The following is a 57671-nucleotide window of genomic DNA, read 5'->3' as shown; positions in this document are numbered from 1 at the left end:
ATCTGACTTTATGCTCAGCATGACCGGATTCGGCAAAGGCTCGGCGGTGTTCGACGGGCGGCAGCGTTTCATTGTGGAGGTCAGCTCCGTGAACCGTAAGCAGTTGGAGGCGCGGATTTCGCTGCCTTCGGAGTTCTCCGGTTTTGAGGTGAATGCCCGGAAGCTGATCGGCGAATATGTCAGCCGGGGTTCCGTGCAGCTGCGCGTGAGCTTTGACGGCGGCGGCGCGGCGGAGGAGGTGACGATCGACCGGGGATTGCTTGCCTCGCTGGTGAAGGTCTGTCTCGAAGTGCGGCATGATATCGGCCTTGACGGCAATGTGGCGGTTGAGGAGTTGATGCGCGTGCCAGGCGTGGTGGGCGGTTCGACGCCGGATATGGATCGGCCCGGGCTGGCGGCCGCATTCGAACAGGCGGTCCGGGAGGCATTGACGCACCATCGTGAAATGCGCGAACGTGAAGGCGAGGCGCTGAAGAAGGATTTTCAGGAACGGCTTGCGACACTGGAAGGGCTGCTGAAAAAGATTGAACCCCTGGTGGGCAATATTGCCGACTCGATCAAACAGCGGCTGATGGAGAAGCTGGCGGCGGAGAATATTCCGGTCGGCGCGGATGACGACCGGCTGTTGAAAGAGGTGCTGTTCTACGCGGATAAATCGGATGTGACCGAGGAGATCACCCGGCTGCACAGCCATTTTGCGCAGTTCCGGCGTTTTCTGGAGGAGACGCAGCCGGTGGGACGCAATATGGATTTCCTGATGCAGGAGTTTTTCCGGGAGATCACCACATTGGGAAACAAGGCCGGGGCTCCGGCTGTATCTCCGTTGGTGGTGGCGTTCAAGAGCGAGCTGGAGAAGCTGCGCGAACAAATTCAGAATGTGGAGTAGCATCAGGCTATGGATGATTTCAAACACGATTTCAGCGATGAAGAAGCGGCAAGTTCGGTGCGGCTGGCCGAACTCGCCGGCCGGATCGGGGAAACCTATTCGGACGGTTTCGGGGTGAATCACCTCGACGGCGACAACCTGCCGCGCCGCAGTGAGGTGATCGCGATCACCGAAAAGCTGCTGGAGGTGATTTTCCCCGGCTTCGACGGGCGCAAGCAATATCGGAAGGATGCCGTCGCGCAGGATGTGGCGGGATTGCTCAAGGAGATTTATTCGGACCTGTTCGACCAGATCTGCCGGGCGATCCGTTACAGCTGCAAGAATGAGGTCTGCCGGGGATGCGGCGGCCAGAAGCGGACCAACCGGGCCGTGTTCAGCCTGATCGCCAAGCTGCCGGAAATCCGGGAGGTGATGAAGGAGGACGTGAAGGCCGCCTACGCGGGCGATCCCGCGGCGACCTCCTATGACGAAATCATCCTGAGCTATCCCGGCATCAAGGCGATCATGATCCAGCGTCTTGCTCATGTGCTTTATCATGAACGGATTCCGTTGATACCGCGCATGATGACCGAATATGCCCACAGCCAGACCGGCATCGACATCCACCCCGGCGCCCACCTCGGGCGGGGCGTGTTCATCGATCACGGCACCGGCGTGGTGGTCGGGGAGACCGCGGTGATCGGCGACAACGTCCGCATCTACCAGGGGGTCACCCTCGGCGCGGGCAATTTCCCGAAGGACGCCTGCGGAATGCTGATCAAGGGAAACAAGCGGCATCCGACGATCGGGAGCAACGTGACGATTTATTCGGGTGCTTCGGTGCTCGGCGACATCACCATCGGCGACAATTCGGTGATCGGCGGCAACGTGTGGCTGACTGAAAGCCTGCCTGCCGGAACCAAGATCACCGCCCGGCCGCCGGAACACAATATGAAATTCGCAAACGAACGACGCAAATGAGTGAGCTGACGCATCATTACGACGAGGTTGCCGCCCGGCTGGCCCGCGCGGCTGCGGAGGACGGGCGTTCCGCCGACGAGGTACGGCTGCTGGCGGTCAGCAAAACGTTCCCGGCGGAGATGATCCGGGAGCTGTATGAACATGGCGTGCGCCTGTTCGGCGAGAGCCGCGCGCCGGAACTGGCGGAGAAGGCCGCCGCGCTGCCGGCGGATATCGAATGGCACTTCATCGGGCGGCTGCAGGCGAACAAGGTGCGCAAGGTCGTGCAGCTCGCCGGGGTGATTCATTCCGTGGATACGCCGGAGCTGCTGACGCGGATCGACCGGATCGCGGGCGAGGAGGGCAGACGTCCGGTTGTGCTGCTTGAAGCGAATGTTTCGGGGGAGGAGAGCAAGGCCGGCGTGCCGGTCGGGGAACTGGAGGCGTTCGCCCGTCAGGCGGCGTCATTGCCGAATGTCGATTTTCAGGGATTCATGACGATGGCTCCCTTTGATGCGGAACCGTTCAGGATCGCGGCGATTTTCGAGCTGCTGAAATTGACGCGGGACGAATTGGAGGGCAAGCTGAACCGTCAGCTTCCGATCCTGTCGATGGGGATGAGCGGGGATTTCGAAATTGCGGCGCGGCACGGTTCCACATTGGTGCGCGTCGGCAGCCTGATTTTCGGCGCGCGGTAAGATGACGGTTTTGAATGTCGGGAATGGAGGAGAGGTGATGATGAATGTTCTTTTGATCGGTGCCGGTGCAGTCGGCACTTACTTCTGCGGCCGGCTCGCACAGGGCGGCGCGAAGGTGGCGGTGGTGGCGCGCGGCGATTATGAAGTCGTGAAGGAGCGCGGTTACCATATCCGGAGTGTCGCCGGGGATTTCGACTTTCATCCGGCCGCCGTGCTGAAGGACAGTGCGGATTATCAGGAGACGCCTGATTACGTGATCGCGGCGACCAAGGTGCTGCCGGAACTGGATCTGGTCGGTATGCTCCGGCCGGTGATCCGCTCTCCGAAAACGGTGATCGTATTGATCCAGAACGGGATCGATATCGAGAAAACGGTGCGGGCGGCGTTCCCGGACAACGAACTTTTGAGCACGATCGCCTATATCGGCGTATCGCGCCCCGCGCGCGGCGAAGTGCTGCATCAGGGCAGCGGCAACCTGAAGACAGGCGTTTATCCTTCCGGGATTTCGGAGAGCGCGAAGCGGCTGGCCGCCGCATTCGGAGCAGGGGGCGTGAAGTGCGAACTATGCGAAGACATCCGGTTCGTGCGGTGGTACAAGTTGTTGTGGAATCTGCCGTTCAATCCGGTGTCGGTGCTGGCGGGGCGGGTGGACACGCGCACGATGACCGACCGCGCCGAACTGGAGAAACTCTGCTGGTCGCTGATGCTCGAAACGATTGCGGTGGCGAACGCCTGCGGAGTGGCGCTGTCGGAAAAGGATGCGCGCAGCCAGATGGAATACACCCGCGAATTTCCGGCCTACAAAACCAGCATGCTGCAGGATTTCGAAGCGGGCCGGGAACTGGAAGTCGAGGCGATCCTCGGCAACGCCGTCCGTCTGGCGCATCAAAACAACGTGCCCGTGCCGAAGATGGAGGCCTGTTACGCACTGCTGAAGTCAGTCAATCTCCACCGGTCCTGAGAAAAATGATTGATTTTCGGAGTTGGGGATATTGCCCCATCCTGTAATTTCATAACAGTAAGGAGTGAATGATGAAATTATTCTCGGTAATGGCGGCGGCGGTTTTCGCCTGCTCCATGCTGGCGGCTTCGGAGCTGCTGGTGAAAGACGGCGACAAAATCGCGTTTCTCGGCGATTCGATCACGGCGCAGGGCAACGGCAATAAGACGAGCGGTTACGTCCATCTGGTGATGGAAGGGCTCAAGGCGCAGGGACTGAAGGATATCAGCGCGGTTCCGGCCGGCGTCAGCGGCCACAAGTCGACGCAGATGCTCGCCCGGCTGGAAAAGGACGTGATCGCCAAAAAGCCGCAATGGATGCTTTTGAGCTGCGGCGTCAACGACGTCTGGCACCAGTTCTATAAAAAGCCGAACGGCGTCAGCCTTGAAGATTATAAAAAGAACATCACCGAAATCGTGGACAAGGCGCAGGCCGCCGGTATCAAGGTGATGCTGCTGACCTCCACCATGATCACTGAAAACTCCCGCGACAAAAAGAACGTGGCGCTCAAGCCGTACAACGACTTCCTGCTGGAGCTGGCGAAGGAACGCAATCTGCCGGTTGCCGATCTGAATGCGCGGATGCTCCGGGAACTGCGCGCGATGGGGCCGCTGCCGGGCAACCGGCTCACCGGCGACGGCGTGCATATGAATGCGATGGGCAACGTGATGATGGCGTCGGGCATTCTCGAAGCGTTCGGCGTGTCGCCGGAAGCGGTGGCCAAACTGCGTGACGAGTGGTTCGCACGTCCCCGCATGATGCCGATCGGCAGCACGCAGGTCAGGGTTTCGGTCAATGAATATATGAAATTGCGCCGCAAGGCCGCGAAGGACAAGCAGCGGCTCGATGATATTGTGACCAAGGTGGTTCGCGATTATATCGGTACGATCGACGCGAATTGACCGCTTTTCCGAAGAGGCGGCGGGACCCCGTAGCGGGAACCGCCGCTTTTTTCATTTGCTTTGAGGGGGGATCATTTGTTTTTTCGGGTGTTGAGGTATATATTACTCGAAATCCGAATATAGGCAGGCAATTTTTTAAGGTTTTTTCAACTCATGGCTGATTCTGTTTCTTCCGTGGAGGGCGGCGAATGCAATCTGGCCGGATATCTGACCGGCGACCGTGCCCTCCTGCTCGATGTACACAGTAAACACGAAGTGCTGGACCGTCTGATCGACTGTCTGGCCGGTTCGCCGGAGGTCGCTTCCCGGGAGGAACTGGCGGCCGGAGTCTATGAACGTGAAAAACTTATGAGCACCGGAATCGGGCTGGGAATTGCGATTCCCCATGTCCGGCTCGCGTCGGTCTCCGATCTGGCGGTCGCCGCCGCGCTGGTTCCGCGGGGGATCGACGATTATGAGAGCCTCGACTCCATGCCGGTCCGGCTGGTGCTGCTGATTGCGGCGCGGAGCGACCAGCATGCCGAATATCTGCGGCTGCTTTCCAGGCTCAGTTCGAAACTGAAGGACGACTGTTTCCGGGAGCGCTTGTTCGCGTGCAGCAGTTCCGCCGAATTTTATGCTCAGCTGATTGAAAAATAATGACAGGGAGACGAATCGTATGAACAGTTCCGCTTATCCGCCGATCGACTGGGCGCGGGTCGACCTTCTGATCGATCTGGCGCTGCAGGAAGACCTCGACACCACCGGCGATGTGACCACCAATTCCGTGGTGCCGGAGGAGGCCGTCGCCCGCGCCGTCTTGCTTTGCAAGGAGCCGGACATGGTGATCGCCGGGCTCGGCGTGGCCGAACGGGTGTTCAAAAAGGTGGAACCGAGGCTGGAATTCACCGCTTTGAAACATGACGGCGACAGTTGCGGGGTCGGAGAGGTTTTCGCGGAGATCAAAGGCCCCGCCCGCGGCATCCTGATCGCGGAGCGGACGGCGTTGAATTTTCTGCAGCGGCTCTGCGGCGTGGCGACCACTTCCGCGAAGTACGCGAAGGCGCTGGCCGGCTTCAAAACCGTGGTGCTCGACACGCGCAAGACCACTCCCGGCTACCGGAATCTGGAGAAATACGCGGTTGCGGTCGGCGGCGCCACCAACCACCGCGTCGGACTGTTCGACCGGGTGATGATCAAGGACAATCACCGCGAAATGGCCGCGATGGAAGGCCCCGGCGGCATCGCCCGCTCGGTCGAACGCGCCCGGAAGATGTATCCGGGGCTGGAGATTGAAGTGGAGGCCGATTCGCTTGAGGAAGTGAAAGAGGCCGCCGGAACCGGCGCCGAATACATCATGCTTGACAATATGTCCGACGAGATGATGGCTGAGGCGGTGAAGCTGGTCGCCGGGCGCGCGAAGCTGGAGGCCTCCGGCGGCATCACGCTGGAACGACTGCCGCGCATCGGAAAGATCGGCGTGGATTTCGTCTCCTCCGGCGCATTGACCCATTCGGTGAAGTCGGCGGATATTTCACTGGACATCCGGGTGGAAAAATGATCGCCCGGCTGACCGGCATCCTGGCCGAGAGCAGTTTCTCCGGCTGCATCATCGACGTGGGCGGAGTCGGATATGAAGCATTGATCCCGCTGTCGACGTTCGACAAGCTGCCGCAGCCCGGCAACAAGGTCGAGCTGCACATCTTCACGCAGGTGCGCGAGGACGCGATCACGCTCTTCGGCTTTGCGACGCCGGAGGAGAAAAAGCTCTTCCAGCAGTTGATCAACGTCAGCGGGATCGGCGGAAAGATCGCGTTGAGCGTACTGAGTTCGATGCCGGTCTCCGGCTTCTGCTCGGCGATCGCCTCCGGGGACATCAAGTCGCTGTCGCGGATCAGCGGTGTCGGCAAGCGGACCGCCGAACGGATGGTGGTCGAACTGCGTGACAAACTCGGTTCGGTGGCCGGCGGCAGCGTTTTTGTACCGGATGCGGAGCAGGGCGGCGAACTGACGGCTGCGGCGGAAGCGGCGCTGGCGCTGGAGCAGCTCGGCTTCAAGCGCGATGCGATCGACAAGGTGCTGAAAACTTTGCTGGCCGAGCTGCCGAAGTCGGAACACACCACCGACAAGCTGCTGCGGCAGGGGATCATCAAACTGAATTTCGGATGAAAAAGCTGCGCAAAAAGCTGATGTGGGCAGGGATCGCCATTCTGGCGGTCTTTGCCCTTGTTTATTCCAAAGCCGATGTGACGCTGATCGGTCTGGAAGCCGCCCGTTTTTCCGTGGTGCAGGCGGTGGGGGAGCAGAATGTGTTTCACATCGAGAACACCGTGTTCAAATCGGTGGACCGGATTGTACGGGACGGCCATGTTTACTCTGACAAGCCCCTGCCGCTCGGCTGGACGCTGGGAATGTTTTATAAAATTCCGCACCGGCTGTTCGGATTGAATTTCACCGATCATTATTACCTCTCCGTCTATCTGGTGAACCTGCTGTTTTCTGGGACGGTCAACATCCTGATTTTCGTGTGGATGTTTCGGATGTTCTGCCGGGTGCGCCGGGGAAGTCCGTATCTGAAGTTTTTTCTGGCGCTGGGCGTTTCGCTCGGAACCTGGCTGCTGAGCTATTCGGTTACCCTGAACAACCACACGCCTGCCGCGCTGGGTGTGCTCGGACTGTATATCGTGCTGGAGAAATTCCGGCGCGTCCCCTCCCGTGTACCGGCCGTCATGGCCGGATTGGCGGCCGGAGGAGTCGCCGCCTGCGACCTGCCGGCCGGTGCGGTGTTTGCAGTCGCCGCCGTCGCCGGGGTTTTCCTGACTGCCCCGGCGGAAACGCGGTGGAAACTGACCGGCTGCTGCGTGGCGGCCGGAATGGCGGTCGAGGCCGGATTGCTGCTGCTGAATTTCATTGCCTACGGCACGGTGGTGCCGCTTTATGTGGCCGGAACTGCCGGCACCTACAGTTTGGCCGCCCATGAAAATCTCGGCAGATATCTGGCGGACTGTTTGATCGGCCCCCGGGGGCTTTTCAGTTATCAGCCGTTCCTGCTGCTGGTTTTTCCCGCCGTGTTCACCTTGTGGAAGAAGAGCCGGATTGCGGATCGGGTGATGCTGGGCGCTTCGGCAGTGCTGATGTTGCTTTATTTGCTGATTACCGTGGAATACGGCGGCGGCGCATACGGTTTCCGTTATCTGATCCCGGTGATCCCGGTGCTGTGGTACTGGGCCGGGCGCTGGGTGTTGGCCGCGCCGCAAAACGGAGGGCGGCTTACGCTGGCCGGGATATTGGCAGCAGTCGGAGTAGTGACGGCGGTGGTTGGAAGCTATGTGCCGTTCTGCGTGGCGTATGAAGGCCCCCGGTCGCCCCGGGGACACTTCACGTGCCGGATTCAAAGCACTTTCTGGGGAAATCTATTCAATTGGAGCTTTGAGAACAACCCGGATTCGGCGTTGACCCGGGCTTTGTTCAACTATTACGGAGCGGAAGACAGCTGGCGTTTTCTGTACCACTCCGCCTTCAACCGGAAGCGTCCCGATCTGATTCGGCAGGTGCTGGAACGGATGCCGCGGAACGGTCAGTAGAACGGCACGTTTTCGAGCTTGAATCCGGCCCGCTCCTCCGGCGTGTAGAACACCTTCATCAGGAAAAGCCCGTTGGGAGGCGCGGTTTCGGGCGCTACGGTGCGGTCGCACGCTTCGAGAATCCGCCTGACCGCCTCCGGTGAAAGTTTGCCCGCCCCGGCGGCCTCAAGCGTCCCCATCAGGCAGCGGATCATCTTGTACAGGAAACCGTTGCCGACGAAAGTCACGCAGCAGAACTGGCCGAACTCCTGCACGTCGATCCGGTAGATGGTGCGGACGGCTTCGTCGATCAGGCTGCGCTCCACCACGAAGCTCGAATAGTCGTGCGTGCCGGTCAGCACCTGCGAGGCGGCGCGGATTTTCTCCACATCCATGCGGTGGATCGGCCGCCAGGTGTAGCGGTCGGTGAAAGGCGAGGGATCGCCGAGGTTCAGCACATAGGTGTAGGCCTTGCCGAGCGCGTCGTAGCGGGCGTGGAACTCCAGCGGAACCTCCCGGACGGTACGCAGTTTGATGTCGCCCGGCAACTGGCGGTTCACCGCGCGCAGGATTTTATCCGTCGGAATATCCGGCCTCACCGGCGTCAGGTAGCTGGCCGCGAACCGCTGGGCGTGGACTCCCGCGTCGGTGCGGCTGCTGCCGATCAGGTGGATCGGCTGGCCGTTGTACATTTTGGTCAGGATCTCCTGCACGCGCTGCTGCACGGCGACGCGGTGGGGCTGGATCTGCCAGCCGCTGTAATTGGTGCCGTCGTAGGCGATTTCCAGCAGATAACGTTTATACGGTTCGTAAGGGGTCTCTTCGATGCTCATAGTAAAACTTCCGCAATGGTGTTCCAGAATAACAGGCCCGAGCTGCTTAATGTAATGCGTCCGGGCGAAATGTCAAAGAATTCCGGCGAAGTTTCTTTCGCCGCGCTGCGGGCAAGCCGCAACCGCGCCTCCCAGCCGTCTGCGCCGGGAACGCGGCTCCAAAGGTGCGGCGTCCAGCCGGAGGCGGTGCGCAGATTGACCGCGAAGATTTCATTGAGCCGGGCCGCGCCGGGAATTTCGTCAAGCTCCGGCGGCGCTCCGGCGAGCCATTCCGTCAGCGATGCGGCCTGCGCGTACCGGAGCGCGCCGTCGAAGGAGGCCGCCGCCGGGCCGAAACCGCGCAGCAACCCGCCGCGCCAGACGTTCACATTGTGGCGGCATTCGTGGCCGGGGAGGGCGTAGTTGCTGATCTCGTAACGGCGGAACTCCCACGGGGCGAGCTGTTGCGGAATTTCTTCCCAGAGGGCGGCAGCCTCGTCGTCGTCGGGCTGAAGCCGGTCGCAGAGCCGCGCCCCTTCCTCCGGGGTCAGGCTGTAACAGGAGATGTGGGGAGCGCCTGCGCGCGCGGCGGTGGCGAGGTCGTTGAAGAAGTCCCGGCGCGTTGCTCCGGGAATCGCGTAGATCAGGTCGATGTTCCACTGCGGGAACTCCGCGTCGCGGATCAGGTCGATCGCGTGATGGAGCGCCTGCTGCGTGCAGTCGCGTCCGAGCGTGCGGCGGTGTTCGGCGGAAAACGACTGCACGCCGAGGCTGATCCGGTTCGCGAAGCTGCGGATCAGCCGGATTTTTTCGCGGTCGACGGTTTCCGGGTTGGCTTCGATGGAAATTTCGGTTCCGGCTTCCGGGGCCAGTTTCTGCCGGATCAGGCAAAAGAGCCGTTCCAGCCGGGCCGGATCGAAAAGGGTCGGGGTGCCGCCGCCGAGATAGACAGTGTCGGGCGGGGGGAGGGGGGCGGCATCCAGTTCCCGTTCGAGTTTATCCAGATAGGCGTCGAACATGCCGGGGTCCGGCGACGGCTCCGAATAGAACGCGCAGTAACCGCATTTGCTGCGGCAGAACGGAATGTGAAAATAGTAGTTCATCAAAAGCATCCGGTATCTTGGAAAATGACGGCTCGCGGCTAATATAGCATCTCCTTCGGCGCTTTTACAGGAAAACACATCCGATTTCGGCATTTATCGGTGGAAAAAATAAAATTTCTAAACAGTTTAACTAAACTAAGCTAAACTTGATTGCTAAAATAATTTAAAAATATTCATAAACACTATTGACATTCGAATGATTCTGTTTCATAATTATAGGCAGAAAGAAAATATACGGACAACCACAGGGGGATTTATGATCAAGAGCCGGATTACCATCATGGATGTGGCGCAGCAGGCTGGGGTTTCCAAGGGGGCCGTTTCCCTGGCGCTGAACAACAGCCCTGCGATTTCGCCGGAAACGACGGCCCGGATTCGGAAAATCGCCAGAGAGCTCGATTATCAGCCGGTCAGGCGGCGCGCCAGAGGGAAAAGGCTGAACTGGTGCTTCCTGCTGCCGTACACCTTCCGTTCCTATTCCTATACCGATCTGGACCTGAGCACGATCGAGGTGCTTGAACAGTATGCCCAGCAGTACAACGCTTCATTGCAGGTGTCGCGCCTGTCGGAGGACGGCGGGTTGCCGGAATCGATTTCCACGATGGATATCGATGTGTTTTTCATCAAGTCGTACTGTTCGGACCAGTTGCAGAAGTGCTCCCAGCTGCGCAACACCCGCAACATCATCCTCTACGGTTTCGAGAACAACACCGACATCGGGATTCAGGTGTTGCCGAATGCCGTGATGGGAGTGCAGCTGCTGATGGATGCGGCGCTGCGGAGCGGCTGCCGGGAACTCCTGATCCTCGATGTGGAAAAGGAGACGGTTTCTTCCTCGCTTCAGCGGGAGGAAGTCTCCTATCTGAGTTTTCTGGCGGCGTCGCGGCAGGTGCCGTGCCGGCAGCTGGCCGGTCAGCGCGAATCGATGGCGGATGAGCTGCGCGCGGAGCTGGCAAAGGGAGGCGGCAAAACCGCCGTCGTCGGCTTCCGGAAAAGCAGTTTCGAGCAGGATGTGATGAAGCGGATCCCCTGCGAAACGCTGCGGCTCGGGCGGGATTACGAGTGTTTCGTCACGGAGTACAGCCCGGCGGCGATGCAGACACCCGGATTTCACTATCTGGATATGCGCGGCCCGGAGTTGATCCGGCAGGGGATTCTGCTTTCAAGCGGGAGTATTCCGGTGGAGAATTGCCAGCTCGTGCTGCTGCCCCGGCTGTTCCGGAAATAACCGGCAAATTTGCCTTATGTCTGTTGAAATCGCAGGAATCATCATGAAGTTGCAAATGAAGTATTGGGGATTGCTGGCCGCTCTGCTGACGATGCTGCCGGTTCCGGCGGCGGAAGCCGGGCGCATGACGGTCGTCACCCACGGTACGCACCCGGTTCCGGCGGCCGGGATCGGTTCGAGTGCGGTTGCGTTCGATGGCCGGGTGATCCGGCTGGGCGGTTTTGCGGCGCAGCCGGAGGCGGGGAAGCTCGCTTCCGCTCCCGGTTCGGAAACGATCCTGGAGATTTCCCGCAACGCACAGGAGCGCCGTCCGCTGAAAAGCACAGTCCGAATCCGGCCGCTGGCGGCTTTTGCCGGGACCGGTTCCGCGATCGTGATGGCGGGCGGGCTGGAGCCGGACGGCGCGTTGAGCCGCAAAGCGCAGCTGCTTCACCCGCAGGGGGATATCCTGAAGTCGGAGCCGCTGCCGGAGCTGCCGGAGGGGATCGCGGCGGCGGGAATGGCGAAATTTGAAGGCAGATATTATCTGGCGGGCGGCGTGACTTCTCTCAAACCATTGCGGGTCAACCGGAAAATCTATGTGTACGATCCGGCCCTGCCGCAAGCGCGCTGGGAGGCGGATGAGGGAGCGCCCGAGTCCGGTCAGGGGCGCATCCTGCCTTTCCTGAGCAGCCAGAACGGGCTGCTGACCCTGTTCGGCGGCTGGACGGCCAACCCGGACGGCACTCTGACCGCTTCAAGCTCGATCTGGCGCCTGAAAACCGGCGGCTGGAAGGATGCGGGGTGGCGGGAGTGTGCGCCCGCTCCGGCGCCGCTCGGCGGTTCCTGCGGCTTCCGGCTCGGTGTGACCCACTACGGCTTTGCCGGACTGCGGAGCACGCCGTCCGCGGATTCCTTCGCCGCGCTGTTCGCTCCCGCTCCGGTGCGGGATACGATGCTGGTTTACAGCAATGTGACCGACCGCTTCTTTGAAGTGCCGCTGCCGCCGGAGGCGGCGATGGCGGAGTGCGCCGCCGAATTCGCCCGGGTGCTGACCGGGGCGGGGGGACGAAACATCAGCGAGCCGGGCGTGCTGTTTTTCGGAACGGGGCAGGCCGGGGAACCGCTGGTGCGTTTTTCCGGCTACCGGGTTGAAAAGAGCAGCCTGAACTGGGTGGATTATTCGTTGATCGGCGCTTATCTGGCGCTGCTGGTCTGGATCGGTTTGCATTTCGCCCGGAAGGGGAAGGACAGCTCCGATTACTTCGTCGGCGGCCATAAGATGCCGATGTGGGTCGCCGCGATCAGCGCGCAGGCCGCCGGAGCCAGCGGCATCACGATGATGGCGCTGCCCGCGATGGCTTACCAGAGCAATCTGCTGTACTGGGGAATGCTGTTCTGGGGAATCATCCCGGCGGTGCTCAGCGCGGTTTTCATCATTCCGCTGGTGCGCAAGCTCAATATCGTCAGCTGCTACGAATATCTCGACGCGCGGTTCGCGCGGGGCATCCGGCAGTTCGCATCGGCGCTGTTCGTGATTTCGCTGGTGTTCATCCGGCTCGGGGTGGTGACGCTGCTGCCCGCAATGGCGATCGCGGCGGTGACCGGCTTGAACGTCTACATCTGCATCATCCTGACCGGTGCGATCGCGACGCTGTACACGGTGATCGGCGGGATCAACTCGGTCGCGTGGTGCGACGTATTCCAGTTCATCATCATGACCGGCGGCGCGCTTCTGTGCATGGTGCTGATGGTCTGCGGCGCGGACGGGGGAATTTCCGGCTTCATCGACGTGGCCGCGAAGTACGACAAATGGACGATGTACGACTTCTCATGGGACTGGACGATGCCGACGGTGTGGCTCTGTCTGCTGACAACTCCCCTGACCATGTTCAACGGGATGTCCGACCAGGGCTTCATCCAGCGGGTGATGGCGGTGAAGGATGTGCGCGAGGCCAAACAGGTGACGGTCTGGAACTTCCTGCTCGCGCTGCCGGTGCAGTCGGCGATGTGGATCATCGGAGTCGGACTGTTCGTATTCTTCTACCAGAATCCCGGATTGTTCGATCCGACGCTGGCGCCGGATTCGGCGTTCCCGCAGTTCATCGTGGAGAGCCTGCCCGCCGGAATCCGCGGATTGCTGATCATCGGCATCGTCGCCGCGTCGATGTCCACGATCGACGCCGGGATGAATTCGGTCGGCGCGGTGCTGGTCACCGACTTTCTGAAGGTGTGGAAGCCGGAGTGTTCCGAAAAGGCATTGCTCTTTTTCAGCCGCTTTTTCACCTTCCTCGCCGGGGCGCTCGGCACGCTGGCGGCGGTGGTGTTCGCGACCTTCGACGCCGGTTCGCTGTGGGTTTCCTTCTCCAAGGTCACGGCGCTGCTGATCGGCGGTTTTCCGAGCATTTTCATGCTGGGGATGCTGACGAAGCGGGGGAACACCGCCGGGGTGATCGCCGGCTGGATCGTGTCGATGGCGGTGGTGTACTTCATTCAGGAATACACCGATATCTCGTTTGTGTACTATCCGGCGCTCGCATTGATCGCCGCCTTTGCGGTCGGCTATCTGGTCAGCGTACTCACCGGCGGAAGCCGCAAAGATCTTACCGGACTAACCGTTTTCACACCTACTGAACAGGGAGGAACCGAAGCATGAAGAAGCGAAGTTTTACCTTAATCGAGCTGCTGGTCGTAGTTGCCATCATCGCCATTCTGGCTGGGATGCTGCTGCCGGCTTTGAACAAGGCGCGGGAGCGGGCGCAGCTGGCCAGCTGCATCAGCAATCTGAAACAGATCGGGCTGGCGACCGTCGCCTACACCAACGACTTCGACTATCTGCCGCCGCTGTGCGCCGGATGTGCTTCATGGAATGACGGACATGATACGAATACCGCCAGAGATACCGCTCATATCACCTACGTGAGGGCATTGTACGATACCAGGCATCTGGTCAGCCCTAAAGTCTGGGCTTGTCCGGGGGACAACAACATCAAGCGGAATTACCGGAATGCGTTTGTCGCCGGGGACGGCAACAAGGTTTACGGTACGCTTTCCTACAGTCCGAATGTTCTGTACAAGGATGTGAAGGATTGGCAGGGGAAGTCCGACGCGATGCGCGACAATATGTTCGGGCTGAAGTTCGGGCAGAAGATGTCGCGCGTGGCCGGGGATACCTGGATGTACGCCGATGCGATTGTCGCGAACGTCGCCTTTCACCTTTATCCGAACCTGAGTTCGGGCGGACGCAACTACAACATCTGGCGCGACCGGGATGATGCGACCTACGGTTTCGTGATGTACACCGGCCGCCATAACGACAAAAAGCTCTGGGCGCCGCAGCCGTTCGTGATGGCGGACGGACACGTGCAGATGCTTTCCGCCGCGGAACCGGCCGACCGGCTGGCCAAACAGGATGCCAACTTCCCGCGCAACGGCGGCATCGGCCGCTGGACGGCGCGCAGCGGAGACTGATTATGAAACAGTGGATATTACCGGTGTTGTGCGCCGCTCTTTCGCTCGGCGCGATCGAAAGCTCAAAGCATGATTATCTGCCGCTTTTTGCGAAACGCGCCCGGATGACGGCGGAGACATTGTGCAAACCGCAGCCGAAACGGCCGAACCGGGCCGATCCGCGTTTCAACGCGACTTCGATGATCACGCAGGCGGAGCTTTGTTACCGTTATGGAAAAGCGGCGGCGGAGCCGGAGTTCGTGAAGCTCGGCGTGGAGATGTACGACCGGTTTCCGGCGATGAAGCCGGTCACCGGGCGCGGTTCGGATTTCCACCTGACCCGGCCGTGGGCGCTTCTGACGTGGCGGCTGGACCGGGACGGGCTGCTGACCGGCGAAAGGCGGGCGCGGACGCTGGAACTGGCCCGCGCTTATCTGAATCACTATTACGGACGCAACAAAGACGGCAGGCTCTTTGCCGAAGAACTGTGGGATCACAATATCCATCAGGCGGAGATGGTCGCCGCCGATGCGCTGGCGATCGTGTTTGCTACGGAAAAGGGATTGCCGGTCCGGGAGATCCGGGAACTGGCGAAGGAGTTTGCCGACCGCATCCTCGCCAACGGCGACCTGAATGAAAATGCGACCAACTACGCGCCTCTCGGTACCGCGTTCTTCCTTGAACTGCTGGCGCTCGAAGGCAGGACGCAGGAATTGCGGAAAAATGCCGGGTTCCGCAACCAGTTCAGCCGCTGGCGTGATTTCGCCGGCCCGGCGGTGATCTTCCCGGAGATCGGGGACAGCTATTTCAAGCACGAACTGCTGCCGCTGGATGTGGTGCTGATGATGGAGGCCGGAGCGCGGCTGTTCGACGATCCGTCGTTCGCGGCCGAGGCCCGGCGGATCATGCAGCGCGACAACGGCAAGCCGGACGACGACCTGATTTTCCGCGCGCTGCCGCTGATGGAACTCGACACGTACCATTCCGCGGCGAAGCCCGCCGCTCCGGCCCTGTCGCAGGTGCAGTACCGCGCCGGATACGGCGGGAACGGCAGGCCGACTGTGCCGGATAAGCTGATTCTGCGCACCGGTTCGCAGCCGGGCGACGCGATGATCATGCTCGACCTCTATGCGCGGGGAAGTCACGCGCATGAATTCCACCGGCCTTCGATTGCCTACTTCGAGGCGGGCGGCACGGCGCTGTTCCACAACCTCGGGCGGCGCGGCACCACCAGTGGAAACCACGCGAATGTGGTGTGGCTGGAGGAGGCGTTCGACCGTTTTCCCGGCCATCCGAAACCGGGCGTCTGGAATACGATGACCATTCCGGTCAACCGGCTGCAGCCGGCGGAAAGGGCAGGGGAGTACCGGTTGACCAACCGGCTGGATTTCCGCACCTTCCGCCAGCCGACGCTGAAAAGCATCACCTTCGACAACCTGCGGCTGGAAGGGACCGGAGGAACGCTGTTGATCGACGGCTTCGAGTCGCCCGGCCTCTGGACGCGCTACACCCGGAACCTGCCGAAAATTTCCATCGAAACCGTCGACGACCGCACCGAGGGCGTTCATGCCCAGCGGGTCGGCTGGAATATCTTCAACGGGCAGGTGGTCAACCGCGACCTGCCGCCGGAGTTCCGCAATAGGACGGTCAAGGAAAAGGAGTACGACCTTGTACGCTTCGATTACAAATACGACGGTCCGCTGCCGTACTGCAATCTGCGCGGCTGGTGCCGGCGCTGGATGGATTTCGGCAATGCGGCGCTGGAGTGCGAAGTCGACTCCGCCGAGGTAAGGCAGCTCGGCTCCGATGCGTGGGGCCGGGTGGTGTTCCGCGACTACATGGGGCCGGGCAACCGGCTGGAGCGCCGGATGCTGCTGACGGAGGAAGGGGTGCTGGCGGTGGTCGACCGTTTCACGCCCGCTCCCCGGTTCGCGGGGCGGACGGTCGGGCAGCTCTGGCAGCTCTATACGAAAGCGGAGCAGGGGGACGACTGGTTCGCGGCGGAGTCCGACGGGAGGTTCCCGCAGGTGGACGGCGTCGACCGCCCGGAGCGGCGCACGCTGGTGAAGTTTTACCGTCCCATCGGGACGGAGTGCGGCGTGGAGGAGTTCACGCCGGGTTATATGCACGCTTACAAGATCGGCGGGAAAAGGTACAACTCCTTCTTCACCGCCTATTCCAGGCGGAAAACCACTTCCGCCCCGGTCACGATGGCGCAGCTGGTTTTTCCGCTGCTGCCGGAGGACGATCCGGCGCGGACCGCCCGTGCCGCCCGGTTCGATGCGGCGGCGGACGGCACGGTCAAAGTGGAGTTTGAAACTCCCGGTTCCGGCAGGAAAGTTCAGGCAACCATCACCGGCCGCGGTGCCGAAGTAAAACGGAGGTAGAGAATGAAACTGTTCAGGATTATCGCGCCGGCGGTTCTGCTGCTGTCGCTGGCGGCGGCGGGCGGGGAGCTTTTCTGGAACGGCAGGCCGCTGCCGATTCACTATGCGGATGCGATCAATTTTCCGGTTTACCGTTGGCCGCGTACGCTGCTGTCGTATCCGGTGCGCTTCGCGCCCGGCACCGATCTTGCGAAGCTGGTGCTGAAGGACGCGGCGGGCAAACCGGTTCCGGTCCAGTGGTCGCAGGTCATGGCGGAGTCGGCGACGCTGAATTTCTTCGGCGACCTGCCTTCCGGCGCGGAACGGAACTTCACACTGGAGGCCGGGACGCCTGCATCCGCTCCGAAATTCGATGCGATTCAGTTGCGGCTGCCGGAAGCGCGCGGCTTCGCGCCGGGCGAGACCGTTCCCGGCCCCTTCGCCGGACTCCGTATCGGCGACGGCGGCTGGATCGGGGAAAGCGTGATCAAAAGTCCGAAACTCGCGGTGAAGTCGCTGAAGCGCGCGACCCTCGAAAACGGGCCGCTTTTCCGGACCGAACAGCTGAGCTATGAGTTCGCGAACGGCGGCGTCTACCGCGTCACGCTGCGGATCGTGGCCGGTTACGATTTCTTCGACTTCGACGAGGAGATGGAGAATCTGCCCGTTGACGCCGGAATCCGGATGACGGCGCGCTGGACCGGCTTCCCGGTCGAGTACCGTTTCGCGACCGAGTCGAGCTACTGGAATGAAGCCGCCGGCGCGTGGCCGAAAATCGATGAACCGATGATTTCCGCGATGATCCAGGAGGACCCGCACTGGTCCCCGACCGTGGTGGAGCAGCCGGGCGAACCGATGTATATGAAGCTCGGCCCCTACTGCGGCAACGGCGTGCGCGAAATTTTCCCGTGCGCGAGTTTCTGGTCCGAAAAAGGGAATGAACTGGGGATTTTCGTGCGTGATTACAATCGCTGGTTCGACCCGGCCTACGGTATCTGGCAGCCGACCCGGAACCTGATGGTCGGCTTCCGCTACCGTGACGGCGTGCTGGAGTGGAGCTTCCCGCTGACCACCGGCGGCCGTTCGCTGGCGGTGAACTACGCGCCCGCCGCGAAAGGCGAAAAGTTCGTCGAGGCGCTGAAGCGCGACTACTGGAAAAACGTGCCGAAACCGGCGGGCGACGTGCGCTTCAACTACAGGACCACCCGGTTCCGCTACAACCAGCTGCTCGGCCAGCTCTACGGTCCGCAGAGCCTGAACCGGGTCAAGGATTGGCAGCTCACCTATGACGGGAAGCATCCCGATCCCGGCCCGCTCGACGGGCGCAAGTACAAGGACGCTGCCGACATGGAGAAGTTCGTGCTGAATTCCAGCCTGGTCTTCTACCCGCAGGGGCTGAACACCTGGCCGGGCGTGAATTCGATCCAGCACCGCTATATGTACGGGATGTTGTCGGAGAGTTACCTGCGCTTTGCAGAGGAACTTTCGCCGGAAAGCCGCCGACGGCTCGACGCGCTGCTACTCTACGCCGGTTATCTGCTGACCGACGACGCGATGCACCCGATCCGTTCGAGCCTGGCGGGGTGCCCGAATATGGCAGCCGACGGCTGGACCATGCCGATGCACGTCGCCTATCTCTTCCCGGAGCATCCGATGGCGAAGGAGTGGCGGGACTATTTCCAGAAATACTGGCAGGTCAGCACCGTCTTCTTCACCCGTCCGGCGGTGAAGGCATACGGCAGCCGGGGCGGGCGCTGGACGGAGAGTTTCGGCGTGTACAACTGGGCGCACCTCGCGCCGACGCTGCCGGCCCAGATCGCCGGATTCCTCTCCGACGGCGTGAACCGCTGGGCGACTCCGGCGACCGCCGAACGGGGCAACTGGATGGTCGATTCGGTGACCGCTCCGGTGCTGAATCCCGATCCCTACTGGCGGCAGAATTTCCGCAGCGGCGAGGCGATCCCGCCGCCGCTGACGGAGGCGCGGGCGCGGCGGAACTATCCGGCGCAGGGCGCACACGGCTCCGGCACCACCATGCCGATCCCGCAGACGGTCCGTTATTTCGGCTGGTTTTTGCGGAATTACGCGCCGCTGACCGCCGAACATCTGCTCTGGCTCGACGCCGAGGAGTTTCAGGAGGTCGCCGGTTCGACCGACTGGGGCAAAAGCCATCTTGCACCGCGTATCGGCGGCAACCGCGGCACCCGGCCCGAACTCGCCAGCAGCAAGTACACCGGCTACGGCGTGAACCTGCGGCACGGCGTCGGCACGCCGGACGAGGTGTTCCTCTATCTGTCGCAGGTGGATGACGGCCCGAACTACCGCTGGGGCAATTCGGGGCAGGGGGCCACCGGGGCGCTCTACTACGTCGCCGGCGGGCGGCTCTGGACCGGCCATGAGCGCGAGGATGCCGGCGACCATACGGCCAACGATGTGGACGGTTATTCCGGCGCGGCGGTGATGAAGGAGCACGCTTTCCGCGCGCTCGGCCGCAATGTGCTGGAAAAGCCGCTCTTCGACCTCGGAGTGGCCCAGCTGGCGACCATCGAATCGCGTCGCGGAAAGGATGCCTATGCGTGGCCGGAGTACGAATCGCGCTCGGTGATGCTGGTCGGCGGCGACTATTTCGTGCTGCTGGACAAAGTGCGCGGCAACACCCGGTTCAGCTGGTTTATTCCGAAAGACGGGGAGTTCCCGGATTTCTGGTTCCTGAATCCGGTTTCGATCCGGCAGGATCACTGGCGCGAGGTCGAAACGCCGAGCGCGCGCGGCTTCCAGCGCGACGGCACCCCGAAAAACGGCGATCATCTGGTGCTGGTCACCCACCGCAAGGGCAAACTCAAGCTGCCGACCATGCAGAAGCGGGAGTTGCCGTTCCTGAAAAACAAGCTGTACGATTTCCGCAAGACCGGACGTTACCCGGAAGGAGTGTATCCGGTGGAGACGCCGGAGTCGAAGGACCTGTTCTTCCGCTCCACCCGCCCGCTGCACTATCAGGATAAGCAAGTTAGCTTCTCCGGTTCCGCCGGAGTGGTCCGCGACCGGCGCGATCAGTCGCTGGAACTCGCACTTTTCGGCAGCGGCGAACTGCGCAGCGGCAAGCTCGGCATCCGGATCGGCAGCGACCTCGCCGCCGCCGGGCTGACCCGGACCGCGTCGGGCGGGCTTTCCGGCGTGATCTCAGTGGCGGGAACGGCTCCGCAGGCGGTGGAATTCGACTTCGGCGGAGTTCCCGGCAGGCTCCATATCGACGGCGTCGAAGCCGACGGCAAGGCGGTTGCCCCCGGACGGCACATGTGGGAGTACACCGCCGGAACCGCAGCTCCCGCCCGTCCTGAGCTGCTGCGCACGGAGAACTTTTCCGGCGGCGCGAAGGTCTTTTTCAATCCGGCGGGCGGCGCGGACCGCTACCGGCTCGAAATCAGTTCCGACAACGGTGCGAGCTGGACGACGGCGGCGGAGGGGAGCGCCTCGCCGCTGGAAGTGAAGGATTTATCGAACGGGCGTAAGGTGCATCTGCGTCTGACCGCGCTGCGCGGCAACCGCATGTCGCCGCCGTCGCCGCTGTATCCGCTGTATGTGACGGACCGGCCGCCGGAGCACCCGGACGGGCTGCTGCTGGAGCCTGGCGACGGTCAGGTGTGCGCAACCTGGGGCGAATGCCTCGGCGTGACCGGCTACCGACTCTACCGGCGCGAACGCGGCACGGAAGTGTGGAAATTGGTCTACTCCGGGCCGGACCGGCAGTTTACCGACCGGGCTCCCGGCGTGGTTCCGCCGCGCCGTCTCCCCGGCTCCGCCGACAATCCCGCCCCCTGTCAGGGGAAGATCTGGGAGTATGCGGTCGCCGCGGTCAACGGCAACGGCGAAGGGGTGAAAAGCGAGCTGCGCGACACCGATCCGGCCTCCTGGCTGAACTGGCAGCCGCCGGTGCCGCTGAAGTTCCGCCGCCGGAGCGAATACACGAAGGAGCCTTACAATCCGGCCGGGGCGGTGCCGCCGCTGTATTATCCCGACTGATTGCCGCCGTGCGCAAGCTCCTTGTTAATTATAATTAATTTTGATAAATAATTTGAATAAGCGGACGCCGGAGTTATATTGTATGGCATCATTCAATATAAGGAGGAAGCGGGATGGAGCCCTATCGGAATAAGAGCAGTGTCGAGGAGATCCGGGAGCGGTTCGAGCACGATGTGGAGCGGTTCTCCGATCTGCACACCGGACAGGTTTCGACGGTCGACGCGCCGCTGGCGATGGAACTGATCACCCGGGCTGCTGCTGTTGCCACACATCCGGTGCGCCGGATTCTGGATATCGGCTGCGGGGCGGGTAACAATACGCTCAAGCTGTTGGAGCTGGCTCCCGGCGCGGAGTGTACGCTGGTCGATCTGGCCGGGGCGATGGTCGAGCGGGCCGTCGAACGGGTCAAACGGGCCGGAGCGGGCAAAGTGACCGGAATCCAGGGGGATTTTCGGGAGACGACGCTGCCGGAACGGGGATTCGATGTGATTCTGGCGGCGGCGGTACTGCACCACCTGCGCGGCGATGAGGACTGGGAACGGGCGTTTCAAAAACTGTATGCGCTGACGGCTCCCGGCGGAAGCGTCTGGATCACCGATCTGATCAGCCATGAAATTCCGGCGGTGGAGCGGATGATGTTCGACCGCTATTGCGGCTATCTCGAATCCGTCGGCGGCGCGGAATACCGCGGCAAGGTGGCCGCTTCGATCGCGAAGGAGGATTCGCCGCGCCCGGTCACTTACCAGTTGGAACTGCTGCGCCGCTCCGGTTTCAGCCGGGTGGAGCTGCTGCACAAGAATTCGTCATTCGCCGCATTCGGCGCGTGGAAGAGCATATAGAATTCAGACGGCGGCGGCTTCGAGCAGTTCAAGCAGCTTTCCCGGCTGCCCGGCTGTCAGCAGCCGGTTGCGGTCATCCCGGGAAATCAACCCTTCGGCGACGCCGTGAGCGATGAACCGGATCAGTCCGTTGTAATAACCGGCGATGTTCAGCAGTCCGCACGGCTTGCGGTGATAACCGAGCTTGTAGAGGCAATAGGCGTCGAACAGTTCGTCGAAGGTGCCGAAACCGCCGGGCAGCGCGATCGCCGCGTCGGCCAGTTCGAGCATTTTCGCCTTGCGTTCCGCGAGGTCTTTCACCATGATGGAACGGGTGAGGCCGGGATGGAGCAGTTCCGCGCGGAAGCCTTCCGGGAATATTCCGGTCGCATTTCCATGATTCGCCAGCACCGCTTCCGCCAGAACTTTCATGGTGCCGCAGTCGGAGCCTCCGTAGACAAGGCCGATGCCGCGTTCCGTCAACAGCTTGCCGAGCTCCGCCGCCGCATTGCAGTAGGCCGGGTTATTCCCAGGCAGCGAGGCGCAGTATACTGCGATATTCCTGATTTTTCCCATTGCTTTTCACCTTTCCGAAAACGATCAGGGAGTTGGAAATCATCGAATTACCGTTAATTTCCAGCCCCCCGAGGCCAGGCGGACTTTCGGAAGCATCCGCATTTTTAAGCCGCTGTGTTATTTGCAGTCGGAAATCACGATTGCCGCGTTGCTGCCGCCGAAGGCGAAGCTGTTCGACAGCGCGTGGCGGATCTTCGTGCCGGTACGGCATTCGCGCACGAGGTCCGCCCAGCCGAATTCCGGATCGGGATTGTCGAGGTTGATCGACGGCGAAAGGAAGTCGCGTTCGAGCATCAGCGAGGAGAAGATCACCTCCGCCGCTCCGGTGGCGCCGACCATGTGCCCGGTCTGCGATTTCGTGCTGTTGATCGCCGCGCCGGAGCCGATCACTTCACGGATGGCCGCCAGCTCCAGCGGGTCGCCGACGGGAGTGCCGGTGCCGTGGGTATTCACGTAACCGATATCGGCCGGCTTCAGGCCGGCGTCCGCGATCGCTTCGCGGATCACGGCGGCGGAGGCGGCCGCATCCGGCACGACCATGTCATGCGCGTTGCTGTTCGCCGCAATACCGGAGACCTGGCTGATCGGCCGGACGCCACGCGCTTTCAGGCTGCGTTCGGATTCGAGCAGCACGTAGGCTGCGCCGCTGGCCAGCACGAAGCCGTCGCGGTCCCGGTCAAAGGGGCGGCTTGCGAGTTCCGGCGTATCGTTGTATTTTCTCGACAGGGCGCGGCATGCGCAAAAGCCGAGCGCCTGTACCCAGTCGATCTGCTCCGCGCCGCCGGCCAGCACCATGTCGTAAATGCCGGCGCGGATCAAACGCACCGCCATCAGAATCGACAGAGCGCTGGACGCGCAGGCGGCTGAAATATCGTAGGACTCCCCGGTGATCCCGAAGATCAGCGAGAGGTTGGAGATGGCCGAGGAAGGCATTACCCGCGGCACACAATAGGGGGAAACGCGGCGCAGCCGGTAATCGCTGCGGATATAGTCGTCCACATTCTGGAACACTTCGCGGTAATTGCTGCCGGCGGTGCCGCCGATGATGGCGATTTTCCGTTCCCGCAGGGATTCCAGCGGAATTTCCGCTTCGGCGAATGCTTCCGTGGCCGCCACCACCGACATCACGGCGGTGGGCGGAGCAAAGCGCAACAGCTTGCGGTCGATCAGGGGTGTGGTGAGTCCCTCGCCGGCAACGCCGCCGACGACGCTTTCGAGCCGGTGTTCCAGGAATTCCGGCACCTGTGAAAGGCCGCTGGCCCCGGACCGCAGCGCGGCTTCGTTGACTTCAAGTGAATTTCCGAGCGGAGTGACCAGCCCCCGGCCCGTGATAAAAACTCTTTCCATGAGTCCTCGCAGAATATTCGGCCCGGCAGGCCGCGTTTACTATTATTGATATAAGCTCATGGTAATATAGACCGTTTTTCCGGGATTTTCTACTGCTTTCGGAGGAAAATATTGTGGAATATCCTTGATTTTCGTGTTATATTCCATTATGAACAGGAGAAAGTGGTTGTCATGGCGTTATTGAATGTGCAGAATCTTTCGATCCGGTTCCGCTCCGGGGGGCGCATGCTGCCGGTGGTGGACCGGATCTCCTTTGAGGTTTCCCGCGGGGAAATCCTGGCGCTGGTCGGCGAATCTGGGTGCGGCAAGAGCATCAGCTGTCTTTCGCTGACCGGGCTGCTGCCGTCGCCGCCGGCTTTCGCCTCCGCCGACTGTGTCGAATTTAAGACGGGGAAAGGGGAACGGGTCGACCTTTTCCGGCTTCCCCCGCGGCGGCTCCGGAAGATCCGCGGCGGCGGAATCGCCTATATTTTTCAGGAACCCTCGGTGTCGCTGAATCCGGTTTTCCGGGTCGGCGACCAGATCGCCGAGGTGCTGGAGCTGCACCGGCCTGAGGTTGCCGATGTGCGTTCCAAAGTGATCGAGCTGCTGAAGGACGTCGGGATTCCGGCGCCGGAGACGCGGATCGACGCCTTTCCGCATGAGATGTCCGGCGGGATGCAGCAGCGTGTGATGATCGCGATGGCGCTGGCCGGAAATCCCGACCTGCTGGTCGCCGACGAGCCGACCACCGCGCTCGACGTGACGATTCAGGCGCAGATACTGGAATTGATCGACCATATCCGGCGTGAGCGCGAAATGGCGGTGATTCTGGTCACCCACAACCTCGGCATCGTCGCGCAGCTGGCGGATCATGTCGCGGTGATGTACGCGGGCAATATCGTCGAATACGCGACGGCGCGGGAGCTGGTGGAGCAGCCGAAACACCCCTATACGCTGGCGTTGCTTCGGGCGGTGCCGCATCTCGGCGGGGAGTCCGGGCGGCTTTCAACGATCCCGGGGCATGTGCCGCCGCCGGAACACTTTCCGGCGGGCTGCCGGTTCAGCGACCGCTGCGAGCTTTGCGCGCAGCTGGACCCGGAGTCGCAGCGCCGCTGCCGGGAGGTGCCGCCGGAAAGCCGCGTGCTTTCGCCCGGCCACCGCTGCGCCTGCCACTTCGCCGGTGACGGACGGAGGCGGCCGCAGCGATGAACCGCCGTTTTCTCATTCCGGCCTTCCTGCTGGCGATGATCGTCGCGGCGACAGGCATTGTGATCTGGACTTACGACGGTCCGGCTTCCGCGCCGCAGAGTCTTTCGTCGTCCCAGGCGAAGCTGGCGTGGCAGCTGCGCAGTCAAGCGAATACGCTGATTCAGGGGCGGAAATTTCTGGAGGCGGAGCGGGTGCTGAGCCGTCTGCTGAAGCTGGAGCCGGACAACGTCAGCGCCCAGCGGCTGCTGGCCGTGTGCTGCTATGAAAACGGCCAGTATGATCGGGCCGCCGATCTGTTCCGTTTTTTTCTGATCCGCAACGGCGGGGACGCCGCCGCGCGCAACAATCTCGGGATGACACTGATCCGGATGCGCAACATCGAGGCGGGCATCACCGAGCTGCTGCGGGCATTGCGGAAGGACGGCAAGACCCCGTATTTCGAGTACAATATCAGCCGGGCTTACCGCGAACTCGGCCGTATGGATAAGGCAGAAGAATATTACCTGCGGGCTGTGGAAAACAGTAAGGGTAACTCCTCCTTGCCGCCCGACGTGATCTGTATTCCGCGAAACAATTGGGTTGCCCCAGTGCAAAGCGAGGTTACCGATGAGCAAGATTAAAGTGATGTCCGAACAGCTCAGCAACCGGATTGCCGCCGGAGAGGTGATCGAGCGTCCCGCCTCCGTAGTGAAGGAGCTCGTGGAGAACGCGATCGACGCGGGCGCCCGGCATATCCGCATTGAAATTGAAAAAGCCGGTTCCAGGCTGATTTCCGTGGAGGATGACGGCTCCGGCATGGACGGCGACGACGCGCTGCTCTGCATCGAACCGCACGGCACCAGCAAAATTTTCACCGAAGAGGATATCGACCGGATCACCACGCTGGGGTTTCGCGGGGAGGCGCTGCCGTCGATCGCGTCGATCAGCCGCTTTTCCATCCAGACCCGGACTTCCGACATGCTGGAGGGCACCCGGGTGCGGGTCGAAGGCGGCAGGCTGCTGGAAGCCGCGCCCGCCGGTTGTCCGGTCGGGACGGTGATGCAGGTGCGCGACCTCTTTTTCAACACTCCGGCGCGCCGCAAATTCCTGAAGGCCCCCGCTACCGAGGCGCACCATATTGAGGAGATGGTCCTGTCGATGGCTTTGCCGCGCCATGAGGTCGGCTTCGAGCTGCGCATGGATGGCCGGCTGGTTTTCAACTCTCCGGCCTCGTCGACCGCCGAGGCGCGGATCCGTGAGTTTTTCGGGCGGCAGTTCGCGGATGCGATGTGGCCGGTCGATCATGCCGAAAACGACATCCGTGTGACCGGATTCGTCGCTTCACCGGGCTTCACACGCAATTCGCGCAAGGAGCAGCGCACGTTCATCAACGGTCGCGCGGTCGAATCCCCGACGCTCTACCGCGGCATCCGCGAAGGATATGCGACGCTGAATGAGCCGGGCCGTTTCCCTCCGGTGATCCTGTACCTTGAAATGCCGCCGGAGGAGGTGGATGTGAACGTCCATCCGGCGAAACGGGAGGTGCGGTTCAAGCATGAATACGCGATCAGCCGGGCGGTGACCGCCGCGGTCTCCAAAGCATTGAAGCGCTCCCGCGAAGTGGATTACTTGAATGATGAGGCGGAAAATCTGCCGCTTTCCGGTCAGGTTCCCCTCCATCTGGTGCTGGACAGCGCCAAGATCTCCTATACCGTCCGGGACACTGAGCAGCAGGAGTTTGCAATACCCTCCTCCGTTGTGCCGCCGGAACCGCCGGCGGTGAAGGAGGAGTCGCCGGTTGAACCGGAACCGTCGCCGTCCCGCTCTGTTCCGGCCATTGCGTCGCCGCCGGTGCCGCGTTTTTCTCCGTCGCCGGTCCGTGAACTTGAGGAGTCGCCGGAAGCAGCGGCAACGGAATCGGCACCGGATGCGGAGCTTCCACCCGGCGCAAAGCCGTTGTTCCTGAATGATCCGCCGCCGGAGGCGCCGCAGCCGCGCGAGGTGCCGCCGGAAAAGCACATCTATCCGGACGCTCCCTTCAACGGGGATTGGCCGACCGAAATCCTGGGCGTGTTGGATGACACCTATATTCTGTGCGCCGGCCGCACCGGGTTGGTGATGATCGACCAGCACGCGGCCCATGAGCGGATCATGTTCGAACATCTGTTGAAGGCGGCCCGGACCGGAGTTCCGGCTCAGCCGCTGCTGCTGCCGCAGCTTTTGGAGCTTCCCGCGACGATGAGCTCGTTGCTGTTGCGCAACCGCAAGGTGTTCGAGGTGTTGGGCTTCGACATCGAACCGATGGGCAGCACCTCGGTCATGCTCAATGCGCTGCCGATGGAGATGCCGACGCACCGGCCGCTGAATGAACTGATTCCGGATATGCTTCAGGAGCTTCTGGACAATATGGCCAACAAGATGCCGGTGGAGCTTGAGTACGTCGCCCGCGCCGCCTGTCACGCCGCGATCAAGGCGCACGACCGGCTTTCGCCGGAGGGAGCGCGCGAGCTTCTGCGGCAGCTCGGCGAGTGCCGTCAGGGGACGCTCTGTCCCCACGGCCGCCCGACTATGGTGACCGTTACCTTCAAAGAGATCGAAAAACGGTTCGGACGCCGGTGAAAACAGTCAATTTATTTCATAAAATCATAAACAGAGAAACGCAGTATGAAAATCTCGACCAAGGGCCGTTACGGTCTGCGCATCCTGCTGGATTTGGCGCTGAACGATTCTGAGAAGCCGCGGATGATCCGTGACATCTCCGAATCCCAGCATATTTCCGAAAAGTACATCAGCCGCCTGATTATCGAATTGCGCAAGGCGGGCATGGTCAAATCGATCCGCGGCTCCAAAGGCGGCTACCGCATCTCCCGCGAACCGAAGGAGATCACGCTGCTCGATGTGGTTGAAGTGATGGAAGGACCGGTCAGCATCGTCGACTGCGTCTCCGCCCGCGATTGTTGTCCGCGTATCGCTTCGTGCGTCACCCGCGAAATCTGGACGGAACTCAACAATCAGATTCGTGAGGCATTGCAGAAAATCACCCTTCAGGAGATCATCGACCGTTACCGCGCCAAAAACGGCGACGGCGAATTCCTCGATTACTGCATCTGAGGGGGCTTGCTCCTGCGACGCAAAGCGTCTTTGGTTTATGTTCGACTTTGCATTGCCGCAATAACAGACAAGCTGCCCGGAGGGCAGGCACCGAACCTCCCTGTCCGCTCACATGTGCTTGCGGCGCAGCGACGATGAGGGGATGTTCATCCCTTCGCGGTACTTGGCGACGGTGCGCCGGGCGACCGCGAGGCCCCCGGCTTTCAGCATCTGGGCGAGCTGTTCGTCGGAGAGGGGCTTGGCCGGATTCTCCTTGTCGATCAGTTCTTTGATCTTCTCCATCACGGCCCGGTTGGAGACGGAGGTGCCGTCCTCCCCGGTGAAACCGGCGGTGAAAAAGAACTTGAATGGAAAAATCCCCTGCGGCGTCTCCACATACTTGTTGGCTACCGCCCGGCTGACGGTGGTTTCGTGCAGTTCGAGCATTTCGCCCGCCTGTTTCATGGTCAGCGGCTTCAGCGCCGCCACGCCGTTGTCGAGGAAGTCGCGCTGGGTCGCGACGATCACGCCCGCGATGCGGACGATGGTGCTCTGGCGCAGGTCGAGCGCGCGCATCAGCTCCCGGGCCTGCTGGAGCTTGTCGCGCAGATACGCCTTGTCCGCCGTCGGCAGGTCCGGGGTTTCCAGCAGCTTCAGATACCGTTCGGCCAGAAAGAGCCGCGGCATGCCGTTGCGGCGGGGCGCCACCTCGTATTCTCCGTCGGCTCCGCGCACAATCGACACCTCGGGCATTACGAAATCGGCGTGTTCCGGCGCCAGCGCCGACCCCGGATAGGGATTCAGCCGCCGCAGCCGTGCAAGGCACCGGTTCAATTCCTCCAGTGATATGCGAAGCGTCCGGGCCAGTTGCGGCAGGTGGTTGCGGGCGATCTCCTCAAGGTGATGGTCGAGAATTTCCCGGTAGAGCGGCGTCAGTTCTCCGGTGCGCTCCAGCTGCAGCTTCAGGCATTCGGCAAGGTCGCGGCAGCCGACGCCGGGCGGATCGAAACTCTGCACGAGTTTCAGTGCGGCTTCGGCGTCGGCCAGCTCGGCGTTTTCACTCATCGCCAGGTCGGCGGGAGTGCTGCGGAAATAACCGGTGTCGTCGATCGAGCCGATGATCTCCTCCGCCAGCCGCCGGACTTCGGGCGTCGCATCACAGGTCGCCAGTTCCGAAAACAGCTGTTCCTGCAGCGTCGGGGCGTCGGAGAGCGAGTTGAGCATGAAGTCGTTTTCTTCGTTGGTGAAGCCGGCTTCCCCGGTGCCGGGCGGCATCGGCAGTTCGTCGGCCCACTCCTCGTTTTCCACAGCGCGCTCGTCGAGCGTGCTTTCATCTTCCTTTTCGGGAGCTTCCGGCTGCGCGGGAAGTTCCACGGGTTCGGACTGCACTTCGGCTTCCAGCAGCGGATTGGCGGCCAGCTCCTGGGTGAGCCGTTCTTCGAGTTCGAGGGCGGGCAGATTCAGAAGCTCCAGCGACTGAAGCTGGCGGGCGGAAAGCTGCTGTTCCTGGCGAAGTGTGGTGGATAATGTTTGCTGATTTCCCGGCATGCGTGTATATTATCGAAAATAATGATTAAAAAAGCTGTATTGAACCTGATTGCGGTTTGAATTTTACCTTATTAGAATTTAAATTTCAAAACAGCTTTTTTCCAGTCGTTTCGGTTTTATTTTGCTGATTTTTTGATTCCGGACGGAAATTCGGAGTTTTCAGGAGCTTTTTAAGAAAATGGTCAGATTGAGTGCGCTGGGCAGCGGCAGCAAAGGCAATGCGCTGGTCCTCTCCTGCGGGGACGGGTCGATTATCGTGGATGTCGGTTTTTCCAGAAAGGAGACCTGTTGCCGGCTGCGGACTCTCGGTCTTAATGCCGAGGAGATCAAGGCGGCGCTGCTGACCCACGAACACGACGACCATTCCAAAGGATGCCGGGTGTTCTGCGACGAATTCGACATCCCCTTATGCACCTCCTCGCTGACCGCGAACTTCCTGCGCAAGAAAGGCAAGCTGCCGGTGCGGGTGTTGGAGTTCGAGCCGGGCGGGGAGTTCCAGATCGGGGGCTTCGGGGTGGAGCCGTTCGCGGTTCAGCACGACGCGGTCAACCCGGTCGGCTTCGTGATCCGGCGCGAAGGCCTGAAGATCGGCATCGCGACCGACCTCGGCGATATCAATATGCTGGCGATGCAGCGGCTCAGCGACTGCGACGCGCTGGTGCTGGAGAGCAATTACGATGCGCAGATGCTGCGCGATTCCGACCGGCAGCTCTATCTGAAACGGCGGATTCTGGGGCGGCACGGTCACCTCGACAACATGGCGGCCTGCGCGGCGCTGGACTATCTGCTGACTCCGCGCACGCAGTTGCTGCTGCTGGCTCACCTGAGCAGCGAGTGCAACTCAATTGAAATCGTGCGGCCGCTGTTCGAGCGCCGCCTCGCTGAGCTGGGGCGTACCGATATCGAATTCGGGATCATCGAGCAGGACCATCCGCTCGGAACCTTTGAACTGGAGCCGGAGCTGCCGGCGCTGAAGGCGGGGTGTTAGGCATGGCGCAACAGGATGCGATCAAGGTGTTCTGCCGGAACTGCCACGCGAAGCTGGACGTGACCGACCTGGAGCCGTTCAGCCATGTGGAGTGCCCGGAGTGCGGCACCGTGCTCCGGGTCCCGAAGCGGTTCGACCGCTATCTGCTGGAGAAGGTTTGCGGCATCGGCGGCATGTCCAAAGTCTACCGGGCGCTGGAGCCGGAGTTGGCGCGCCGCGTCGCGGTCAAAATCCTGAACGAGGAGAGCGAAGAAAATGACGGCGGGCGGCGGTTTCTGGAAGAAGCGAAGCTGGTCGCGAAGATCAACCACCCCGGCGTGATTCCGATCTATAACTGCGGCGTGGCCGAAGGCCGGCCGTTTCTGGTGATGCGTTATATGGAGAACGGCAGCGTCGAGGAGCTGCTCCGGCGGGACGGCCTGGCCGACGTTTCGATGACCGCCGGCTGGATGGCCAATATCGCGGAAGGGCTGGAGTTTGCGCTGCGGCAGCAGAGCGTCGTGCATCACGACATCAAGCCGGGCAATATCCTGTTGACCTCGGAATGGGAGGCGAAGCTGGGGGATTTCGACCTGGCGGACGTCCGGGAAACCGGAGATGCGTTGACGCTGTGCGACGGCTGGGCCAGCCCCGGCTATGTAAGCCCGGAGCGGCTGCTTTACGGCGGCGAGGATTACCGCGGCGATATTTTCAGCCTCGGCGTGACGATTTACGAGGCGATGACGAAGCTGGTGCCGTTCGGCGTGAAGGGAACGCCGGAGGAGTTGCTCGACCGGCGCGCGAATCCGCATTACCCGGAGCTGTGCAAGGTGAATAAGCAAGTGACGCCGGAGTTTTCGGCGCTGGTCGGCCGGATGCTCAGCTATCTGCCCGAACAGCGTCCCGAATACCGGGAGATCATCGCCGGGCTGAAACTGGCGGCGGTGCCGGAAACGGAAGGAAAAGATGAAGGCGAAGGATTGGTCCGGAAACTTTCCGGCTGGTTCAGGCGGTGAAGAATACCCTCGGGAATTGAAACCAAGGCAGGATATGAATATCAGAAAAAAAGTCATCACCTTTCTTTGTGTCGCGGGATTTTTTTCCGCGTTTGCCGTGATTCCGCTGTTTATTTTCGGCGGCAGTGAGACGGTCCGGTTCTTCGGCGGAATTTTCGGCGTTACGGAGCTGCGGTTCGGCGACGCGCTGCCGCTGGTGACCCTGATCGGCCTGCTGGGAGTGTTCGGAACCATGATGCTGGGGTGCCTGCGACTGCTGAAGAATGTGGTCGAACCGGTCCGGCGGATGGCGGAATTCACCGACCATCTCGCGGGCGGCGATATGCCCCAGCCGTTGGCGGCGATCGAGCAGGAGGCCGACGAAATCGGTTCGCTGCACGCCGCGCTGAACTTCCTGCGGGACCGGCAGCAGAATCTGCAGGGCAAGCTCAAGCTGAGCCTCGCGCGCGAAGCCGAGGTGAAGCGCGAAATCGAGCGGCACGACCTGCTGCAGCTGCGCATCCTGACCGGAATGCTGCCGGAGCTGCGGCAGCCTTTGAGCATCATCAAGGGGATGGCGCTGGTGCTGAAGCAGGGGATCGAGGAGGGGCGTACACCGGACGGCGAGGAGTTGCGCATTCTGGATGTGATCGGCAAGCGGATCGGTTCGTTGTCGCGGCGGGTGGACCGGATGGACGACATCGGTTCGCTGTCGCGCGAGCGATGGAGCGTGCTCCATCTGGAATCTTTCAATACGGCGGATTTCCTGCGGGAGCTGACGGAGCGCAGCACCCTGTCGCTTCAGGCGCGCGAAATGACGCTGGTCAACCATTTTTCCTCCAGTGCGCCGCAGGGAGTGCGGACCGACCGGGAGCTGCTGTTCCAGTTGATGAACATCCTGATCCGGGCTGTCGCCCGGGCGTCGGCTCCGGGGGAAACGGTGGTGCTCTCGTGTTATTCGGAGCGTCACCGGGTGATTTTCGAGGTTCGCGACAGCCATCACGGCGTCTGCCGCGAGGAGCTGGCCCGGATCTATCTGGAACACCGCAAAAACGCCGATCCGTCGATGCTTTACCCGACTTCGGAGAGTCTCGGCGTGCTGGGGCTCTGCTTCGTCGGCGATATCGCGACCAGAATCGGCTGCCGCCTCGAAGTCGAGAGTACTCCGGAAGCGTATTCCATCCTGCGGCTGGAACTGGATGAAAAGGACTGCACGGTCGATTCCGCTGAAAATCGGGCCGGCAACTGGCGCAGCAGCCGGTCGAGCCAGTCGGAGCCGGACGGCAGCTCTGAGGAGCCGGAGGGAAGCTGTACGCCGATGAAAATCCTGCTGGGCGACGACAATACCGACGAGGTTTTTATTTTGAAACGGATTCTCGGGGCGGAGCTGATCTCGGTGACGGCAGTGGATACAGCCGAGGCGATGCAGAAGGAGGCGGAGCAGGGGGATTACGACGGTTTCGTGCTGGTGGCTCCTTTCCGCACCTGCGATCCGGTGGAGCTGGTCGTCCAGCTGCGCCGGGCGGCCGGGCGGCGTGAGGTTCCGGCGGTGGTGGTGGTGCCGCGCCTCTCTGAAGAGCGGTTCCGGCAACTGCGTGAACTGGGGAGGGCGTGGGGGATGACCTTCCCGCTCAATTACGCGCTGCTGGCGAAATTGCTGCACCAGGCCGGCGGCCATGTTCACAGCCGGGGATATGCAAACAGACCGTGACGGAGAGTGATGGCGGCGGAGGGGGCGGACGCTGGATGCTGCCGGTTCCGCCGGTGACGGTGCGTAAAGTGACGGGAGGAGGACGATGAGCGGAGGGGATTCCTGGCGGTTTCGGGCCGTGATTTTCTTTTCGCTGCTTCTGGCGTGGGCGGCGGCGGCATTGTTACGCGCGGTCTGGCTGGCCGGCCCGCGCAGCGCGGAGTATATTGCGCAAGGGGAGAAGATGGCCCGCTTTCACGGTACGCTCCCGGCGATGCGCGGCCGGATTCTGGACCGCGCCGGGCGCACGCTGGTCTGGAGCGAGCGTTACTTCGACCTCTATCTGACGCTGCCGGAAGGCATGACGCCGGAGGATGAAACCTTTGACGCGGTCCGGAAAACCGTGAAGGATTTGAAAATTCCGGAAGCCGGAACGGGGACGCCGATGCTGCTCAAGCGCGACCTCGCTCCCGCGGAGCTGCTGGCGCTGGAGCCGGTAGTGAAGAACAACCGCGCCTTCCGCATCGAATCGCGCGTGGAGCGGATCGCGGTCAGCAACCCGGCGGCGCGGAGCCGTCTGGGCACGGTAAAAAGGGAAAACGGCGAACTGGTCGGCGCATCGGGGCTGGAAGCCGAGTTCGACGCCCGGCTGCGCGGCAGGCCCGGGCGGTTCGAGGTGATGCTGGACCGTCGCCGCAACTGGATCGCCGGCAGTTGGAAGCTGCTGGAGGAACCGGCTCCGGGCGAAGACGTCAGGCTTGACGTGACGCTGGAGACGTTGATGCGGCGTCCTGCCGGAGAGGAGGCGGAGCAATGAATCGACGGAGTCGCAAACTGCCGTTGCTCGGCCCTGAAACTCTGGCGCTGCTGATGACATTCCTGATCGGCGGCTGGGGGCTGCTGACCATCGTGAGCAGCCAGTCGCATGCTTCGGAACCGTTTCTGCTGGCAGGGAAGCAGCTGATGTTCCTGATTCTCGGGCTGGCGGTGATGTGGGGAGCTTCGAAGGTGCCGTTCCGGTTTTACTGCCGCAATGCGTGGATTCTGATGCTGGCGGCGTTCGGGCTGTTGCTGCTGCTGCCGCTTTTCGGAGTGCGGGTCAACGGGATGTGCGGCTGGTTCCGGCTCGGCGGTTTCCACTTTCAGCCGACGGAGCCGGCAAAGGGAATCTATTTGCTGACGCTGGTGATCGCGTTTTCGAAGCTGCGCTCGGACAACCTCCGCTTCTGGGGCGGGGCGCTGCTGACTCTGGTCTGGCTGCTGCCGATCCTGCTCCAGCCGGACTTCGGCACGGCGGCGATCTATCTGGCCGTTTTCGCTTCGCTGTACTTCCTGTCGGGCGGTTCGTGGCGGAATTTGCTGCTGCTGGCGGCGGGGGGCGTCGGCACGGCGGCGCTCTTCGTCTGGCGCCATCCGTATGCGTGGCGGCGGATCACCGGGCTGTTCAACCCTGACCTCGACCCGCTGGGCAGCGGCTGGCATATCCGCCAGTTCGAGCTGGCGATCGCGCGCGGCGGGTGGTTCGGGGCGAAACTGGGCGGAGCGGTCTGGAGCAACGCCTATTTGCCTTTGGCCTACAATGATTCGGCCTATGCGACGATGGCGGAGACGCTCGGATGGTGCGGCGTGCTGCCGGTCTGGATCTGTTTTACGGTCCTGATCGCGTCGCTGCTGCTGCTGGCGTTCCGCTTCGGGCTGGCGCGGGAAGCGCGTCTTTACCTGCTTGGCGCGGCGGCGCTGGTCGGCATCCAGACGCTGGTTCATATCAGTGTGAATTTATGTCTGCTGCCGACAACCGGGCTGACTTTGCCGTTGATCAGCTACGGCGGCAGTTCGCTGTTCGGCTGTTGTTTACTGCTCGGCATCGCGCTGAGTGCGGCCAATGAGACGGAATGATTCGACAAGGAATAAATTGGATATGACGGAAAAAGAGTTCGATCCGGAAAAAACGGTTCCACTGGATGATACCTCCACGATTGCGCTGGATGGAGAACGCACCATTCCGCTGGAACCGCTGTCCCGGGCCGCTTCTGCCGCGGAGAATGGCGGAAAACGGAAAAAACGGCTGTTTGGGTTCCGTATCTTCTCCTTCCGGAAACGCAGGGATGTCGGTTCCGTGATCGAATTGCTGCGCGACAAACGGCCTCCGCAGGAGGTCGCGTTTCTGGGCAACGAAGAGCGACTCGACCTGATCGAAGATAATTACGAGCTTGGCCGGGAGTTCGCCGAGGGCGGACAGGGGAAGCTCTACAGCGGCTTCGACCGCAGGCTGCGGCGGCTGGTGGCGATCAAATCCCTGCGGCGCGAGCTTTCCGGCAGGGAGCGGCAGCGCCGCCTTTTCCTGACGGAAGCGCGGGTCACCGCCCAGCTGGATCATCCGGCGATCGTGCCGATTTATGCGTTGAACTCCGACCGCGAGAATGGCCTGCATCTGGCGATGAAGCTGGTGAACGGCGAGAATTTCAAAAGCTATCTGGAGCAGGTCGTCACCCATTACCGGCTGGACGGCATCAATGCCTATGATGAGGAAAAGTCGCTGCATTTCCGGCTGGATGTGCTGCTCAAGGTCTGCGACGCGCTGGAATACGCGCACAGCCGCAACGTGATGCACGGGGACCTGAAACCGGCCAACATCATGATCGGCGAATACCATGAAACCTACATCATGGACTGGGGGATCGCCCGGCGGATCGGAGAGAAGCCCGAGGAGGCGGAGACCCCGGACGGCAAGAAGGGAATCTGCGGGACTCCCCACTACCTCGCTCCGGAAATGGTCGTCGGCGAGGTTTGCGACCAGCGGGCGGATATCTTTGCGATGGGCGTGATCCTGTTCGAAGCGGTGACGCTGAAAAGCGCGTTCACCGGTTCCTCCGTGCAGGAGTTGATGGAGAATATCCGGGATGGCCGGATGGAGCCGCTGGAGCATCGCTTCCACGTCCGGATCGACCGGGATTTGAAAGCGGTGATCCGCAAGGCGACCGCCACCAGCCGCGACGAGCGGTATCAGACCATCGGCGAACTTTCCGAGGACCTGCGGCGCTGTCTGATGGGGCTGGAGGTGCGGGCAAATCCGGACAATCCGGCGATGAAGGCGGTACGCTGGTGTTATATCCACCGCCGGATGACGCTGATCCTGATGCTGACCGCATTGCTGATCGGCGCGGGAGCGCTGGCGTTTTCGCTGTACCGGGAGTTCCGGGTATCCGAGGAGATGCGCAAAAGGGACTATGCGCTGGGAATGGCCTATTCGGTCAGCACCCATGCCGGTTACCGGCTGGATGAACAGTTCTCCAAACTTGAGCAGATGACCGATGCGCTGGCGGCGGATGTGCAGTTCCTGCTGGATTACGACGTGCACAAGGAAAGCGGGCACGGCAACAGTTCGGCAGCCTTTTATCCGGTGGCGGAAATCCGGGAGAAGGGTTGTCCCGGATTGGTCGATTCGGTATTTCATCACGGCCGGATTTCGCCGGACGCGGTTGCCTACCACACGACGCCGGATACCGATCTTGCCCGGCTCCGGGAGCGGCTTGATCCGATCTCGCGCTTTATCCCCCGGCTGCTCCAGACCATTCTGGAGAGTCCGGTGAATGCGAAGGTCACCCTCGGCAATCTGGAGCGGCTCAAACGGTCGGCCTTCCTGGACGGTACGCCGATCATCCGGGTATTGTTCGGCTTTGCGGACGGTCTGTATGTGGCCTATCCGGCCAGCGGCGCTTTCCCCGCCGGTTACGATCCGCGCCGCCGCGTCTGGTACGGATTCCCGGAAAATCCCGAGGCCGAACGCGCCGTCTGGTCGAAGCCTTACATCGACGGCATCCCGGAAATCGGGCTGGTGATTTCCTGTTCCGTGCCGCTGTATTCGGCGAAGGGGCGGGCCGACGGTGTCTGCGCTGTGGATATTTCGCTGTCGGAGCTGATCGAGGAGCTGCACTCCTCCGGCAACAGCGGGGATTATGTGCTGGAAAAAGCGATCGTGGATGATTCCGGGCAGATCATCGTCTCCACCACGCGGGATTTCGCAAACGCCAAGCTGCACAGCTACAGCTCTTCCGATGAAGAGCCGACGTTCGCGAAGCTGGATAATGAGGAATTGTGGAACGACTTGAAAGAGCGCAAGTTCGGCTTGAGAGTCACTCGCGACTCCAAAGGGGAAATGGTGGTCTACACCTTCTGCCATATCCGTTCGGTGAACTGGTTCTATCTGGAGAAACTGAGTCAGGAAGGGGTGATGAAGTTTTTTCAGGATTTCCGTTCCCTGCCGGGAGAGGCGGCGGATGATGAAAAAAGCCCGGCAAAATCCGCCGGGCGATGAGTTTCAATCCACTAACGTGGCCGTTCCCCAGTTGGAACGGTCGGCGCTGTTGTTCGCCACGCCGCTCCACATGAACTGGCGCAGCCGTTTGGGCCCGTCGTCACTGTCGTCGAGTCCGAGGTCGAACCGGAACGAGAGGCCGGTTTCCGGCTTGATCCGCAGCGCCTCCCACGGAATTGCCGCCTCCAGCGTATAGCCTCCGGCATTCGGGATCACCACGGCCTGCACTCCGGCCTGAACCGGCTGGTTCACAAACCAGCTGCCGCCTTTCGGCTGGGCGGCGGAGATCAGCAGTTGGCGGTCGGAAAAGAGCAGCGGGCCGGAACGGTCGGGAGATTCGCCGCCGGTGAAAAGCTCGATGCAGTCACTCTGCCACAGGTCGGCGCCGGTGCGGCTGTTCCGGGCGGGGGTGGAATCGACAACTTCGGCATACAAATACAGGTTCTTCTCATCCCAGCAGAGCCAGAAGTCGGCTCCGGTTCCGCCGGTTTCGGCGCCGGTGACGAGACAGGAGCCGTCGAGCCGCTCCGAGGGACGGCCCGGCCACGGGGTTTTCACGCCGTCCACTTTGTGGCCGGGCAGGGCGCGCGGAATCTGGAGGCGCTTTGGAGTGCGATTTCCGGCACTGCCGGCGGCGCGCCACACGAAAGGTTCGACGGCACCGAGTTTGAGGTCGTAGATCCGGTAATTGGTTTTCATCGCCTCATGCAGAAACTCCTTGAACGGCCGGTCGGCCACATTGACCAGACCGATATTCATGCACTCGCCGTTGTAATGCTGGAAGTACCGCCCGGTCAACGCCTGGTCGAGGTAGGAAAACCACTGGCTGCCGACGACATAGGGGAGGGCGGCCGCCTCCTCGACGTAGCTGCGGTAGGCTTGGCCGCGCTCGGTCTGACTGCGGGCGTCGATCACACCGCCCGCCAGCCCCTGCTCGGCGGTGCCGAAGCTCCATTCGGAAAGCAGCAGCGGCTTGCCGGAGAGCCGGTGAATCTTCTCCAGAAATTCCGGTTCGATGGAACGGGAATAGTAGTTGATGCTGAATACGTCACAGTATTTGCCGCACGCTTCGACCGCCGCTTCAACGCTGATGTTGGCGGGCAGGAAGCGGGCGCCCAGCAGCAGGTGGTTCGGATCGTATTTGCGGAAGGTCCGGGCGATCAGCCCGAAATAGGCGTCGAAGAAGTGCCGGCTGTATTCCTGCATGTCGTTCCACGCCGCCTCGGTCTGCACCGGCAGCGGCAGGTCGTTCAGTGCGTCGAAGTTGGCGGCTTTCAGGCCCCATGCGACATTGAAGCGGTCGATGGCGCCGTATTTGCGTTCCAGCAGTTTCACCAGCTCGCGCTTTGCCGCCGTTTTGCCGTCGAAGCCCGGAACCTTGCGAGCCACATCGCCGTAGGGCTGCTCGTTGGCGATGAAGTAGCCGATGATGGTCGGATCGTCCCTGAAGCCGGCGATCGGGGCGAAATTTTCGTCCAGTTCCCGGCGGAAGGTTTCGTTGAAAGGATCGCCGATATCGCCGACCAGTCCCGCCTTTTTGAAAAGTCCAGGCGTGCGGCCGAATTTAGCGGCTGCATTGACCGGAGTGTATGTGGTGAAAGCACCGTCGCTGTTGAAGCCCCACTTGCGCAGGCGGCTGATCTGCTCGCGCTTCCATTCGTCAAGTTCATAGGGACGGCCGGTTTTGCGGATGCGGTTCGCCAGATAGAAGGAGAAATCGGTGGCCCAGTGTCCCCGGAAAGCGGTCTTGTATTCGCTTTCATACTTCGGCAGCCACTCGTAGATCTGTTCGCGCCCCTTGATGTAGGTGTGGTCGTCGCCGGGACAGACCGTGCAGACGCCGAGCTGGAAAAAGAGGTCGCCCTCCGGCGTGACCAGCACATCACGCCCCTGAACTTTGTCCAGCCGGAAGAAACCGGTTGCTTTCAGATTGAATTTTCCGCGGCTTCCGGCCATGCCGCCCCACGGCGCGGTTTCGGGCGGCCGCAGCGAACCGTAATAGGCGCGGTCGGCGGCGATGTCGGCTTTCAACTGCGCCTCATCGGTGATCTTGCCGGGAAAGTCGAGATTCTTCGGCTGGCCGAAACGGTCGACCCGGACCGGGACGGCTTCGGGCTGTTTCGAGCTGAAAGTGAGTGTAAACTCCTGCGTGCAGCCGGGATAGACATCGGTGTAGAGGATGAGCTGGAAGATTTTCCACTTCCACTCCCGGTTGTCCTGAAGCTGCCAGAAGCCCTTGCCGTCCAGAGTGATGACGATGGATTCGGCGCTTTGAGGATCGGTGAGGCGGAACCAGGAGCCGTGGAGCTGGACGAGATGCGGCTTGGAGGGCTGCTCTTTCGGAAACACGCCGCTTTTTCCGTCCGGTCCAAACGCCCATTCCCCCTTGCCGCCGAACATGATCGGCAGGAACATATCCCAGATGAGCTTGCCTTCGGCGGCGGTTTTCATGCTGCCGCGCAGCCGGTCGCCGTCCAGAGTGAGTTCGATCCGCGGGGCGCGGTCGGCCAGATAGGTCAGTACGGCTTTGCCGCCGTCCAGCCGGACTTTCGGCTTGACTGTTTTGCCGCCGGTGTTGAAACCCGGATAGGAAAAAATGAATTTCCCCATCGTGCCGCCGTCGATTTCCACGCCGGATTCCGTAAGCCGCGGCATTGCCGCGAGCACGGCTGAGGCCGAGAACAGCATTGCCATGAAAAATAGTCTGAGCTTCATTGATTGTTTCCCTTATCTGATTCAATTACTGTAAATGACACGCCACATCGGACCGGCCGCATTATCGTTTTCACAGCCTCGCAGGTCATTGACTCCTTTGGAGGCGGCACGGCCGTCGATATAGAGGATATTGCGCTGGTTGTTGTGAACGAAGTATTTCAATTGTAATATGGAGTAGTTTTCATTGAATTTCGTGCTGTAAACGGCGAGTGTGCCGTCGGAGACATAGACCACGTTGCCGAGTGTCGGCCTGGGATTTTTATATACGGTCCGAATCTGGTCGATCAGGTTTCTGGTGCGAACCGTATAATTTGGAACTCCGCTGTTGGCATTGCCGAACTGACTGGTATTCAACGCGGAGCAGCAGCTGGCGCCAACTCCGGCTCGGCCGCGCGGAATCTGTCCCCAAGCCGGATTCCAGCCCGCTACCCCCTGACCTTTGAGGTTGGCGACTTCATGCCCCGGTGCAACTTTGACCATGGCCGGACAGTTGAAAACCCGGAAGTTGTTGGTATAACGTTCCAATTTCTGATACCAGCGCCCTTCGAGAATCGGTTCTGCGGTCAGGTTGCCGACATTGCCGCCATTCGGAAAATAGTCATCACTGTCTCCCTGATACATGGCCGTCGCTTGACCGATGGTTTTGAAATTGGACAGGCAGGTTGCGGTTTGCGCCTTTTCCCGCGCCTTGTTCAGTGACGGCAGAAGCATCGCAGTTAGAATCGCGATGATAGCAATTACTATTAAAAGTTCTATTAACGTAAAACGGTTCATACTATGTGGTGCTCCTTTCGATCAGTTCGGGTTCTATGGTCATTTGGATGGTGCGGGCGGGATCATTGATTTTATCGAGCAGGTGGCTGACCGCGAGGCGGCCGAACTCCTCAAGCGGCTGGCGGATGGTGGTCAGGGCGGGTTCCAGATATTCGGCGTTTTCATTGTCGTCGAAGCCGATGACCGCGAGTTCTTCCGGGATACGCAGCTTTTGCGCGCGGGCGGCTTTCAGCAGTCCGGTCGCGATGTCGTCGTTGCCGCAGACGATGCAGCGCGGCAACAGCTTGTTGTCCAGGAGATAACGCAGTCCGGCCTGTCCGTCGGCATGGCTGTAACGGCCGACGCGGGGAACTTCGGGTACACCGTTGCCGCAACCGTTCAGGATGCGGGCATCGTCGAAGGTACAGCCGCTCCCGGCGAGGAATTCACGAAGGCAACGGACGCGCTCGATATGATGGCGCTGAGGATTCGGGGTCAGCTCGCCGACGAAACCGGCGCTTTCATACCCCTTGCGCCGGATCAGTTCGGCGACCTGCCGCATCCCGGAGCGGTTGTCCACGCCGATTCCGGCGGCGGTGACGCCGGGAAGCTGGTTGTTGATTACCACATACGGATAATTCCGGGCGTTGAAGTGCTCGAAAAGCCCGCGCATCTGGTCGGTAAGCGGATTGCTGTCGAGCGGGAAACCGATCAGCACCAGCGCGTCGATCCGCTTCACGTCCATATAGTAGCGGTAATCCTCCCCCTGAATCAGCAGTACCTGATAGTGGTGGCGGGAGGCTTCACGCCCGATGCCGTTCAGCAGCCGGAAGGTGTAATTGGACAAATAAGTATCGGTGTGGTCGCCGGGCAGCGTGACCGCGAAACCGATGGTCCGCGTGCTTTCGCCGCGCAGCAGCTTGGCCCCGTAGCTCGGACGGTAACCGAGCCGGTCGGCGGCGGCGAGCACCTTTTCGCGCGTCTCCGCCGAAACCCGGATATTGGCGGAGGAACCCGGATTCAGGATCTTCGATACGGTTCCGATCGAAACTCCCGCCAGCTCCGCGACTGTTCTGATTCCTGTTCCCGGCATGTATGGCTCCTGATGGATTCATCTCTTAGGCAAACGTTTTATCATCTCTTTTATTATACCAAAAAAGATTGCGGATGTCAAGTGATAAAACGTTTTTTTCTGAAAAAAATCATCAAAGTTTTCCACATGGGCATGGATAATCCGGGATTGGCGGATATATTGAAAAGAGGAGTTGTGTCATGGAAAATACGTTTGAATGCCGTCCGGGGTGCGGCGCCTGCTGCATCGCGCCGTCGATCTCGTCGCCGATTCCGGGAATGCCGGAAGGCAAGGCCGCCGGAGTCCCCTGCGTGAATCTGGACCGGGAGTTCCGCTGCCGAATCTTTCAGGCACCGGAGCGTCCGGCGGTGTGCGGTTCGCTGCGGGCGACTCCCGAAATGTGCGGTTCCTGCCGGGAAGAGGCTCTGGCGATCCTGACGGAATTGGAGCGGCTGACCACGCCGGAAGGAAATGGAGCGGCTGATCCATTGTAAGGTTTCGTTATTTATTCTATTATCCGTTTGAAATCTCTGTCGCATATCCGAATATTCAAGATTTGCAATGTATTCGGTTTCTTGGCTGGAATATCAGGATTTCCGCATTATATTAAGTAGATGTCCAAAAACGGGAATTCTGGATTATGATTCATCTTTTCTTCGAACGTCTGTTGAAAACATTTTCCGGCTACTTCCGGAAGAGCGAACTTACCGTACAGGGCGGCTATGCCGAAATCTGGCGAATCGCGTGGCCGTTGGTGATTCTGAGCGCCAGCAACACCATTATGATGCTGACCAACCGGGTATTTCTCGCATGGAATTCACCGGAGGAGATCGCGGCGGCGATGCCCGCCGGCCAGATGTTTTTTACGCTGATGGCGTTCTTTTTGATCACCACCGGTTTCACTGCGACGATCGTCGCCCAGTTCCACGGCGCGAACGATCGGGTCGGGTGTGTGCGGGCGGCGTGGAACGGTTTCTATTTCGGCGCGATGGTTGCCGCCTTGCTGATGTTCGCGCTTCCGGCGGGCGGAAGCTGGATCATCATGCACAACGGCCACTCCGCCGGGATTGCCCAGTATGAGCGCGAATACTTCGTCGCGATGGCGCCGTGCGCCGGTTTCACCTGCATGGAAACCGCCTTTCTGTCGTTTTTCACCGGCCGCGGCAAAACCATGCTGGTTGCGGCGGTCAAGGTTGCGGGCTGCTTGGTCTGCGTGCCGCTCAACTATATCCTGATCTTCGGCAAGCTCGGATTGCCGCCGCTCGGTATCCTCGGCGGCGGGCTGGCCAACAGTTTCGCGAACCTTTTTACCATGCTCACCGCAATTACGCTGTTCCTCTGCGTGAAGCAGAGCGAATACCCGACCCGGGAGCACCGGCGGTTCCACTGGGAGTTCGTGAAAAAACTGGTGTTTTTCGGCGCTCCGGCGGGGTTGCAGACCTTTATCCGCAACGCGGCGTTCGCGATCGTGGTGATGATGATCGGCAACCTCGGCGACGAGGCGCTGGCGGCGACCAGCATCGCTTTGACCATCAATATGCTCGGTAATATGCCGATGATCGGTCTGCTGGATGCGACCAGCGTGATCACCGGCCAGTATATCGGCCGCCGCAAGCTCAATGTGGCCAACCGCATCGCGGGGCGTTCGCTGCGGCTTCTCTTTGTATGGATGCTGACCGCGTCGCTTTTCTACATCTTCGCGCCGGAATTGCTGATCCGGCTGTTCAGTTCTCACAACGCCAGTTCGACTGGGATGAATTTCGAGCAGGTCACCGCCAACGTGATTTCGATTCTGCACTGGGCGGTGATCTTCAATCTGCTCGACGGCACCCGTTTCATCACGATGGGCAGCCTGCGCGGCGCGGGCGATACGCGCATACCGCTGCTGATCGGCATGGCGACTTCGTGGCTGATCCAGATTCCGGGCACGATCCTGCTGGTTTACGTGATCCACGCGACGGTGTCGGAGGTCTGGATGCTGATCACCTTCTACATTTTCATCGACGCGGCATTGATGCTGTGGCGGCGCGGCACCGGCGCATGGCGGCGGATCAAAGTGATCGAATTGCCCGCCGCCGGAGGTGACGGCGATGAAAAATCCGAGGCGGCAGTTTGCTAAAATCCTCTCAAGCTGTTATATTCTCCTTTACAGGAATATTTCAGCCAAGAGGAGAGCGCCATGTTTTTTGAACAACTGACCGAAACCCGGCGGCAGGGAGTCACCGCAGTCGAGACAACCGCCGACCGGACCATTTATTACTTTCACGACGGCGACGGCTTCCGGACCGAGGAGGAACCGTTCAAGCCGTTCATCCTGTTAAGCTCCCCGGAGCAGCTCAGCCAGTTCGAGGGGGCCTTTTCGCCGACGCCGCTGGCCGGCGATATGACCTTCAAACTGATGGCTTCGTTCCCGGATGTCAAGACTTACGAAGCCGCGCAGAAGTACCTGAAAAAGACGCCGAACGGCCCCTGGACTTTTTTCCGCGACCTCAGCCAGCAGGCGCTGCTGGAGGGGAAAAGCCGGCTGTTCAGCGGCATGGAGTTTTCCGAACTGCGGCGGCTCAGCTTCGATCTCGAAACGTTGACCACGCCCGGCTACGATTTCCCCAATTCCGACCGCGAGGGCGACGAGATCGTGATTATTTCCATGCGCGACTCCACCGGCTTCGAGCTGGTATTGTCGCAGGAGGACATGAGCGAAAAGGAGCTGATTCAGGCCTTTGTGAAAACGCTGGCCGAACGCGACCCGGACGTGATCGAAGGTCATAACCTCTGCCGTTTTGACCTCCCTTACCTCGAAGCGCGCGCCAGACGCCACAAGGTGAAGCTGGCGCTGGGGCGGGACGGTTCGACCTTCTCAAAGCGGAGCAGCCGTTTCAATATCGCGGACCGGATCATCAACTACAGCCGGTATGATGTATGGGGCCGCCATGTGGTGGACACCCTCCATCTGGCGATGCTCTATGACGGCGCGAACCGCAACCTCGAATCCTACAACCTCAAATATCTGGCGAAGCACTTCAGGATCGCCTCCGACGAGCGAACCTATGTCGACGGCTCGAAGATCACCGAATTGTGGAATTCCGACCACGCCACGCTGCTCGCCTATGCGCTCGACGACGTGCGTGAAACCGAGGCGTTGAGTGCGGTGCTCAGCCCGAGTTATTTCTACCAGACGCAGCTGCTGCCGCTCAAATACCAGAATGTGATCATCCGGGGCAACGGCACCAGCCTCGACGCGCTGCTGACCTGCGAATATCTGCGCAAGCGCCACAGCCTGCCGCTGCCGGAAGCGCCGCGCCGTTTTTCGGGGGCGCTGACCCGCGCCGACGCGACCGGAATCTTCCGCAACGTCTGGCACTGCGACGTGCGTTCGCTGTATCCGTCGATCATCCTCGCCGAAAAGTGGGTGCCCTCGCGCGACGAGCTCGGTGAATTTCCCCGGCTGCTGGGGGCGCTGCGCACTTTCCGGCTCGCGGCCAAAGACGCCGCCCGCACCGCGGAGGACCCGGCGAAGAAGAAATATTTTCAGGCGCTGCAGAGCACTTTCAAGATCACGATCAACTCCTTTTACGGCTATCTCGGTTTCTCGCAGGGGACCTTCAACGACTTCGACATGGCCGAACGGGTCACCGCGCGCGGCCGCGAAATCCTGACGATGATGCTTGACTTCCTGACCGGCGCGGGGGCGAAGGTGCTGGAGATGGATACCGACGGCATCTATTTCCAGCCTCCCGCCGGCGTCGGAAAGCCCGCGGAGTTCGGCCGGAAAATCCAGGAGATTCTGCCTGCCGGAATCGAAGTGGAGCTCGATTCGGTCTACGACGCGATGTTCTCCTACAAGAGCAAGAACTATGCGCTGCTGTCGCCGGACGGTGTCGTCAGCATCACCGGGGCGGCGCTGAAATCTCGCGGTCTCGAACCTTTCCAGCGCCGGTTCATGGCGGAGATGATCGACGCGCTGCTGCGCGATGACCGCGCCGCGATTCCACGTGCTTACGACCGCATACGCCGGTCGATCGAAAGCCGGAAAATCCCGCTCGCCGATCTCGCCAAAACCGAGACGCTGAACGATTCGCCGGAGACCTACAAGCGCAAGCTCGCCGCCGGAACCGGCCGCCGCGCCGCCGCGTTCGAGCTGGCGATCCGGTCGGAGCGGGATTACCAGTCGGGCGATCAGGTCACCTACTACATCACCGGGGAAAAGAAAAAAGTGTCCGCGGTGGACAACGCCAAACTCCTCGCCGACGCGCCAGAAGGAGAACGCGACGAGAATACCGCCTACTATCTGAACAAGCTCGATGAGCTTTACAGGAACTTCGAGAGCTTCATCCTGCCGCAGAAGTAATTTTACAACATTCCTCGGCTGATCTTGCCGGCGACCAGTGCGGCGAGCACCTCGCCGGTCAGAAGCCGTTCCAAGCCGTTCCCCGCGCTTTGCACCGCGCGCCGGTAATGGTCGACGGCAATGTCGCGGCCGAGCCACGGCGGTTCGGCGATGACGGCTTCCAGCTCGGCGATCAGCTTGCGCGCGATCCGGTCGTGGTACATCACCATTTTTTCTTCCAGGCTGCCTTCGCGATTGAAGCATTCATGATAGAGGGTCATGCCGTGCAGTATCAGAGAATGGGTGCGCGGGTAGCCGGAGCACATCAGGTTCCACGGTTCCCCGCCTGCCTGCTGGTCGGAACAGCTGCGGAAGTCCGTCCGCAGCAACACCGCCGGAATGTCCAGGAACTTCGCATACATGAACTCCGCCACAGTGCCGGAATCGAGCTCCTGACCATCGAAATTCGCGACCAGCACGTCGCACTGGAACAGCAGTTCCAGGTCGCGGTTGCGGATCTCCTCGACGGCACGCGCGCAGTTGCTTTCGCTGTCCTGCGGCAGCAGGACCTTCCAGCGGTTTCCCGATGCGGCGGTGAGCCGGGAAGCCAGCGCCGCATTTCCGGTCAGGTCCTTATGATTGAAAAGGTCTCCTGCAAAATAAATCTTGAGTGCGTCTTTCATGATCCAGCTCCTCCTTGTCGTCGCCGTTAGATTGTTCCACTGTATTCGGTAATATAGTTTTAGGCGTTCCCGCTTTCAAGTCTGCGCCGTAAAAAGTTGAAAATCCGTTTGTTTTCATTAAAGTTTACAAAAAATAAAATAATTATGCAATTTGCTCTTGACTTATTTTATTAATAGTTTATATTCAGTAAACATAAAGGTAAACAAAAACAGGATTTGAACCATGCCGAAACAATTGCAGCAAATCCGCCGGGTCTTTCTGGACATGGACGGCACGATCTATCACGGCGACACGCTGTTTCCGACCACGGCGCCGTTCCTCGATTTTCTGGAGAAACGGGGGATCGGCTATACCTTTTTATCCAACAACTCCTCGTTCAGCACGGAGGAGTATATCGGGAAACTCTCCCGGATGGGAATTGCGGCGGCGGCGGAAAACTTCTACATTTCAACCGATTACACCATCGACTATCTGAAGCGGCATCATCCGGGATTCCGAAAGCTCTACCTGCTGGCCATGCCCCGCATCCGCGCCGAATTCGAGGCCGCCGGTTTCACGGTTGACGAAACGCATCCCGACGCGGTGGTCGTCGCCTTTGACCGGGGTCTGGTTTATGCGCGAATCTGCCGGGCGGCATGGCTGCTGAAACAGGGGGTGCCGGGCTTCGCAACCCATCCCGATCTCTTCTGCCCGACCGACCGCCCGACCTGGCTGCCGGACTGCGGGGCGCTGACCAGGATGCTGGAGGCGGCGACCGGAGTGAAGCTCAAGGTCCTCGGCAAGCCTGATCCGGGAATGCTTGAGGAGGCGGCGGCGCGCAGCGGCGTTCCGGTGGAACGGACCCTGATGGTGGGTGACCGGCTCGCCACCGATATCGCGGCCGGACGGCGGGCAGGGGCGCTGACCTGTCACGTCACCCCGGAGCCGGAGGCGGCGTCGGACGTGCCGCCGGAGTTGGCGCCGCAGATGCGCGTGCGCAATCTCGGAGAACTCAAGGAGCTGTGGCTCAATGCATAAGGAGAATCGTTCCATGATAATCTATGACGTTGCGGTGATCGGCGCGGGAGTTTCCGGCGCGAGCACCGCGTACCAGTTGGCCCACTATAATCTTTCGACGGTGCTGCTGGAGAAGTGCGTCGATGTCTGCTTCGGAGTTTCCAAAGCCAACTCGGGCATCATCCACGGCGGGTTTCACCATCCGGTGAACACACTGAAGGCGAAGCTGGAAATCCGTGGCAACCTGATGTTCGACAAATTGCAGTACGAGCTTGGTTTCCCGTTCCGCCGCAACGGGATACTGGTGGTCGCCTTCAGCGAAGAACAGATGGCGACGGTGCAGCGGCTCTATGAACAGGGCGTCGCCAACGGCGTGCGCAACCTCGAAATGTGCGGTCATGCCCGGCTGATGCAGCTCGAACCCAAACTGAACAAGGAGGCGGTCGGCGGTTTCTTCGCTCCCGGCGGCGGCACCATTGAGCCCTACCGTTATGTGTTCAGCCTGGTGGAATCGGCGGTCCGCAACGGCGTCAATCTGAACTGCGATTTTGAAGTAGTTTCCGGCAGTTTCGCGGACGGCTGCTGGCGCCTGGCCGCGGCGGACGGCCGCGAAGTCCGCGCCCGTTACGTGGTGAACGCCGCCGGGCTTTATGCCGACCGGATTTCGCGGATCTGCGGCGGCGAGGAGTTCCGGATCCATCCGCGCAAGGGCGAGGAATATCTGCTTGACCGCAGCAGCGACGCCCGGCCGGAGCGGGTGATCTTCCCGGTGCCGACCCGGCATTCCAAAGGGGTGTTGGTGATTCCGACCGCGGAAGGAACCACGATGATCGGGCCGACCGCCGATCCGACCGATGACAAGGAGGACACCGCCACCAGCAGCGACCACATGCAGCGGATCGTTTCGCTGGTCAGCCGGATGGTAGACGGGGTTTCGCCTCGCGATATCATCACCTCTTTTGCCGGCTTGCGTCCGGTGCTGGACGGAGAAGATTTCTATATCGCTCTTTCGGAAAAGGTTCCGCAATTCGTGCAGGTCGCCGGCATCCAGTCGCCCGGCCTGACCGCCAGCCCCGCGATCGGCGAATACGTGAAGGACCTGTTGAAAACCGGCGGCCTCCAATTGATCGAAAAGCGCGAGTACGATTACGAATTGCCCCGACGCCATGAAGTCCGCCACGAATCCCTTGAAACGCTGGACAGGCTTCATGAGGAAAATCCGGCATGGACCCATCTGGTCTGCCGCTGTGAAAAGATTTCGGAGGCGGAGATCGTCGAAGCGGTCCGCAAGGGGCACCGCACCCTCGACGGCATCAAGTTTTACACCCGCGCCGGAATGGGGCGCTGTCAGGGCGGTTTCTGTTCGGCGAGGATCATGGAAATCGTCAGCCGCGAAACCGGCCTGCCGCTTTCGGAACTGACCAAGAACGGCGGCGTCAGCCGTCTTACCGTCGGCCGCCTCGGCGACCGGCCCGTACTGTTATGACAGGAGGCAACTTGCTATGATTCAGGAAGAAACATACGACGTCGCGGTGATCGGCGCCGGAGCCGCCGGACTTGCCGCCGCCGCCGAGACCGCCGGGGCCGGACGTTCCACCGTGGTGATCGACCGCGAGGAACTGCCCGGCGGCATCCTGCGGCAGTGCATTCACAACGGCTTCGGCATCAATTATTTCAAGGAGGAGCTGACCGGGCCGGAGTATGCGACCCGCATCACCCGGATCGCCGAAGAAGCCGGTGCGGTCTTTGCGCTCGGCAGCGCCGTAACCGATGTAAAACGCCTGCCGGACAACCGGTTCGGGCTGGTCGCGCTGTCGGCGGAGCGGGGCGTGGTCCGTTACACCGCCCGCGCGGTGATTCTCGCGATGGGCTGCCGGGAACGCACTCGCGGCAACCTTGCGGTCCCCGGCACCCGTCCGGCGGGAATCTATACCGCCGGAAGCGCGCAAAAGCTGCTGAACCGGGATGGAGCGCTTCCCGGCACCAGCGCGGTGATCGTCGGCTCCGGCGACATCGGCCTGATCATGGCGCGGCGGCTCCGCTGGTGCGGGATCGAGGTAAAGGCGGTCATTGAAATCATGCCGCAGCCCTCGGGGCTTCCCCGCAACATCGCCCAGTGTCTCGACGACTTCGGAATTCCGCTCTACCTCGAGCATGCGGTGACCAACATCGGCGGGGCGAAGCGGGTGGAATACGTCGATGTCGCGCCGCTGGCGGACGGCATCCCAGACGCGTCAAAAACATTTCGCATCCAATGCGATACGCTGCTTTTCTCTGTCGGGCTGGTTCCGGAAAATGAACTTTCCAGACAGCTCGGAGTCGAACTCAATCCGGCTACCGGCGGCGCCCGGGTGGATTCCGGTTTCCAGACCAGTGTGCCGGGAGTTTTCGCCGGAGGCAATGTGCTGCATGTACACGACCTCGTCGACTTCGTCTCGGAGGAAGCGGCGCTGGCGGCGAAAGCGGCGCTCCGTTATCTGGACGGTGCGCCTCCGCCGGAACGCAACCGCGTCCGGGTTGAAGCCAATCTGAAATATGTGGTGCCGGGCTATTTCAGCCGCAATCTGAATACGGTATTCTCTTTCCGGCCGCTGATCACCGCCGACGCGGCGCAACTGACCGCGCGGCTCGACGGTGAAATCGTCTGGAAGCGCCGGCTGCGCGGCATCCGGCCCGCCGAAATGATCAAGGTGGAGCTTCCCGGAACGCTGCTGAACCGCTCCGGCGATTTGGTATTTTCACTGGAAACAGAATTGGAGGCGTGACAGAATGGAAGAAAAACACCTGATCTGCATCTCCTGCCCGACCGGCTGCCGGCTGTCCGCTTCCCGCGAAACCGCAGACGGCGAATGGAAAATTACCGGCAACCGCTGTCCGCGCGGCGTCGCCTATGCACAGAATGAATTGCACGATCCGCGACGGATCGTCACCGCCGTGGTCCGCTGTGATTCAGAGCTGCTGCCCTGTCTGCCGGTCCGCACCAATGCTGCGCTGCCGAAGCGGTTCATCGCGCCGCTGCTGAACCGGCTGTATCAAATGGAAGTGAAAATTCCGGTAAAATGCGGTGAACTCCTGCTCGCCGATATTGAAAATACCGGAGTGAACGTTATATTTTCCTGTGACTGCGTAAAATAAAGGAACCGTCATCATGTCCGTCAAACTGGTCGCCCATCGGGGCGAATCCGAAGCCGCCCCGGAGAACACTCTCGAAGCCTTCACCCTCGCCTGGGCGCGCGGCGCCAGATGCATCGAGGGGGATTTCCACCTGACCCGCGACGGGGAGGTGGTCTGCATGCACGACGACAATGCGAAGCGCACCTGTGGCGTCGACCGTCCGCTGGCCGAACTGACGCTGGCCGAAATCAGGAGTTTTGACGCCGGGAAGTGGAAAGGGGACGCCTGGAAATTCACCCGTGTTCCCACCCTCGGCGAAGTCCTGCGCACCATGCCGGAAGACGGCGAAATCTTTATTGAGCTTAAAAGCGTCGGCCCGATCCTCGATCGGCTCAAAGCGGTTTTCGCCGCCGGCCCATGGCGGCCGGAACAGTTGACCTTCATCGCTTTCGATGAAACGACGATCTCTTCGGTCAAGAAACTGTTTCCGGCTCACAACGCCTACTGGCTGCTCTGCAACTGGATCGGCCCGTGGGATTGTCACACTCAGGCGCGTTTCACGCCGGATGAACTGGTCGCCAAAGTCCGGGAACTCGGTGTGGACGGCGTGGACATCCATCCTGATTTTGTGGGGGCGGAGCACGTAAGCGCCATGCACGCCGCCGGTTACAGCTTCAATGTGTGGACGGTTGACGCCGTGGAACAGGCCCGCCGCCTGATCGCGATGAACGTCAACTCCCTGACCAGCAACCGCGCCTACGCGCTCGGCTGCGAACTCGCGGAGTGAAGAATGAGACGGATTTCCCTGCCTCCCGGCCTTGAAACCGAATGTTTCATACTGGATTCCGGCGCGCTGGCTGCGGTGCCGGGGCTGTGCCGGGAGTTTTTTCCCGGCCGCCGCCCGTGGATCGTCGCCGACGGCAATACCTGGGAAGCCGCCGGGAAAGGCGTGTTCAACTCGTTGCGGAAGGCGGGGTTGACGCCTGCCGAACCGTACCTTTTTCCCGCCTCGCCGCCGCTGCATGCCGAAAATCGCCATGTCGATACGCTGGTTGCGGCGATGCCTCCGGATGCGGTTCCGGTCGCGGTTGGCGGCGGCACGGTCAACGACCTCGTGAAACGGGCCGCTTTCGTCGCGGGTCGGCGCTATCTTTGCGTGTCGACCGCCGCTTCGGTGGACGGCTTCACCAGTTCCGGCGCGTCGCTGGTCAAAGACGGGCTCAAGCAGACTCTCCCGTGTCCCGCTCCGCTGGCGCTGGCCGCTGATACCGATGTACTGAAAGCCGCTCCGCCGGAGATGGCCGCCGCCGGTTACGCCGACCTCGCCGCAAAGATTCCGGCCGGGGCCGACTGGCTGATCGTGGACGCACTCGGCCTTGAACCGATCCGGCCCGAAGTCTGGCAGATGGTCCAGCCCGAATTGCGTGACCGGCTCAGTGAACCGGCAGACCTCGAAAAGATATTTCTCGGCCTCGCCGCCACCGGTTACGCGATGCAGCTCTACCGCGACTCCCGCCCCGCCTCCGGCGCGGAGCATCTGGTCAGCCACGTGTGGGAGATGGAGGGGATCGAGGCGTCCCACGGCTTCAAGGTCGGCATCGGCACGCTCGCCGTCACCGCGATGATGACGGAAGCCTTTCGCCTCTCCGCCGCCGAACTGCACCGCGTCGCATCGCCGCCGTCCGGCCCGGAGGAGCGCGAACGGGAAATCGCGGCGTTGCTGTCGCGCGGCGTCTACGGCGACGCCGCCGGAATCGCGATGAAAAAATTCCTGTCCGGCAATGAGCTGCTGGAACGCCGCTCGCTGATCGCTTCGAAGTGGGAGCAGATGGGAGAGCGCGTACTTCGGCAGTTGATCCCGTTCAATGAAATGAAACGACAATTCCAACGGGCCGGATGCCCGGTGCATCCGGCGGAAATCGGCCTTGCCCGGGCGGATTTCCGCGACGGCTTCCGCCGCGCCCAGTTGATTCGCAAACGCTACACCGTGCTTGATCTGGCTTATGAAGCAGGCATCCTCGAGTTGCTGCTCGACCGGATGGAGCCTTACTTCAAGGAGTGATTCAAATGGATCTGGTCAACGTCGCCCACAAGATCAAGGAGCTTCGCCTCCAGCAGCAGCTTACCATCGATCAGCTTGCGGCCCGTTCCGGGTTGAGCAAAGGTTATATCTCCCGGCTGGAAAACTTCCGCACCGGCGCGTCGCTGCGCGCGCTGAATCTGGTCGCGGCGGCGCTCGGCGTCGAAATGATCGACCTTTTCCGCAGCGAGAACGCCAGCCCGGAATATGTGTTCGGCCGCCTTGACGAAGGCGAATTCATCGACCGCAACCAGGGGGCGGAATACGGCATCCGCTACTTCGCGCTCGCCTATGAGAAAACCGACCGCAATATGAATCCGTTTTTCCTCGAATACCGCCGCAGCGACAAGCAGCGCGAACTCATGCAGCATGACAGCCAGGAGTTCTTCGTGCTGCTCGAAGGGGAGGTCGATTATATGATCGGCTCCGCCGACAATTCCCGCCGCATGGTCAAAGGCGATACCGTCTATCTGGAGGCCCAGCTTCCCCACGGCGCCCGTCTCGCTCCCGGCTGTGATTACGCTTCGGCTCTGGTCATCTACCACTGATCCCGGGGCGGAAGCCCCGGGAGGCGGGAGCGGACCGGTTACCGGCACCGCATCCAGACGAGCAGGTCGGAAGGACCGCGGTTCTGCCAGAGGGCGTAGGGAATCGCGGTGAAGCCGGCCTTTTCCAGTTGCGGCGCGGCGCGGTAATAGAGGTGCCCTTCCGAGGCGTCGCTTTCGAGCCGGGCCTCGCCGCGGATCGCGAGAACGCCGTCGGGCAGGTTCGGGGCCGGAGCGGTGGTGAAGCCCGCCTCCGTATCGATCAGCAGCCGGGAGAGAACCCGGCCGTTGTCGGTGCTTTCGAGCGCGTAGACCAGCGGCCCGCGCATCAGTGCGATGCGTCCGGCGTCGGCGGTCACGGCGGGATTGGCCCGCACGACCTCGACCGGCATGTCGAGGGTGAGTTCGAGTTTGTCGCCCGCGTTCCAGTTGCGCTCAAGAGTGATGTAGCCGTTTTCGGGAGCGGCGGAAACCGCTTCGCCGTTCAGCGTGAGCCGGAAGGAACGGCACCAGCCGGGAATCCGCAGCGCGAATCTGAAGTTCCCCGCCGACTTGACCGTGACCGGGATTTCGCCGCCGAAGGGATAGCTGCCGCCGACTTCGATTTCGATGCCGTTCCGGTTGACGCTGCCCGCCGCCGGAATATTCAGCCGGAGTTCGTTTTCCGCTTCCGACCACGCGAAGGAGCCGAGCTGCGGCAGGAACCGGCAGAAGCTGGTCGGGCAGCAGGAGCAGTCGAACCACGGCTGGCGCTCCTTGCGGATATGCCCGTAAGTGAAAGTGTCGGAGCTGACTTCAAGCAGATTGGCGTAGAAGAACTCGCTGCCCTGCAATGAGATGCCGCTCAGGACGCCGTTATAGAGCGCCTGCTCCATCACGTCGGCGTAACGCCCCTGCCGGGTGATGTTCAGCAGCCGTTTGGCGAACTGGACCAGCGCCATCGAAGCGCAGCTTTCGGCGTAAGCGGTATCGTTGGGAAGGTTGTAGTCCACGGTGAAGGCCTCGCCGATCAGGGTCGAGCCGCAGCCTCCGGTGATGTACATGCGCTTTTCGGCGATGCTGTCGAACAGGGCCTTGCAGGCATCGAGCAGTTCCACGTCGTTGCTGCGTTCGGCCACGTCGGCCATGCCCGCGTAGAGGTAGAGGGCGCGCACCGAGTGGCCGTCCGCGTCGCGCTGTTCCCGGACCGGTTTGTGCGCCTGGCGGTTTTTCAGCTGCCCCTCGTTGCGCCCCGGGTCCTCCTGCTGAAAGAAATTCGGGGATTTGCCGCGTTCGTCGACGAAGTATTTCGCAAGCCGGAAATAGGCGTCGTTGCCGGTCGCGTCGGCGAGCTTGCACAGCGCGAGCTCAAGCTCCTCATGACCGGGATAACCGTGCATCCGGTCGGCTTCCGGGCCGAAGACTGTGCCGATGTAGTCGGCGCAGCGGCACATCGCGTCGAGGAATTTGCGGCTGCCGGTCGCCTCGTAATGGGCGACGGCGGCTTCGATCAGGTGACCGGCGCAATAGAGCTCGTGCCAGTCGAAGATGTTTTTCCAGCGTTCCGCCGGGGCGACCTGGGTGAAGTAGGTGTTGAGATAGCCGTCTGGCTGCTGGGCGGAGACGATCAGGTCGATATAGCCGTCGAGTTCGGCGGCCATCCGGTGGTCTTCCGGGTGCAGGGCGACGGCGTAGCACATGCCCTCGATCACTTTCGCGAAATCGGAATCCCAGAAGATGTGGGGACGGTTCGGCATTCCCGGCTTCCAGTTGAGCCGGAAGGAGTCGATGCGCCCGGTCTCCCGGCATTTGTCGATGGAAGTCGGGATCGTGACGCGGTAATCGGCTTCGACCCGATGGGCCAGAAACGGGTCGGCCAGCCTGACGGAGCCGACCGGCAGAGAGCGGCAGTTTTTCATGATGAAACTCCTTTCGCTTGGTTTGGTTCTGCCTATATTATACCCCGGGAAAGAGGAAAAGTGAAAGAGGACGAGTCGTCAGAAAAGAGAGACAATTCCGACAATAGAACGGTTATGGCGACTGGATGGACAGCGAAAAACACACGAAAAGATACAAAAAACATGTTTTCGGGCATTCCGCGGCGGGGAAAAATATGGTATAATATCAGGCAAGGGAAAATTTCAAAAGATCAATCCGGATTATTGTGAGGTGTGAAATGGTTCATCGAAAGTTCCTGTGGAAAGCGGCGGCTGTCCTGATGTCATATTCACTGGCGGCCGGTTCGGCCGCGCCGGTCGTGCATTACGACCTGAACGAGGGGGCCGGTACGGTTGTGCGCAACCGGGCCGGAGCGGCGGGGGAGGGGAGGTTCCGGGGGCCGGTCGCGTGGGCGCCGGCGTTGGACGGCAGCGGAATCCTGCTGGACGGCGCGACCAATTCGGTCTTTTGCGGACCGATGCCGGAGCTGGATGAAGAAAAGGGGATGACGCTGCTGGTCTGGTTCAAATCAACACATCCGCTGGGCTTGCGGACCGTCGCGAGCGCCGAAAACCCGGAGAGCGGGGAGGGGTGGCGGTTCGGAATCGACAACAACCGGCTTTTTTCCGTCCTGCCGCCGAACGAGGCTTCAAGCGGCTGGTCAGACGGGCTGTGGCACCTCGGCGCGCTGGTGCTCCGGGGGCGTGAAGTCAGGGAGTATATGGACGGCGAACTGGTCCGCAGCACCAGTCTGGAGAAGCCGGTCAGGCTGAACGCCGGCGCGGAGCTGGCGATCGGTTCCCTGAGCGGCAGGGAACTCGGCGGTTTCCACGGCGTGATCGACGATGTGAAAATCTACAACGTCGTACTGGAAGCCGACCGGATCAGGCAGGAGTTCCGGCGGCTGGTCAAGGCTCCGCAGAACAACCCGGAGCTGGAGTTCCGGCGCGGCATGATCCTCAGGACGCTCGCGCCCGCCGCCGCCCAGCGGGAGCAGCTCTCCGGCAGGCTGAGCGAAAAGTACCGGGCTCTCGCCTCCCGCCTGGCGGCGGTCCCGCCGGCGGCGCGCGGCGCGGAGCTGGAGCAGTCGACGCGGCAGCTCGATTCGCTGGCGGCGGAGGCCAGGACGCTGCGCAATGAACTGGACAAAGAGCGGCTGCGCCGGCTCGGCAAGACGTCGGTGCGGACTTCATTCTGGGGCAATCGCACCGCGGAAGTCCGGCTGCCGCTGGTATGGGGGGCCACTGCGCTGGACAATATCTTCAGCGACCGGCTCCTTCCCGACGGCGAGCCGGTGAACAGAATCCGGCTGGACGCCTGCCGCAACGAATATGAGCCGGGGCAGTTCGTGATCAGTTCGCTGGATTACCGGGGGCCGGTCCGGCTCAAACTCAATGCGCTGGCGCATGAAAACGATCCGGCGGCGAAACTGACGGAACTGACCGCGAATTTCGTAAAGGAAATCTACGCCTCGCAGAACACCGTCGGCTTTTACCGCAATCCGAAAAGCCCGCTGCTGCGTCCGGCCCCCGCAACTTTCCCCGATATGCTCTCGAATGATGATACGACGATGCTGGAGCCGGGCCGCTCGCAGCCGGTCTGGCTGACGGTCCGGGTGCCCGCCGGCGCGAAGCCCGGCCTTTACCGCGGCCGCGTCGAAGTGCAGACCATGTTCGGCGTACAGCCGCTGGAAGTGGAGATGCGCGTCTACGATGTCGCGCTGCCGGAAGTTCCGATTTTCCGCCTCGGCACCTGGGGTTCCGCCCGGCTGCTGGCGAATCTGGCCGGTTTTGCCGAACAGCCGGGATTCCGGGACCCGCGTTACTGGACGTTGTTTGAAAAGGTGCTGCGCAATATGAAAGAGCACCGCGCCTATAATTTCGGGGACCCGCCGCTGTGGGAGATCCGCAACAATATCCGGATCACCGATGACGGCAAGGGGGGCGTGGAGATCGACTATTCGACCTTCGACCGTTTCCCGGAGATGCTGGACAAGGTGTACGGCAAGGGCAACTGGCGTGTGATGT

46 protein-coding genes (1 of these 46 running past the window's edge) are annotated in these 57671 nt (G+C 61.4%); 36 read left to right on the top strand and 10 right to left on the bottom strand.

The genetic code is table 11. From position 1 onward, the window contains the following. Positions 1–10: 10 nt before the first annotated feature. The 9 genes from C8D82_RS00515 to C8D82_RS00475 all read left to right on the top strand — a co-directional run bounded on the left by C8D82_RS00515 (position 11) and on the right by C8D82_RS00475 (position 7988). Positions 11–886 (top strand): YicC/YloC family endoribonuclease, encoded by an 876-nt coding sequence (locus tag C8D82_RS00515; RefSeq protein ID WP_116882305.1) that lies wholly within the window; start codon positions 11–13, stop codon positions 884–886. A gap of 9 nt (positions 887–895) precedes the next feature. After that, positions 896–1846, top strand: coding sequence for a serine O-acetyltransferase EpsC (epsC, locus tag C8D82_RS00510; RefSeq protein WP_116882304.1), 951 nt, complete (start codon positions 896–898; stop codon positions 1844–1846). Next, positions 1843–2523: a YggS family pyridoxal phosphate-dependent enzyme gene (locus C8D82_RS00505; protein WP_116882303.1), complete on the top strand. Its 681-nt coding sequence runs from the start codon at positions 1843–1845 to the stop codon at positions 2521–2523. Before epsC ends, C8D82_RS00505 begins: the two co-directional genes overlap by 4 nt. A 37-nt stretch (positions 2524–2560) precedes the next feature. Then, the gene (locus C8D82_RS00500) at positions 2561–3484 is read left to right on the top strand and encodes a ketopantoate reductase family protein (protein ID WP_165832732.1); all 924 of its coding nucleotides are present in this window, start codon (positions 2561–2563) and stop codon (positions 3482–3484) included. Between the two features lie 68 nt (positions 3485–3552). Beyond that, positions 3553–4425: an SGNH/GDSL hydrolase family protein gene (locus C8D82_RS00495; protein WP_116882301.1), complete on the top strand. Its 873-nt coding sequence runs from the start codon at positions 3553–3555 to the stop codon at positions 4423–4425. 153 nt (positions 4426–4578) lie between these two features. Further along, complete coding sequence (locus C8D82_RS00490; protein ID WP_116882300.1) at positions 4579–5064, top strand: PTS sugar transporter subunit IIA; 486 nt, start codon at positions 4579–4581, stop codon at positions 5062–5064. Positions 5065–5083: 19 nt separating this feature from the next. Then, positions 5084–5965 (top strand): carboxylating nicotinate-nucleotide diphosphorylase, encoded by an 882-nt coding sequence (gene nadC, locus C8D82_RS00485; RefSeq protein WP_116882299.1) that lies wholly within the window; start codon positions 5084–5086, stop codon positions 5963–5965. Next, positions 5962–6573 (top strand): Holliday junction branch migration protein RuvA, encoded by a 612-nt coding sequence (gene ruvA, locus C8D82_RS00480; RefSeq protein ID WP_116882298.1) that lies wholly within the window; start codon positions 5962–5964, stop codon positions 6571–6573. The genes nadC and ruvA overlap by 4 nt, the downstream gene beginning before the upstream one ends. Then, positions 6570–7988, top strand: a complete 1419-nt coding sequence (locus C8D82_RS00475; RefSeq protein WP_116882297.1) for a hypothetical protein — start codon at positions 6570–6572, stop codon at positions 7986–7988. The genes ruvA and C8D82_RS00475 overlap by 4 nt, the downstream gene beginning before the upstream one ends. On the opposite strand, the gene truA is transcribed toward C8D82_RS00475, so the two are convergent. Further along, positions 7982–8800 carry a tRNA pseudouridine(38-40) synthase TruA gene (gene truA / locus C8D82_RS00470; protein ID WP_116882296.1) on the bottom strand — a complete coding sequence of 273 codons (819 nt, stop codon included), beginning with the start codon at positions 8798–8800 and terminating at the stop codon, positions 7982–7984. The two genes, C8D82_RS00475 and truA, sit on opposite strands and share 7 nt — an antisense overlap. Further along, positions 8797–9882, bottom strand: coding sequence for a coproporphyrinogen-III oxidase family protein (locus tag C8D82_RS00465; RefSeq protein WP_165832731.1), 1086 nt, complete (start codon positions 9880–9882; stop codon positions 8797–8799). The genes truA and C8D82_RS00465 overlap by 4 nt, the downstream gene beginning before the upstream one ends. A gap of 256 nt (positions 9883–10138) precedes the next feature. On the opposite strand from C8D82_RS00465, the gene C8D82_RS00460 reads away from it, so the two are divergent. The 6 genes from C8D82_RS00460 (at position 10139) to C8D82_RS00435 (ending at position 21764) form a co-directional block, all read left to right on the top strand. After that, on the top strand, positions 10139–11110 hold the full coding sequence (locus tag C8D82_RS00460; protein WP_116882294.1) for a LacI family DNA-binding transcriptional regulator: 972 nt from the start codon (positions 10139–10141) through the stop codon (positions 11108–11110). A 43-nt stretch (positions 11111–11153) separates the two neighbouring features. Next, positions 11154–13745, top strand: coding sequence for a sodium:solute symporter family transporter (locus tag C8D82_RS00455; RefSeq protein ID WP_165832730.1), 2592 nt, complete (start codon positions 11154–11156; stop codon positions 13743–13745). After that, complete coding sequence (locus tag C8D82_RS21735; protein WP_116882292.1) at positions 13742–14560, top strand: DUF1559 family PulG-like putative transporter; 819 nt, start codon at positions 13742–13744, stop codon at positions 14558–14560. The genes C8D82_RS00455 and C8D82_RS21735 overlap by 4 nt, the downstream gene beginning before the upstream one ends. Before the next feature lie 2 nt (positions 14561–14562). Further along, complete coding sequence (locus C8D82_RS00445) at positions 14563–16926, top strand: hypothetical protein (protein WP_116882291.1); 2364 nt, start codon at positions 14563–14565, stop codon at positions 16924–16926. 3 nt (positions 16927–16929) lie between these two features. Beyond that, a complete protein-coding gene (locus tag C8D82_RS00440) occupies positions 16930–20925 on the top strand; it encodes a fibronectin type III domain-containing protein (protein ID WP_116882290.1) in 3996 nt (1331 codons plus the stop codon). A 113-nt stretch (positions 20926–21038) separates the two neighbouring features. Then, positions 21039–21764 (top strand): class I SAM-dependent methyltransferase, encoded by a 726-nt coding sequence (locus tag C8D82_RS00435; protein WP_116882289.1) that lies wholly within the window; start codon positions 21039–21041, stop codon positions 21762–21764. Positions 21765–21767: 3 nt separating this feature from the next. Here the strand turns inward: C8D82_RS00435 and C8D82_RS00430 are convergent, their stop codons facing one another. Both C8D82_RS00430 and C8D82_RS00425 read right to left on the bottom strand, forming a co-directional pair. Then, positions 21768–22319, bottom strand: coding sequence for an LOG family protein (locus C8D82_RS00430; protein ID WP_116882288.1), 552 nt, complete (start codon positions 22317–22319; stop codon positions 21768–21770). A 117-nt stretch (positions 22320–22436) separates the two neighbouring features. Further along, entirely contained in the window at positions 22437–23666 is a 1230-nt protein-coding gene (locus C8D82_RS00425) for a beta-ketoacyl-[acyl-carrier-protein] synthase family protein (RefSeq protein ID WP_116882287.1), read from the bottom strand. A 171-nt stretch (positions 23667–23837) separates the two neighbouring features. On the opposite strand from C8D82_RS00425, the gene C8D82_RS00420 reads away from it, so the two are divergent. The 4 genes from C8D82_RS00420 to C8D82_RS00405 are packed head-to-tail and all read left to right on the top strand — an operon-like array spanning position 23838 to position 27947. Continuing rightward, on the top strand, positions 23838–24857 hold the full coding sequence (locus C8D82_RS00420; protein WP_116882286.1) for an ABC transporter ATP-binding protein: 1020 nt from the start codon (positions 23838–23840) through the stop codon (positions 24855–24857). Continuing rightward, entirely contained in the window at positions 24854–25477 is a 624-nt protein-coding gene (locus C8D82_RS00415) for a tetratricopeptide repeat protein (protein WP_116882285.1), read from the top strand. The genes C8D82_RS00420 and C8D82_RS00415 overlap by 4 nt, the downstream gene beginning before the upstream one ends. Beyond that, positions 25464–27455 carry a DNA mismatch repair endonuclease MutL gene (gene mutL / locus C8D82_RS00410; protein WP_116882284.1) on the top strand — a complete coding sequence of 664 codons (1992 nt, stop codon included), beginning with the start codon at positions 25464–25466 and terminating at the stop codon, positions 27453–27455. The genes C8D82_RS00415 and mutL overlap by 14 nt, the downstream gene beginning before the upstream one ends. Before the next feature lie 45 nt (positions 27456–27500). Further along, positions 27501–27947 carry an RrF2 family transcriptional regulator gene (locus C8D82_RS00405; protein WP_116882283.1) on the top strand — a complete coding sequence of 149 codons (447 nt, stop codon included), beginning with the start codon at positions 27501–27503 and terminating at the stop codon, positions 27945–27947. Positions 27948–28055: 108 nt separating this feature from the next. Here the strand turns inward: C8D82_RS00405 and rpoN are convergent, their stop codons facing one another. Next, positions 28056–29474 (bottom strand): RNA polymerase factor sigma-54, encoded by a 1419-nt coding sequence (rpoN, locus tag C8D82_RS00400; RefSeq protein ID WP_116882282.1) that lies wholly within the window; start codon positions 29472–29474, stop codon positions 28056–28058. 178 nt (positions 29475–29652) lie between these two features. On the opposite strand from rpoN, the gene C8D82_RS00395 reads away from it, so the two are divergent. The 6 genes from C8D82_RS00395 (at position 29653) to C8D82_RS00370 (ending at position 37441) form a co-directional block, all read left to right on the top strand. Next, a complete protein-coding gene (locus C8D82_RS00395) occupies positions 29653–30462 on the top strand; it encodes an MBL fold metallo-hydrolase (protein ID WP_116882281.1) in 810 nt (269 codons plus the stop codon). Between the two features lie 2 nt (positions 30463–30464). Beyond that, positions 30465–31457 (top strand): serine/threonine-protein kinase, encoded by a 993-nt coding sequence (locus tag C8D82_RS00390; protein WP_116882280.1) that lies wholly within the window; start codon positions 30465–30467, stop codon positions 31455–31457. A gap of 34 nt (positions 31458–31491) precedes the next feature. Further along, entirely contained in the window at positions 31492–33147 is a 1656-nt protein-coding gene (locus C8D82_RS00385; protein ID WP_165832729.1) for an ATP-binding response regulator, read from the top strand. An 85-nt stretch (positions 33148–33232) separates the two neighbouring features. Further along, positions 33233–33943, top strand: coding sequence for a penicillin-binding protein 2 (locus C8D82_RS00380; RefSeq protein WP_116882278.1), 711 nt, complete (start codon positions 33233–33235; stop codon positions 33941–33943). After that, a complete protein-coding gene (locus C8D82_RS00375) occupies positions 33940–35022 on the top strand; it encodes an FtsW/RodA/SpoVE family cell cycle protein (RefSeq protein ID WP_116882277.1) in 1083 nt (360 codons plus the stop codon). Before C8D82_RS00380 ends, C8D82_RS00375 begins: the two co-directional genes overlap by 4 nt. A gap of 22 nt (positions 35023–35044) precedes the next feature. Continuing rightward, positions 35045–37441 carry a protein kinase domain-containing protein gene (locus tag C8D82_RS00370; RefSeq protein WP_165832728.1) on the top strand — a complete coding sequence of 799 codons (2397 nt, stop codon included), beginning with the start codon at positions 35045–35047 and terminating at the stop codon, positions 37439–37441. A 3-nt stretch (positions 37442–37444) separates the two neighbouring features. Here the strand turns inward: C8D82_RS00370 and C8D82_RS00365 are convergent, their stop codons facing one another. From C8D82_RS00365 to C8D82_RS00355, 3 genes are read right to left on the bottom strand one after another with little or no spacing between them, the layout of a single operon-like run. After that, entirely contained in the window at positions 37445–40156 is a 2712-nt protein-coding gene (locus C8D82_RS00365) for a sugar-binding protein (protein ID WP_116882275.1), read from the bottom strand. A gap of 21 nt (positions 40157–40177) precedes the next feature. Then, a complete protein-coding gene (locus C8D82_RS00360) occupies positions 40178–40930 on the bottom strand; it encodes a type II secretion system protein (RefSeq protein ID WP_116882274.1) in 753 nt (250 codons plus the stop codon). Between the two features lies 1 nt (position 40931). Continuing rightward, positions 40932–42002, bottom strand: a complete 1071-nt coding sequence (locus tag C8D82_RS00355; protein ID WP_116882273.1) for a LacI family DNA-binding transcriptional regulator — start codon at positions 42000–42002, stop codon at positions 40932–40934. Positions 42003–42181: 179 nt separating this feature from the next. Between C8D82_RS00355 and C8D82_RS00350 the strand changes: the two genes are divergently transcribed. The 3 genes from C8D82_RS00350 to C8D82_RS00340 all read left to right on the top strand — a co-directional run bounded on the left by C8D82_RS00350 (position 42182) and on the right by C8D82_RS00340 (position 46329). Beyond that, the gene (locus C8D82_RS00350; RefSeq protein ID WP_116882272.1) at positions 42182–42475 is read left to right on the top strand and encodes a YkgJ family cysteine cluster protein; all 294 of its coding nucleotides are present in this window, start codon (positions 42182–42184) and stop codon (positions 42473–42475) included. Between the two features lie 146 nt (positions 42476–42621). Further along, positions 42622–44100: an MATE family efflux transporter gene (locus C8D82_RS00345; RefSeq protein ID WP_116882271.1), complete on the top strand. Its 1479-nt coding sequence runs from the start codon at positions 42622–42624 to the stop codon at positions 44098–44100. Between the two features lie 60 nt (positions 44101–44160). Beyond that, positions 44161–46329, top strand: coding sequence for a DNA polymerase domain-containing protein (locus tag C8D82_RS00340; protein WP_116882270.1), 2169 nt, complete (start codon positions 44161–44163; stop codon positions 46327–46329). A 2-nt stretch (positions 46330–46331) separates the two neighbouring features. Here the strand turns inward: C8D82_RS00340 and C8D82_RS00335 are convergent, their stop codons facing one another. Further along, positions 46332–46991 (bottom strand): nucleoside 2-deoxyribosyltransferase, encoded by a 660-nt coding sequence (locus tag C8D82_RS00335; RefSeq protein WP_116882269.1) that lies wholly within the window; start codon positions 46989–46991, stop codon positions 46332–46334. Positions 46992–47214: 223 nt separating this feature from the next. Between C8D82_RS00335 and C8D82_RS00330 the strand changes: the two genes are divergently transcribed. From C8D82_RS00330 to C8D82_RS00300, 7 genes are read left to right on the top strand one after another with little or no spacing between them, the layout of a single operon-like run. Further along, positions 47215–48009: an HAD-IIA family hydrolase gene (locus C8D82_RS00330; RefSeq protein WP_116882268.1), complete on the top strand. Its 795-nt coding sequence runs from the start codon at positions 47215–47217 to the stop codon at positions 48007–48009. A 13-nt stretch (positions 48010–48022) separates the two neighbouring features. Beyond that, a complete protein-coding gene (locus C8D82_RS00325) occupies positions 48023–49474 on the top strand; it encodes an NAD(P)/FAD-dependent oxidoreductase (protein ID WP_116882267.1) in 1452 nt (483 codons plus the stop codon). A 16-nt stretch (positions 49475–49490) separates the two neighbouring features. Beyond that, complete coding sequence (locus C8D82_RS00320; RefSeq protein WP_116882266.1) at positions 49491–50753, top strand: NAD(P)/FAD-dependent oxidoreductase; 1263 nt, start codon at positions 49491–49493, stop codon at positions 50751–50753. Positions 50754–50757: 4 nt separating this feature from the next. After that, positions 50758–51123, top strand: coding sequence for a DUF1667 domain-containing protein (locus C8D82_RS00315; protein WP_116882265.1), 366 nt, complete (start codon positions 50758–50760; stop codon positions 51121–51123). A 13-nt stretch (positions 51124–51136) separates the two neighbouring features. After that, a complete protein-coding gene (locus tag C8D82_RS00310) occupies positions 51137–51889 on the top strand; it encodes a glycerophosphodiester phosphodiesterase (RefSeq protein ID WP_116882264.1) in 753 nt (250 codons plus the stop codon). Between the two features lie 3 nt (positions 51890–51892). Beyond that, positions 51893–53164: a sn-glycerol-1-phosphate dehydrogenase gene (locus tag C8D82_RS00305; protein ID WP_116882263.1), complete on the top strand. Its 1272-nt coding sequence runs from the start codon at positions 51893–51895 to the stop codon at positions 53162–53164. A 5-nt stretch (positions 53165–53169) separates the two neighbouring features. Then, on the top strand, positions 53170–53730 hold the full coding sequence (locus C8D82_RS00300; protein WP_116882262.1) for a helix-turn-helix domain-containing protein: 561 nt from the start codon (positions 53170–53172) through the stop codon (positions 53728–53730). 38 nt (positions 53731–53768) lie between these two features. Here the strand turns inward: C8D82_RS00300 and C8D82_RS00295 are convergent, their stop codons facing one another. After that, entirely contained in the window at positions 53769–55625 is a 1857-nt protein-coding gene (locus C8D82_RS00295) for a glycoside hydrolase family 127 protein (RefSeq protein ID WP_116882261.1), read from the bottom strand. Positions 55626–55882: 257 nt separating this feature from the next. On the opposite strand from C8D82_RS00295, the gene C8D82_RS00290 reads away from it, so the two are divergent. Beyond that, positions 55883–57671: the 5' portion of a glycoside hydrolase domain-containing protein gene (locus C8D82_RS00290; RefSeq protein ID WP_116882260.1), read on the top strand. It continues 848 nt past the right edge of the window; only the first 1789 of its 2637 coding nucleotides appear in the window; it begins with the start codon at positions 55883–55885; its stop codon lies off the right edge, out of view.

The organism is Victivallis vadensis, from assembly GCF_003096415.1.
GTDB lineage: Bacteria > Verrucomicrobiota > Lentisphaeria > Victivallales > Victivallaceae > Victivallis > Victivallis vadensis.
The sequence above is the reverse complement of the archived record's forward strand: the minus strand, read 5'-3'. Positions and strand labels throughout refer to the sequence as shown.

Coding starts and splice junctions, on each gene's coding strand:
- C8D82_RS00370 (WP_165832728.1), top strand. CDS start 35,045: ATGACGGAAAAAGAGTTCGATCCGGAAAAAACGGTTCCACTGGATGAT.
- C8D82_RS00295 (WP_116882261.1), bottom strand. CDS start 55,625: ATGAAAAACTGCCGCTCTCTGCCGGTCGGCTCCGTCAGGCTGGCCGAC.
- C8D82_RS00325 (WP_116882267.1), top strand. CDS start 48,023: ATGATAATCTATGACGTTGCGGTGATCGGCGCGGGAGTTTCCGGCGCG.
- C8D82_RS00430 (WP_116882288.1), bottom strand. CDS start 22,319: ATGGGAAAAATCAGGAATATCGCAGTATACTGCGCCTCGCTGCCTGGG.
- C8D82_RS00420 (WP_116882286.1), top strand. CDS start 23,838: ATGGCGTTATTGAATGTGCAGAATCTTTCGATCCGGTTCCGCTCCGGG.
- mutL (WP_116882284.1), top strand. CDS start 25,464: ATGAGCAAGATTAAAGTGATGTCCGAACAGCTCAGCAACCGGATTGCC.
- C8D82_RS00345 (WP_116882271.1), top strand. CDS start 42,622: ATGATTCATCTTTTCTTCGAACGTCTGTTGAAAACATTTTCCGGCTAC.
- epsC (WP_116882304.1), top strand. CDS start 896: ATGGATGATTTCAAACACGATTTCAGCGATGAAGAAGCGGCAAGTTCG.
- C8D82_RS00350 (WP_116882272.1), top strand. CDS start 42,182: ATGGAAAATACGTTTGAATGCCGTCCGGGGTGCGGCGCCTGCTGCATC.
- C8D82_RS00365 (WP_116882275.1), bottom strand. CDS start 40,156: ATGAAGCTCAGACTATTTTTCATGGCAATGCTGTTCTCGGCCTCAGCC.
- C8D82_RS00465 (WP_165832731.1), bottom strand. CDS start 9,882: ATGAACTACTATTTTCACATTCCGTTCTGCCGCAGCAAATGCGGTTAC.
- C8D82_RS00380 (WP_116882278.1), top strand. CDS start 33,233: ATGAGCGGAGGGGATTCCTGGCGGTTTCGGGCCGTGATTTTCTTTTCG.
- C8D82_RS00300 (WP_116882262.1), top strand. CDS start 53,170: ATGGATCTGGTCAACGTCGCCCACAAGATCAAGGAGCTTCGCCTCCAG.
- C8D82_RS00395 (WP_116882281.1), top strand. CDS start 29,653: ATGGTCAGATTGAGTGCGCTGGGCAGCGGCAGCAAAGGCAATGCGCTG.
- truA (WP_116882296.1), bottom strand. CDS start 8,800: ATGAGCATCGAAGAGACCCCTTACGAACCGTATAAACGTTATCTGCTG.
- C8D82_RS00500 (WP_165832732.1), top strand. CDS start 2,561: ATGATGAATGTTCTTTTGATCGGTGCCGGTGCAGTCGGCACTTACTTC.
- C8D82_RS00440 (WP_116882290.1), top strand. CDS start 16,930: ATGAAACTGTTCAGGATTATCGCGCCGGCGGTTCTGCTGCTGTCGCTG.
- C8D82_RS00445 (WP_116882291.1), top strand. CDS start 14,563: ATGAAACAGTGGATATTACCGGTGTTGTGCGCCGCTCTTTCGCTCGGC.
- C8D82_RS00390 (WP_116882280.1), top strand. CDS start 30,465: ATGGCGCAACAGGATGCGATCAAGGTGTTCTGCCGGAACTGCCACGCG.
- C8D82_RS00460 (WP_116882294.1), top strand. CDS start 10,139: ATGATCAAGAGCCGGATTACCATCATGGATGTGGCGCAGCAGGCTGGG.
- C8D82_RS00490 (WP_116882300.1), top strand. CDS start 4,579: ATGGCTGATTCTGTTTCTTCCGTGGAGGGCGGCGAATGCAATCTGGCC.
- C8D82_RS00505 (WP_116882303.1), top strand. CDS start 1,843: ATGAGTGAGCTGACGCATCATTACGACGAGGTTGCCGCCCGGCTGGCC.
- C8D82_RS00375 (WP_116882277.1), top strand. CDS start 33,940: ATGAATCGACGGAGTCGCAAACTGCCGTTGCTCGGCCCTGAAACTCTG.
- C8D82_RS00335 (WP_116882269.1), bottom strand. CDS start 46,991: ATGAAAGACGCACTCAAGATTTATTTTGCAGGAGACCTTTTCAATCAT.
- C8D82_RS00320 (WP_116882266.1), top strand. CDS start 49,491: ATGATTCAGGAAGAAACATACGACGTCGCGGTGATCGGCGCCGGAGCC.
- C8D82_RS00385 (WP_165832729.1), top strand. CDS start 31,492: ATGAATATCAGAAAAAAAGTCATCACCTTTCTTTGTGTCGCGGGATTT.
- C8D82_RS00415 (WP_116882285.1), top strand. CDS start 24,854: ATGAACCGCCGTTTTCTCATTCCGGCCTTCCTGCTGGCGATGATCGTC.
- C8D82_RS00310 (WP_116882264.1), top strand. CDS start 51,137: ATGTCCGTCAAACTGGTCGCCCATCGGGGCGAATCCGAAGCCGCCCCG.
- C8D82_RS00355 (WP_116882273.1), bottom strand. CDS start 42,002: ATGCCGGGAACAGGAATCAGAACAGTCGCGGAGCTGGCGGGAGTTTCG.
- C8D82_RS00425 (WP_116882287.1), bottom strand. CDS start 23,666: ATGGAAAGAGTTTTTATCACGGGCCGGGGGCTGGTCACTCCGCTCGGA.
- C8D82_RS00315 (WP_116882265.1), top strand. CDS start 50,758: ATGGAAGAAAAACACCTGATCTGCATCTCCTGCCCGACCGGCTGCCGG.
- C8D82_RS00475 (WP_116882297.1), top strand. CDS start 6,570: ATGAAAAAGCTGCGCAAAAAGCTGATGTGGGCAGGGATCGCCATTCTG.
- C8D82_RS00330 (WP_116882268.1), top strand. CDS start 47,215: ATGCCGAAACAATTGCAGCAAATCCGCCGGGTCTTTCTGGACATGGAC.
- C8D82_RS00305 (WP_116882263.1), top strand. CDS start 51,893: ATGAGACGGATTTCCCTGCCTCCCGGCCTTGAAACCGAATGTTTCATA.
- C8D82_RS00515 (WP_116882305.1), top strand. CDS start 11: ATGCTCAGCATGACCGGATTCGGCAAAGGCTCGGCGGTGTTCGACGGG.
- ruvA (WP_116882298.1), top strand. CDS start 5,962: ATGATCGCCCGGCTGACCGGCATCCTGGCCGAGAGCAGTTTCTCCGGC.
- C8D82_RS00360 (WP_116882274.1), bottom strand. CDS start 40,930: ATGAACCGTTTTACGTTAATAGAACTTTTAATAGTAATTGCTATCATC.
- C8D82_RS00405 (WP_116882283.1), top strand. CDS start 27,501: ATGAAAATCTCGACCAAGGGCCGTTACGGTCTGCGCATCCTGCTGGAT.
- C8D82_RS21735 (WP_116882292.1), top strand. CDS start 13,742: ATGAAGAAGCGAAGTTTTACCTTAATCGAGCTGCTGGTCGTAGTTGCC.
- C8D82_RS00455 (WP_165832730.1), top strand. CDS start 11,154: ATGAAGTTGCAAATGAAGTATTGGGGATTGCTGGCCGCTCTGCTGACG.
- C8D82_RS00495 (WP_116882301.1), top strand. CDS start 3,553: ATGATGAAATTATTCTCGGTAATGGCGGCGGCGGTTTTCGCCTGCTCC.
- C8D82_RS00435 (WP_116882289.1), top strand. CDS start 21,039: ATGGAGCCCTATCGGAATAAGAGCAGTGTCGAGGAGATCCGGGAGCGG.
- rpoN (WP_116882282.1), bottom strand. CDS start 29,474: ATGCCGGGAAATCAGCAAACATTATCCACCACACTTCGCCAGGAACAG.
- nadC (WP_116882299.1), top strand. CDS start 5,084: ATGAACAGTTCCGCTTATCCGCCGATCGACTGGGCGCGGGTCGACCTT.
- C8D82_RS00340 (WP_116882270.1), top strand. CDS start 44,161: ATGTTTTTTGAACAACTGACCGAAACCCGGCGGCAGGGAGTCACCGCA.